Below are 57554 nucleotides of genomic sequence, written 5' to 3'. Positions count from 1 at the left end.
AAATGCCCAGTGGCGCAAGCTCACCGCGCAGCGACCCGCTCATCCCCTCGATGGCGGCCTTGGCCGCCGAGTAGTAACCCGATCCCACCGGGGTCACGGTTGCCCCGATCGAGGAGATGTTCACGATCGCGCCGCTGCGGCGGGCGCGCATCCCCGGCAGGACGGCCTTGATCATCGCGACCGTGCCGAAGAAGTGCGTCTCGAACAACGCCCGCACGTCGGCGTCGTCACCCTCCTCGACGGCCGCGCGATAGCCGTAGCCGGCGTTGTTGACCAGCACGTCGATCCCGCCGAACCGCTCGACCGCCCGTCGCACCGCCGAGGTGACCTGGGCGGGCTTGGTGACGTCGAGTGCGGCGGCCAGCGCCCGCTCCGGCGCCGCGTCGGCCAGGTCGGCGACCTTCTCGACGTCGCGGGCGGTGACGACGGCGTTGTGGCCGGCGCCGAGCACGGCGTCGGCCAGGGCCCGACCGAGGCCGGTCGAGCAGCCGGTGATGAGCCAGGTGGACATAGAGCGTTCCTTCCGGTCGCGGCGCGCCGTTCAGTCGGTCGGCGCCCGGCCCACGATATTCGGATCCGGCTTGCCCACCACCTGATGATCCTTGTCGTCGTAGTCGGTCTTGGCGAGGACGTATCGCATGGCGTTGATCCGGGCCCGCTTCTTGTCGTTGCTGCGCACCACGATCCAGGGAGCGGCGTCGGTGTCGGTGGCCGCGAACATCGCCTCCTTGGCCGCGGTGTAGTCGTCCCACCTGTTGATCGACTCGATGCCCATCGGCGAAAACTTCCACCGCCGGACCGGGTCGACCAACCGGACAGCGAACCGGGTGCGCTGCTGGGCGGGCGACACCGAAAACCAGGACTTGGGCAGGCTTATCCCGTCGGCCACCAGCGTCTGCTCCAAAAGCGGTGCCTGATCCAAGAATTCGTCGTACCGCTCGGGCCTGCAGAATCCCATCACCTTCTCCAAGCCGGCGCGGTTGTACCGGTCGAACAACACGATTTCCCCGCTGGAAATACCACTGCGCCTGCTCACCCGCGCGCTGCACGGGTTGAAATGCTCCATGAACCGCCGAATGGTCCCGCCCTTGCCGGCCGCGTCGCGTCCCTCGAACACGATCACGTGCCGGGCGCCGATGCGCATGCCGTGGTTTGCGGCTTCAGCAGCTCGATTTGCAGGCGTCGCTTCAGCGGCTCCTATTCGTCGCGCGCATCCGGTGGTCGTACGGATACCGCTCCCACCAGGTTTCGACGTCGTTGCCCTCCCGATCACGCAAGACCGGGTCGTCGTCGTCCTGATCGATGACGGTGTAGCCGCGGCCGGGGGTCGACAGGGTGTCCAAATCGATCTATGCCATGCCCGGGGGCATTCCCGGCGGGGCGCGGACTCATAGACCCGCCGCGCACCGTTCCAGTCGGTACGTGCGTTTGAAGCCGGCCGGCTGGGTGGTCAGCGTCACCTCCACCGCGCCTCCGGGGGCGACGACGTAGCGCTCCTCGACGTCAGGGCCCTCGCTCCACCGGCCGACGGGTTGGCGCCCCAGGTCGTCGCGGTCAAATAGCGCCGGGTCGAACGGAAACAGCACCGGATCGTAGGGCGTCACGTCGCCGTCGGGCCGGCCGTTGACCAGGCGGCTGCACTCCACGAAGCGGAAGTGCCCGATGTTGTGCGCCGCGCGATACGTCCGCTTGACCACCAGCGGCGTGTGCCCGTCGGGCGGGAGCGAGGCGTCCTTGGGCACGATCGGGTCGAACACCACGTCGGTGCCCGCATGCGCCTCCCGGAACACCCCGAAGTGCCGCGAAAACCGTTCGGACAGCTCGAAACCCGCCTCCTTGTCCAAAAAGACCGCCAGGCCGATCGCCGTCGCCGCGAACGGGTGCGGGGAGCGCTTGACGCGCTTTTCGCCGAAGGCGGCGCGCAGCATCCGCGACACCAGCGGAAAGCCCCCGGCCCCGCCCACCACGTAGATGCCCGCCACCTCCGACCACGCCACGTCGGCGCGGCCGCCGCCCGAGTCGCCCAGGACGCGGCGCAGCAGCGCGATCGTCTTGTCGACCAGCGGCGCGCACACCGCATAGACGTCGTCGACGGCGCAGGAGAACGGCGGCCGGTCGGCCTCGTCGACCCCGGCGAGGTCGACCAGGAAACGGCGCGTCTGCGGGCCGACGGCCTCCTTGCGGGCGGCGCACTCCTCGCGCAGCAGCTCGCGGGTGGCGGCGTCCACGGTTGCCAGGTTCAGCCGGCTTAAGACGAGGTCCGCGATCGCCTCGTCGAAGTCGTCACCGCCGAGGCGCTGGATGCCCTCGCTGACGACCACCTCGTTCTCGTGGCCGGTCATCTTCAGCAGCGACGCGTCGAAGGTGCCCCCGCCGAGGTCGTAGATGAGGACGTACTCGCGCTTGGCCGTGATGGTGGAGCGGTAGCGGTGGGCGTATTCGAGGCTGGCGGCCGACGGTTCGTTCAGCAGCGCGGCGACGTGAAAACCCGCCGCCACGAAGGCATCCAGCGTCAGCAGGCGCTGCGCGCTGGTGGCGTTGGCCGGGACGCTGATCGCGGCCTCGATCGGCTCGCCCGGTGCGAGGCTGGCGTTGGACCCGCGCTGCAGGTCGCGTTTCAGCTCGACCAGAAAACCGGTGAGCAGGTCGGCCAGCCGGTGGTTGCGGCCCGCCAGCGTCACCTCGGTCTGCGGGCCGGCCTCGGTGAGCAGCCGCTTGAACGATCGCAGCACCGACCACCCCGGCTCGTGGCGCACGGCCGCCGCGGCCGGGCCGAAGCGCAACTCCCCGGCGGGGTTGGCGGCGACGAGCGAGGGCCAGGTGTCGACCCCGTCGAAGGAGACGACGGGATAGTTGCCCCTGTCGACGGCGGCAACGACGGTGTGGGTGGTGCCGAAGTCGATACCGACTCTCATCGCGCAAGTTTAGGACGGCGCGGGCGCCTTCGACACGACCTTGTCGGGCGCGTCCCACTGCCGCTGCACCTCTCGCTCCCGGGCGGTGGGAATCAGGCCCGAGGGAGCGAATCGTTTCGACGGCACCGGCTCTTCCTCGGTCAGCGGCCTGCCGTTGCCCCCAATTGCCCTGAGCGACACCACAACTCCGACGATCAAAACGATGACGACGACCAACGCGAACAGGATCGACAGGGTGCCCTGGATGAAGGTGTTCCTGATGACCTCGTCGAGCTGGTGCGCGTTCTTGGCCGACCCGAAGGAGGCCTTGCCGGCGTGTTTGGCCGCCAGGTATTGCGAGTGCTGGGTCCAATAGCCGACCGCGGGATCGCCGGAGAAGATCTTCTGCCACGACGCCGTCAGCGTCACCGCCAGGTCCCACAGCAACGGAACCCCGGGGATCCACGCCCACCTCAGCAGGCCCTTCTTGATGACCACCACGGTGATGACGGTCAGCGCGATCCCCGCGAGCAGCTGGTTGGCGATGCCGAACAGCGGGAACAGCGTGTTGATCCCGCCCAGCGGATCGGTCACGCCCATCAGCAGCGTGCTGCCCCACGCGGCCACCACGGCCAGGCTGCAGACCCACACGCCGGGGCGCCAGCTCGGGTTGAGCAGCTTGGCCAGCGGACCGCCGAGGTTGCCGAGCATGTCGGAGAGCATGAAGCGCGCGACCCTGGTGCCCGCGTCGACGGTGGTCAGGATGAACAGCGCCTCGAACATGATCGCGAAGTGGTACCAGAAGGACCGCAGGCCGGCGCCGCCGAACACGCGCTGCAGCACCTCCGACATGCCCCAGGCCAGCGTCGGCGCGCCGCCGGTGCGCGACACGATGGACTTCTCCCCGACGCTGGTGGCCGCCCGGCTGATCTGGTCGGCCGTCGCGGGCGCGCCGGACAGGCCGAGCCTGTTGACGTAGTCGGCGGCGGTGGCCGCGGTGCCACCGGTCTGGGCGGCCGGCGCGTTGAGGGTGAAATACAGGTGCTGGTCGATGATCGACGCGGTGATGAGCGCCATCACGGCGACGAAGGACTCGGTGAGCATGCCGCCGTAGCCGATGAGCCGCATCTGGCTTTCCTTCTCCAGCAGCTTGGGGGTGGTGCCGGAGGAGATCAGCGCGTGAAAGCCGGACAGCGCCCCGCAGGCGATGGTGATGAACAGGAACGGAAACAGCGACCCGGCGAACACCGGGCCGTCGCCCCGGGTGGCGAAGTGGGAGACGGCGGGCGCCTGCATGAGCGGTCGCGCGACGCAGATGCCGATCGCGATCAGCGCGACGGCGCCGACCTTCATGAAGGTGGACAGATAGTCGCGGGGCGCCAGCAGCAACCACACCGGCAGCACCGAGGCGGCGAGGCCGTAGACGATCAGACACCAGCTCAGCACCACCGGCGACAGGGTGAACCAGTGTGCGCCCCAAGGCGTTTCGGCCACCCAGTTGCCGGAGGCGACGGCGATCAGCAGCAGCACAAAACCGATCACCGACACCTCCGACACCCGGCCGGGGCGCAGGAACCGCAGGTAGGCGCCCATGAACAGGGCGATGGGGATGGTCATGGCGATCGAGAACACCCCCCAGGGGCTTTGGGCCAGCGCCTTGACCACGATCATCGCCAGCACCGCGATCAGGATCACCATGATGACCAGCACCCCCAGCAGGGCGGCGGCGCCGCCGGTGGTGCCGAGCTCGTCGCGGGCCATCTGGCCCAGGGAGCGGCCGCGCCGGCGGGTGGAGATCCACAGCACCAGGTAGTCCTGCACGGCGCCGGCGAACACCGCGCCGACGATGATCCAGAGGGTGCAGGGCAGGTAGCCCATCTGGGTGGCCAGCACCGGGCCGACGAGCGGGCCGGCCCCGGCGATGGCGGCGAAGTGGTGGCCGAACAGCACCCGCCGGTCGGTGGGGACGTAGTCGGTGCCGTCGTCGAGCACCTCGGCGGGGGTGGCGTGGTCGTCGCGCGGGCGCACGACCTTCATCTCGATCAACCGGGCGTAGAACCGGAACCCGATGATGTACGTGCAGATCGCCGCGATCACGAACCACACCGCGTTCACCGTCTCGCCGCGGGCGAACGCGATGACGGCCCAGGCGACGGCGCCGACGACGGCGATCACGGCGATGACGATCTTGTGGCGGGCGGTGATGGGGGAGCGGTCGACGATCGCGACGGGGGGTAGCTGGGTGTCGGTGTGGATGAAGCTGACTTCTTTGTCCTGCTCTTGGATTGCCACGGCGAAAACCCTACGCGCGCACCGCTGACAACGCGCGTTTTAATACAGGGCTTGCACGGCGTCGATGGTGTCGGCTTCGGCGGGGCTTTTGTCGTCGCGGTAGCGCACCACCCGGGCGAACCGCAGCGCCACCCCGCCGGGGTACCGCGACGATTTCTGCACGCCGTCCAGGGCCACCTCGACGACCTGCTCGGGCCTGACGCGGACGACGTAGCCGTCCGTGCCGCCGACCGCGAGTTCGGTGAACCGCGCGGTCTGCCAGTCCAGCATGGCGTCGGTCATGCCCTTGAAAGTCTTTCCCACCATGACGAATTCGCCGCTGGCCGGGTCGCGCGCGCCCAGGTGGATGTTGGACAGTTTGCCGCGGCGCCGGCCCGAGCCCCACTCGACGGCGAGCACCACCAGGTCCAGCGTGTGTACCGGCTTGACCTTCAGCCACCCCGCCCCGCGGCGGCCCGCGAGGTAGGCCGCGTCCGGCGCCTTGGCCATCACGCCTTCGTGCCCGGCGGCCAGGGTGGCGTTCAGGAAGCCGGCGGCCGCCGCGGGGTCCGACGTCGTCAACCGGTCGACGCGCTGCGTCCGCGGCACCAGCGCGTCCAGGGCCGCCAGTCGCTCGGTGGTGGGCGCGTCGAGCAGGTCGGCGCCGTCGTAATGCAGGATGTCGAAGAAGAACACCGAAAGCCGTTGGGCGGCAAGGGCGGCGGGAACGTCGACGGATCGCCCGAACCGCGAGGCGGTGACCTGGAAGCGGTGCGGCCGGTTGTCGGGGCGCAGCGCGATGGCCTCGCCGTCGGCGATCAGGTCGCGTACCGGCAGCGCCAGCGTCGCCTCCACCACCTCGGGCAGCCGGGCGGTGACGTCGTCGAGGCTTCGGGTGTACACCGTCACCTCGTCGTCGGCGCGGTGGATCTGCACGCGCGCGCCGTCCAGCTTCGCCTCGAAAATGGCTGTGCCGCCGTGGCGTTCGAGCGCCTCGGCCACACCGGTGGCCGTCTGGGCCAGCATCGGGCCGACCGGTCGGCCGACCCGCAGGGTGAACGCTTCGAGCGCGGCGGCCGAGCCGGACGGGCCGGCCGTCAAACCGGCCACCGCGACCGCCGGCAGATCCCCGCCGAGCATCGCGGCGCGTTGCACCGCGGCGGGCGGGACGCCCGCGGCCTTGGCCACCGCGTCGGTCATGATTCCGGCCAGCGCGCCCTGGCGCAGCTCGCCGCCGAGCAATCGCAGCAGGAAGGTCTGTTCGGTGTCGGTGGCGGCGGCGAACAGTTTTGCGACGAGCTCGGCGCGCCGGGCCTGCGCGCCTTTGCCGGACACCGCGCCGATCTGGGAGAAGGTGCCGTCCACGCCGGCGACGGTCAGCGTCGGATGCGACGCGGGCGGTGGGCGCGAGCGCAGCGACGCCCACCCGACGCCGATCTGGCGCTGGCGCAGCTCACCGGACAGCCACGACACGACGGTCGCGACCTCGCCGGGGTCCGCCGCGGCGCGGCGCAGCAGGTCGGCGATGTGGGCGACCTTGGTCAGCCGCGACGACGTGCCGCCGACTTCAAGCGACGTGCTTGCGACGTCGAGGAGGAGCACGAAACTCAGCTTGGCATGGCTCGCCGACAAGCCCTTGGCACGGACACGCTAGCGTGCCTAGTTAACGTTACAAATTTCGTGAATTCTGACAAGGTCTAGAAGGAGGTCCGGATGGAGATCAACGGGAAGAAGGTCATCGTCATCGGTGGCGCGTCGGGCATGGGTCGCGCCTCCGCGGAGTTGCTGGCCGAGCGCGGCGCAGAGGTCGCGATCTTCGACCGCGAGGGTTCCGACGGAAAGACCGTCGCCGAAGCGGTCGGCGGCGCGTTCTACCCCGTCGACGTCACCGACTTCACCGGGACCGAGGAGGCGCTGGCGACCGCTGTCGACAAGCTGGGCGGCCTGCACGTCACGGTGACCACCGCCGGCGGCGGCATCGCCAAGCGGACCATGACCAAGACCGGCCCGCACGACCTCGAGTCGTTCCAGTCGGTCGTCGACCTCAACCTGATCGCCACCTTCAACATCAGCCGGCTGGCCGCCGCGCACATGAGCAAGAACGAGCCCGAGGACGAGGAGCGCGGCGTCATCATCAACACCGCCTCCATCGCGGCCTTCGAGGGCCAGATCGGACAGGTCGCCTACACCGCCGCCAAGGCGGGCATCGCGGGCATGTGCCTGACGATGGCCCGGGACCTGGGCTCGCTGGGCATCCGGGTGCTGGCGATCGCCCCGAGCCTGTTCGCCACGGGGCTGACCAAGGGCATCCCGGACGAATTCGCGACCGCGCTGACCAAGGACGCCGCCTTCCCGAAACGGCTGGGCCGGCCCGAGGAGTACGCCCGGCTGGTGCAGGCCATCGTGGAAATCCCGATGCTCAACGGCCAGTGCCTGCGGCTGGACGCGGGCCAGCGGTTCGCCCCCAAGTAGCGCCCCCGGCGTCGGCCGCCCGGGGCAATACAGTATCCTCTTTGGGCAGCCGCCCCGCTTCCCCTCGGAGCGGGGCAGGCCACCATCTCCGGTAGCGGCGCGAGGAGGCCCGCATGGGTATCGCACTGACCGACGACCACCGCGAACTCGCCGAAGTGGCCCGCTCATTCCTGACCGCGCAGAAGGCGCGCTGGGCGGCGCGCTCGCTGCTGGACGCGACCGACGAACCCCGGCCGCCGTTCTGGCAGAACCTCGTGGAGCTCGGCTGGCTCGGCCTGCACATCGACGAGGAGCACGGCGGCTCGGGTTACGGGCTGCCCGAGCTCGTGGTGGTGATCGAGGAGCTCGGCCGGGCGGTAGCCCCCGGGCCGTTCGTCCCGACCGTGATCGCGTCGGCGGTGATCGCCAAAAACGGTGCCGCCGAACAAAAGTCGCGGCTGCTGCCCGGCCTGATCGACGGGACCACCACGGCCGGAATCGGGCTGGACGGCCGGGTGCGGGTCGCCGACGGCGTCGCCGCCGGCGACGCCGGAATCGTGCTGGGGGCGGGGCTGGCCGAGCTGCTGCTGATCGCGGCCGGCGACGACGTGCTGGTGCTGGAGCGCGGCCGTCAGGGCGTCTCGGTGGAGGTGCCCGAAAACCTGGACCCGACGCGGCGCTCCGGGCGGGTGCGGCTCGACAACGTCGGCGTCACGCCCGGCGACGTGCTGCCCGGGGCGCGGGAATCGGCCCTGGCCCGGGCCCGCACGTTGCTGGCCGCCGAGGCGGTGGGCGGGGCGTCGGACTGCGTCGAGGCCGCCGTCGCCTACGCCAAGGTGCGCCAGCAGTTCGGTCGCGCCATCGCCACGTTCCAGGCCGTCAAGCACCATTGCGCGAACATGCTGGTGGCGGCCGAGTCGGCGACCGCCGCGGTGTGGGACGCCTCGCGCGCGGCGGCCGAGGACTCCTCCGAGGACGAGGCGCAGTTCCGCCTGGCCGCCGCCGCCGCGGCCGCGCTGGCCTTCCCCGCGTACGCGCGCAACGCCGAACTCAACATCCAGGTGCACGGCGGCATCGGCTTCACCTGGGAACACGACGCGCACCTGCATCTGCGCCGGGCGCTGGTCACCGCGGCCCTGTTCGGCGGCGATGCGCCGGCGCGGGACGTGTTCTCCCGCACCGCGGCCGGCGCCGTCCGGGAAAACAGCCTGGACCTGCCGCCCGAGGCCGAAGAGCTGCGCACCCGGATCCGCGCCGACGCCGCCCAGATCGCCGCGTTGGACCCTGAGGCGCAGCGCGACAGGCTGATCGCCACCGGCTACGTGATGCCGCACTGGCCCAAGCCGTGGGGTCTCGCGGCCGATGCGGTGGAACAGCTGGTGATCGAGGAGGAGTTCCGCGCGGCCGGCATCAAGCGCCCGGACTACGGCATCACCGGATGGGTGATCCTCACCCTGATCCAGCACGGAACCCCTTGGCAGATCGAAAGGTTCGTCGAGAAGGCGCTGCGCAAGGAAGAGATCTGGTGCCAGCTGTTCTCCGAGCCCGAGGCCGGATCGGACGCCGCGTCGATCAGGACCCGGGCCACGCGGGTCGACGGCGGCTGGAAGATCAACGGCCAGAAGGTCTGGACCAGCGGGGCGCACTACTGCGCGCGCGGCCTGGCCACCGTGCGCACCGACCCGGATGCGCCCAAGCACGCGGGCATCACGACGGTGATCGTCGACATGAAGGCGCCCGAGGTCCAGGTGCGGCCGCTGCGGCAGATCACCGGCGGCTCGGACTTCAACGAGGTGTTTTTCAACGACCTGTTCGTCCCCGACGAGGACGTCGTCGGGGCGCCCAACGCCGGGTGGACCGTCGCGCGCGCGACGCTGGGCAACGAGCGGGTCAGCATCGGTGGCAGCGGGTCGTTCTACGAGGGGTTGGCGACCGCGCTGGTCGAGCTGGCCCAGCGGCACGCGGATCGCCTGGCGGGCGTGGACGTCCGGGTCGGGACCTACCTGGCCAACGAGACCGCGCTGCGGCTGCTCAACCTGCGGCGGGTCGCCCGCAGCGTGGAGGGCGCCGGTCCCGGGCCGGAAGGCAACGTGACCAAGCTGAAGCTGGCCGAGCACATGGTGGAGGGAGCCGCGATCATGGCCGCCCTGACCGGGCCCGAGGTCGCGCTGGTCGACGGGCCCGGCGCCGCGGCGGGCCGGCTGATCATGGGCGCCCGCGGCATGGCGATCGCCGGCGGGACCTCGGAGGTGACCCGCAACCAGATCGCCGAGCGGATCCTCGGGATGCCGCGCGACCCGCTGATCAACTAGGCCGCCCTCATCCGGCGAGCGTGCGTGTTGGTACGCGACACACCGGTAAGGCCCGGCATTCTGTGCACGCTCGCGGCCTAGGGGGCGGGGGCGTCACGCCGGGGCGAACAGCGGCGCTCCGGCGCTGCCCCGTTCCGGCTGGATGATCACGGGCATCCCGCAGGTCACCGAATCCGGTTCGCAGCCAACGATATTGGCGGCAACCCGCAGCCCGCTCTGCTCGGCGAGCTCGACGATGGCGATCACGTACGGGGTGGGGACGTCGGGGTTGTAGGGGTGGTGGTTGACGGTGTAGGTGAACACCGTGCCGCGCCCGGACACCGGCCGCGCCACCAGCCTCCCGCCGCAGTCGCGGCATTCGCCGGCCGCCGGATGGACCCAGCGGGCGCAGGCCTCGCAATGCGAGATGAGCAGCTGAGACGTCGGCTCGCCTGACACGACCAATACAGTACACTCTATTGATTCGGATGCGGGCGGCGAATCTGTTCGGGTCTCGGTCAAGGTGGTGCGCATGGCGTATTTCGAAAAAGAAGCGATCCTGTCGGGGATCGGCATCTCGCGGATCGGCCGTCGCACCGGCATCCCGGGGCCCGAATTGACCATGGAGGCGGTGCGGGCCGCCATCGACGACGCCGGCCTGCGCGCGGGTGACGTCGACGGGATCGCGACCCTCGGCGACACACCGGCCCAGGAGGTCAACGCCGCGCTGGGGATCGACGCCGCGGACTGCGGGGCCGGATTCGGCACGGGTGGCCTGCTCAGCCCGGTGATGTCGGCGTGCCGGGCGGTCGCCGAGCGCCGCGCGCGCCATGTGGTCGTCTACCGCACGATCCAGATGCTGGGCGGCACGGTGCCGGTCAAACCGCAAGAGAACGCCCCCGCCCCACCGCTGGCCCGCATGTTCGAAACCCCCGAAGGCGAGCCCAAGCCGGCCGTCGGCGCCATGGACGATGTCAACGATCTCGTTGCGGCCCACGCCTATTCGGCCGCCAACTGGCTGGCGCTGAACTGCCGACGCCACATGGAGCTGTACGGGACCACCAAGGAACAGCTGGGCTGGCTGGCGCTCAACGGCAGGCGCAATGCCGCGCTGAATCCCCTTGCGGTGTACCGCGACCCGATGACCATGGCCGACTACCTGGCCGCGCGGTTGGTGTCGACGCCGTTCGGGTTGCTCGACTGCGACGTCCCCGTCGACGGCTCGATCGCGGTGGTGGTTTCGTACGCGGACTACGGCCCCGACTGCCCGCACCGGGCGGTGGCGGTGGAGGCGATCGGCGGGTCCGACGGCGCGGGTGGCTGGTTCCACCGCGACGACTACCCCAAGATGGCCATGTCGGACGCGGCGGCGCAGATGTGGTCGCGCACCCAGTTGACGCCGGCCGATTTGGAAGTGGCCGAACTGTACGACGGTTTCACCTATCTCACCCTCGCCTGGCTCGAGGCGCTGGGGATCTGCGGCGACGGCGAGGGCGGCCCTTTCGTCGAGGGCGGCGCGCGGATCGCCCGCGACGGCCAGCTGCCGCTGAACACCTACGGCGGCCAACTGTCGGCCGGGCGCATGCACGGTTACTGGGCGCTGCACGAGGGCTGCCTGCAGTTGCGCGGCGAGGCCGGCGATCGCCAGGTGTCGAAACGGCCGGAGGTGGGCGTGGTGTCGGTGGGCGGCGGCCCGGTCGCCGGATGCATGTTGTTGACGTGCTGAGATAGCTTGTGGGAGAGCGTCATTGAGCTCCGACCCGGATACCGGCGCGGCGAACAAACTGGCCTCGAAGGTTGCCCGGCGGATCGAGGCGGACATCGTGCGCCGCGGCTGGGCCGTCGGGGAATCGCTGGGCTCCGAACAGTCGCTGCAACAACGCTATGGCGTGAGCCGATCGGTGCTGCGGGAGGCCGTTCGCCTCGTCGAGCACCACCAGGTCGCGCGGATGCGCCGGGGCCCGGGCGGGGGCCTGCTGATCTGCGAGCCGGATGCCGGTCCGGCCACCCGCGCCATGGTGATCTACCTCGAGTACCTCGGCACGACGCTGGAGGACCTGCTCAACGCGCGCTTGGTGCTCGAGCCCCTGGCGGCCGCGCTGGCCGCCGAGCGGATGGACGAGGCGGGCATCCGCCGGCTGCGGGCGGTGTTGCGCGCCGAGGAGCAGTGGCGGCCCGGCGGACCGGCGCCGCCCGACGAGTTCCACATCGCGCTGGCGGAGCGGTCGAAAAGCCCCGTGCTGCAACTGTTCGTCGACATCTTGATGCGGCTCACCACCCGTTATGCCCTGCGGTCGCAAACCGACTCGGCGACCGAGGCCATCGAGACCGTCGATCAGCTGCACGGCGCCCACGCCGCAATCGCCGCGGCCGTGACCGCGGGGGACGCCGCGCGGGCCAAGACGCTCACCGAGCGCCACGTCGAAGCCGTGACCGCCTGGCTGCAACGGCATCACCGGGGCGGCCTGGCCCGCGGGCCAGGGCCGCCGGGCACGGAGGCGCCCCGCGGCAAACTTGCCGAAAGCCTCGCGGCCACCATCGGCGACGAGATCGCCGCCGACGGCTGGCGGGTGGGGTCGGTCTTCGGGACCGAGACGGCGCTCCTCGAGCGGTACCGGGTGAGCCGCGCGGTGTTCCGGGAAGCGGTGCGGCTTCTCGAATACCACTCGGTGGCCCAGATGCGCCGCGGACCCGGCGGCGGGCTGATCGTCACCACGCCCCGCGCCCAGGCCAGCATCGACACCATCGCCCTATACCTGCAGTACCGCAAGCCGACCCGCGACGACCTGCGCCGCGTCCGCGACGCCATCGAGATCGACAACGTCGCCAAAGCCGTCAAGCGGCGCGCCGACCCCGAGGTGGCCGCCTTTTTGGCGGCCCACCGGTCGGCGCTGCACGGGAGCCGTCGGGACGCCGCCGGCGATGTCGGCCAGGCAGCGGCCGAGGAGTTCCGGTTCCACTTCGGCCTGGCGCAGCTCGGCGGCAACGCGCTGCTCGAGCTGTTCCTTCGCATCATCGTCGAGTTGTTCCGCCGCAACTGGTCGAGCACCGGGCAACCGCCGCCCACCTGGGCTGACGTCGTGGCCGTCGAGCACGCCCACCTGCGGATCCTGCAGGCGATGCAGGCCGGCGACGACAGCCTCGCCCGCTACCGCCTGCGCCGGCACCTGGACGCCGCGGCCTCCTGGTGGCTGTGACGACGCGCCGCCCTCGGTGTGACCTTTTCGTGCGTATACCGAAGGGCCCGCGGGGGTATGGGGATGGGGAGTGTTTGACGGTTGGGCCACGGGTTGGCACCAGTGATCGAAAGCGAGAGTGTGGGAATGACAGGAGGTTTGGGGGAAACGGAAACCCAGCAACGCGCTTTCGTTCACTCCGCCCTCCTGTATCGCTCGCAGCAGGAGTGCCTCGACGCCGTGGTGCGCTTCGTGCTCGACGGTTTGGCCGGCGACGAGGCGGTGCTGGTCGCGGTGCCTGGCGACAAACTGGCGGTGCTGCGCGACGCATTCCAAGCGCTTCCCGGCTCCGGCGGCGGCCTTCCGCAGGGGCTGCGGCTGGCCGACATCGCCGACGTGGGACGCAACCCGAGCCGGTTCATGGCCGTCGAGGGATCGTTCGCCGGCGAACACCCCGATCGGCGGGTGCGGATCGTGAGCCAGCTGGCCTGGCCCGGGCGCACCGCCGACGAGTTCGTCGCGTGCATCGAGCACGAGGCGCTGGTCAACGGGGCCCTCGAGGGGCACCAGGCCACCGGGCTGTGCCTCTATGACGCCGGCCGGCTGGACGAGCCTGTGCTGGCGGGTGCCCGGGCGACCCATCCCGTGCTGTGGAACTGCGGAGAGCTGCAGCCAAGCGCCGAGTACGCCCCCGAGGACGCCCTGAAGCGCTGTAACCAGCCGCTTGCGGTCAAGCCGGGAGCCGCCACGTACACGGTCCGCGAGTCGTCCGACCTGCGCCCGGCCCGGTCGTTCGCCGTCGACTACGCCGGGCGGGTGGGGCTGTCCCAGGACGGCATCGAGGACCTGCAGTTGGTCGCGACCGAGCTGGCCAGCAACAGCCTGATGTACACCGACGGCGCGTGCCGCCTGGCCTTCTGGCGCGACGAAGGCTACCTGGTCTGCGAGGCCCGCGACACCGGTCGGCTGGACGACCGGCTGGTGGGACGCCTGGACCCCGGCCCGGACGGCCCGGCCAGCCGCGGCCTGTTTCTGGTCAACGCCATCTCGGATCTGGTGCGCACGCACACGACGCCGACCGGCACGACGATCCAGGCCTACCTTCGGTTCGACCCGTCGCCCGGACCGAACGGGTAGCCGCGCGTTACCTCGAGTTCTGCTGCGAAATCGTCGGCGGGGCGGGGGCGGGGTTCTGTGCCCCGGGCTGCTGCATGCAGCTCGCCGCGGCGATCGCGAACGCCGAGAACACCGCCGCCAACAGGACACGACGCGCGAGGGTGCCGGGTTTGCCGTTGTGCATGAGTCCTGCCTCTCGTCCGTGACTGCGTACCCGAGGGGCGAACAACACATCGCGGCGCGCGACGAGCCCCCTGCCCGGTGATGGTAGCCGACCGCGGGATCGCGCTGAGGCCAAAGGGCGTGGCCACTCGCTCCGCCCGACGAAATGAATTTGCGTGGTCGGGGCCGGGGCGTCTACCCTCGCGCTCGTGCGTCTTTTTCAACGCGCCTTCAAGGCAGTAGTAGCCAGTACCCGCAGCGGGGTCTGATCCAGACCGACCCCCCGCTGCGGGTCGGACGCTACTGCCGTCGGTCGCCGAACTCGATCAGAGAAGACCGACGCTATGCCTTTTTCTCAGCCCATTTCTCAGCCACTTTCTTGTCCGGATTCCGAATGGTCCGGCCGCCACTTCGAGGCCCCGCTGCCCCGGGGCCTGCGCGAAGAGGCCGGCGCCATGTCCTGGGAAAGCTTCGTCGCCGCCTACGGTCCCACCGCCGGCCCGCTGCGCCTCGGGCACTGGGCGTGCACCGACGGCGAGCGACCCGCCGCCCGGCTCGGCCCGCAACCGCGCAACTTCCGGGCGATGATCGCCGTCGGCGACCACATCAGCACCTCGACCGCGGCGGCCAGCGGCCCGATCGCCGCCCTCACCACGATGCTGCACGACCGGGGGATCACCGTGGAGATGTTGCGGTTCCACCAGATGCGGTCCGGCGACGTCACCGCCACGTTCATCCACGGCAGCAACGGAATTCGCGCGCAGTGGGCGATGGGCTGGGCGCAGGACCCGACGCAGTCCGCGCTGCGCGCGGTGATCGCCTGCGCCAACCGGCTGATGGCGTGACTAGAGCGGGCGCAACAGGATCGGCATGCCGTCCTTGGGCACCGGCATGCCGCCGTAGTCCCACTCGGCGTGGTATCCCGGGCGGGGCAGTTCGAGCCGATACCGGCGCAGCAGGCGGTGCAGGATCGTCTTGATCTCCAACTGCCCGAACACCATGCCGATGCACTTGTGCGCGCCGCCGCCGAACGGCGTGAACGCGTAGCGGTGGCGCTTGTGCTCGTTGCGGGGCTCGGTGAACCGTTCCGGATCGAATTTCAGCGGGTCCGTCCACAGTTCGGGCAGTCGATGATTCATGCCGGGATAGGCAATGACGTTGGTGCCCTTGGGGATGTAGTAGCCCAGCAGGTCGGTGTCACGCACCGTCTGACGCATGGCCCACTGCACGGGCGTCACCAGCCGGATCGACTCGTTCATCACCAAATCCAGTGACTCGAGCTTCTCCAGCGAGTCGATGTCGAGCGGCCCGTCGCCGATCAGGCGGTCCGATTCGTCGCGGCAGCGTTCTTGCCACTCCGGGTGCGCGGCAAGGTGATAGGCCATCGTGGTCGCGGTCGACGTCGACGTGTCGTGGGCGGCCATCATCAAAAAGATCATGTGGTTGACGATGTCCTCGTCGGAGAACTTGTTGCCGTCCTCGTCCTCGGTCTGGCACAACACCGACAGCAGGTCGTCGCCGTTCTTGCCGCGCTGTTCGGCGACCCGCGCGCGGAAGTAGTTCTCCAGCAGCTCGCGCGCCTTGAGGCCGCGCCACCACGTGAACGGCGGGACGCTGGTGCGGATGATCGCGTTGCCGGCGCGGGTGGTGATCGCGAACGCCTTGTTCACCTTGGTCACCAGTTCGCGGTCGGTGCCGGGTTCGTGGCCCATGAACACCATCGAGGCGATGTCGAGGGTGAGCTCCTTCATCGCCGGATAGAGGAGGAAGCGGGCGTCGTTGACCACCCAGTCGTTGGCGACCACCTGGGAGACCACCTTGTCCATCTGCTCGACGTAGGACACCAGGCGGGAGCGGACGAAGGCCTCCTGCATGATCCGCCGGTGGAACATGTGCTCCTCGAAGTCCAGCAGCATCAGTCCGCGGTGAAAGAACGGCCCGATCACCGGGACCCAGCCCTGCTGCGAGTAGTCCTTGTTGCGGTTGGAGTAGATGACCTGCGCGGCGTCGGGACCCAGCGCCGCGACCCCCGGCAGCACGGGCGAATCCCCGAACACGACCGGGCCCTTGGTGCGATACAAAAACAGCAGGTAATCCGGTCCGCCGCGCAGCATCTCGATGATGTGCCCGATGACGGGGAGCCCGGCGTCGCCGAGAACCGGCTTGAGCCCGCTGCCCGGCGGCGGGTCGGCGAGCTTGTGTTCGGGGAACGTGGTGTTGAGCAGCCTGCGCTCCACCAGGCCCATGCCGGGGAAGTTGTTGATCGACGGGGTCAACCGGCGCCGCGCCTGGTCGAGCAGGTAGTGAGGGGTGCTGATGGTGGCGGCCATGAACGCTCCTTTGCGGCACAAGACGGAGGTGACAGCGGTCACTTTCCAACCATCCTTCGGGAAAAAGTTGACGGCTGTCAAGTTTGCTTTTTTGGCGGCGTGGTGCATGGTCGAGACGTGAGCAGCGGCGCCGTCACCCCCGAGCCGGGCGAACCCGCGCGTCGGCGTGGCGACAAGCACCGGCAGGCCATCATGGCCGCGGTGCGCGAGCTGCTGCAGGAAAAGCCGTTCGCCGAGCTGTCGGTCAGCACCATCAGCCAGCGGGCCGGGGTGGCTCGGTCGGGCTTCTACTTCTACTTCGACTCCAAGTACGCGGTGCTCGCCCAGATCATGGCCGAGGCCGCCGAAGAGCTCGAGGAGCTGACGCAGTACTTCGCCCCGCGCGGGCCGGAAGAGTCGCCGGAGCAGTTCGCCAAGCGGATGGTCCGCAGCGCCGCCGCCGTCTACGCCCACAACGACCCCGTCCTGACGGCGTGCAACGCCGCCCGCATGACCGACGCCGAGATCCGCGACATCCTCGAGCAGCAGTTCGACGTGGTGCTGCGCCAGATCACCGCCGTCGTCGAGGCGGAGATGGCGGCCGGGACCGCCGACCCGATCAGCGACGACATCCCGACCCTGGTCCGCACGCTGGCCGGCACCACGTCGCTGGTGTTGACCGGCGACCCGCTGGTCACCGGCCGCGACGATGACGTGGAGCGCCGCGTGCGGGTGCTCGAGCAGCTGTGGCTGAACTCGCTCTGGGGCGGCGGTCGCCGGTAGCGCCGGTATCGTCACGCACATGGCCCGGAAGGCAGCTGAGCGGTATTTCGCGGGAAAGCGGTGTCTGGTCACCGGGGCGGCCAGCGGCATCGGCCGCGCCACGGCCCTGCGGCTCGCGGCGCGGGGCGCCGAGTTGTATCTGACCGACCGCAACGCCGACGGGCTCGAAGCCACCGTGGCCGACGCCCGCGCGCTGGGCGCGCGGGTGCCCCGGCACCGGGCGCTGGACGTCGCCGACTACCAGCAGGTGGCGGCGTTCGCCGCCGACATCCACGCCGAACACCAGAGCATGGACGTGGTGCTGAACATCGCCGGCGTCTCGGCCTGGGGCACCGTCGACCGGCTGACCCACGAACAGTGGACCAAGATGGTCGCGATCAACCTGATGGGCCCGATCCACGTCATCGAGACGTTCGTGCCGGCGATGGTGGCGGCCGGGCGCGGCGGGCACCTGGTCAACGTGTCCTCGGCGGCCGGGCTGGTCGCGTTGCCGTGGCACGCCGCCTACAGCGCCAGCAAGTTCGGCCTGCGCGGCCTTTCCGAGGTGCTGCGCTTCGACCTGGCCCGGCACCGCATCGGCGTGTCGGTCGTGGTGCCGGGCGCGGTGCGCACCCCGCTGGTGAACACGGTCGAGATCGCCGGCGTGGACCGGGAGGACCCCAGGGTCGCGCGGTGGGTGGACCGCTTCAGCGGGCACGCCGTGTCGCCGGAGCGGGCGGCCGAGAAGATCCTCGCCGGCGTCGCCAAGAACCGCTACCTGATCTACACCTCCGCCGACATCCGGGCGCTCTACGCGTTCAAGCGGCTCGCGTGGTGGCCCTACAGCGTGGCGATGCGCCAGGTGAACGTGGTCTTCACGCGCGCCCTGCGGCCGGCCCCGCCGCCCCTACCGCGGCATCACCAACTCGAGTCGCACGCCGAGTAACCGAACCGGGCGGTTTAGCTCGAACAGGTCCAGCACTCGCAGGGCGGCGGCGGTGACGGTATCGGCGTCGGTGGTGGGCTTTTCGAGCTTGCGGATCTTGGTGCGCGTGTAGAACGTCGCGGTGCGCACCGTGACCGCCACGCGGGCGACGACCCGGCCCGCCGCCAGCACGTCGTCAAGCGCCTGCCGCGCCAATTGCGTTACCGCCGAATCCATTTCGGCTCGCTCGGTGAGGTCGCGCGGAAAGGTGACGACGTGGCTGCGCGATCGCGGAACCCAGGGTTCGGCGCTGACCTGCGTGTCGCCGCCGCCCTTGGCCAGCAACAACAGCCACAGCCCGGTGCGCGGGCCGAAGGTGGCCGTCAGCAGCTCCGCGTCGCTGTGGGCGAGCTGGCGCACCGTCGTGATCTCAAGGGCGGCAAGCTTTTTCGCCGTCTTCGGGCCCACGCCCCACAGCGCGTCGACCGGGCGGTCGGCCATCAGCGTCATCCAGTTCGCGTCGGTGAGTGTGAAGATGCCGGCCGGTTTCGCGAAGCCGGTGGCGACCTTGGCCCGCTGCTTGTTGTCGCTGATGCCGACCGAGCACGACAGCCCGGTCTGCGACGAGATGACCGCCCGGATCTGCTCGGCGAGTTCGGTGGGATCCCGCCCGGCGTCGAGCCCGACGTAGGCCTCGTCCCAGCCCCACACCTCGACGGGGTGGCCCAGGTCGCGCAGCAGCGCCATCACCTCCTCGGACGCCGCGTCGTAGGCGGCGGGATCCGACGGGAGAAACGTGGCCCCGGGGCAGCGGCGGGCGGCGGTGCGCAGCGGCATGCCCGCCTGCACGCCGAACTCGCGCGCCTCGTACGAGGCGCAGGTGACCACCTTGCGCGGTTCGGTCGGGTCGCCGCTGCCCCCGACGATGACCGGCAGCCCGACGAGGTCGGGGTGGCGGCGCAGCTCGACCGACGCCAGGAACTGGTCGAGGTCGACGTGCAGGACCCAGCCGGTCACCGCCCGCACAGCTTGCGCGCCAGGCTCTCCCACGCGTCCCCTAACGTCTCCAGGGTGTGCCCGCCGTTGTTCAGCTTGTGCTCCACGTAGTCCGCGTCGAGCAGGGCCAGCAGGGCGTCGGTCTGAGACTCGAGGTTGCCGGTGGTGCCCGCCGAGGACAGCAGCACCCGCACGTGCGTGCGCAGCACGGTGGCCGGCGGCGCGTAGCGCATCTGCGGATCGCGGCTCGCCTCCGACAGCAGCTCGTGGTGCGTGTGCACGAAGCGGATCCGCTCCCGGCCGAACGCCACCAGCCGCTCCACCGGAGGCGCATCGGGGCCCAGCGGCGGCGGGCCGAACAGGAACGCCTGCTGGCTGGCCCGCTCGTCCTCGTCGAGCAAAACCATCATCAGGCCGGCCCGGCTGCCGAACCGGCGGAACAGCGTGCCCTTGCCGACGCCGGCGGCCGCCGCGACGTCGTCCATGGTGACGGCGTCCGCGCCGCGCTCGGCCACCAAGTCCCGGGCGGCCTGCAGCAGCCGGGCCCGGTTGCGCGCCGCGTCCCCCCGCTCCTGGGCAACCGACACCGGCAACTCACCCAGCCGCCCGACACCGTTCACTCATGCACTTTAGCGCGAAAGGAATAAACTGGACTATGGTCCGGTTGGGCGTGCGAGGATGTACTTCAACAATGGAAGGGAAAACGGGACATTGGCAGAGATCAAGATCTTGGCGCTCGTGGGCAGCCTGCGCGCGGCGTCGATCAACCGTCAGATCGCCGAGCTCGCGGCGGCCGTGGCGCCGGACGGCGTCAGCGTCACGATCTTCGAAGGGCTCGACAAGGTGCCGTTCTACAACGAGGACATCGACGAGGCGATGAACGCGAGCGCCCCGCCGCTGGCCCCGGTGGCCGCGCTGCGCGGCGCGGCGGCCGACGCGGATGCCGCGCTGGTGGTCACGCCCGAGTACAACGGCAGCATCCCGGCCGTCGTCAAGAACGCGATCGACTGGCTGTCCCGCCCGTACGGCGACGGCGCGCTGAAGGGCAAGCCGTTGGCGGTCATCGGCGGCGGATTCGGGCGCTACGGCGGGGTGTGGGCGCACGACGAGACCCGCAAGTCCTTCGGGATCGCGGGCGCCCGCGTGGTCGAGTCGATCAAGCTCTCGGTGCAGTTCACGACCCTGGAGGGCAACGCCCCGGCCGAGCACCCCGAGCTGTCGGAGAACGTGCGCGACGTCGTGGGCAAACTGGCCGCCGAAGTCGGCTGAATCTGCCTTCGATCGGGGGGAGCCCACAAGGGCGCCCCCGCCGGGCAGCGTCGTTGCGACAAGCGAATAGCCAAAGCCGCCAGCTTTGCTGGCGGCTTTGCTAGCGGCGGGTGGGCGAGCGCCGCGCGCCGGCGTTGTCGGTGGCCGCTGGTATACCGGCGCCCATGGATGTCGTCGGGCCGTTCTGTGATCTGCGACACGCCGGGCGCGTGTCGGAGTTTCTTCGCGACAGGCCTTACGACCAGGGAATTTCAGAATTGTTATTCAGAAGATGTTGTATCTCGAGATCTTGTCAGCCACTAGGTGTAGTGTTTCGAGGGTCGGCAGAACCCAGGATCGCCAAGCCAGCCGGGCTTGGGGAGCCTCCCGGAATCGGCCCGCCAGGTCGTTCGACCCGACGGCCGCAGGACGGGAGTCTGGGGCCTCGACCGACCGCTGAACTTAGCGCAGACGTAGTACCCCCAGCAGTTGCCAGTCCCCGTACGTTCACCTTCCGTAAAGGAGCGGCATCATGAGCATCACCGTGTACACCAAGCCGGCTTGCGTGCAGTGCAGCGCGACGTTCAAGGCTCTGGACAAGCAAGGCCTGGACTACGAGAAGGTCGACATCACCGTGGACTCCGAGTCGCGCGACTACGTGATGGCGCTGGGCTACCTGCAGGCCCCCGTGGTGGTGGCCGGCAACGAGCACTGGTCGGGCTTCCGGCCCGACCGCATCAAGGCGCTCGCCAATGGAGCAATATTGTCATCTGATGCAACATTGGTTGGCTAGCAATGTTGTCTGTTGTAGCAGCTCAGGTGTCGGGGGGTGAGACCTCGACGCGAATCGCCGATGGTCAGCACCGCCTGAAATCCTCATGCATCAATGATGCATCTGTTACAACAGGCGTCGTGACTAGTGATTCTCAGGGCGTGGCCCGACGGGTGTTGGCGTCCAGTGTTGTTCATCTTGATCCTGAGCAGGCTGTCCTCGAGGCGATGGTGCAGGGCTGGGAAAGCCAGCAGCGGGCGCGGTTTCTTCGGGACGCCACGATCGTGCCCCGGCTTCGGTTGGTGCGGCGATTCGTGGAGTTCTCCGGGCTGTACCCGTGGCAGTGGACGCCGGCTGAGGGTGAGGCCTGGATTAGTGCGTTGCGCTCGGGTCCGTCTCCGCTGCGGGTGTCGACGGCGCGTAACTACGAGATCGACATCCGAATGTTTTGCGAGTATCTGCTGGATCAGCGCTACGGCTGGGTCGCTGAGTGTACGCAGCAGTTCGGTCAGGTCCCGCAGCAGGTTTTCCACGAGGACAACTCGATCATTCATGTCGGGGAGTACGAGGGTGATCCGGCTCGGCGTCCGCTGACCTATGACGAGGTTCAGGCACTGTTTGATGCCGCCGATGCCCGTGTTGGATTGATTCGCTCACGGGGCCGCAAGGGGGCTCTGACGGCGCTTCGGGACGCGGCGATGCTGAAGTTCTGCTACGCCTACGGGTTGCGGCGCCGTGAGGTGGCGCACTCCGATGTTGTTGATCTGCGCCGGAATTCGAAGATGGATGAGTTCGGTCGGTTCGGTGCGTTGTCGGTCCGTTATGGCAAGGCGTCGCGGGGCGGAGCGGCCAAGCGGCGCACCGTGCTCACGGTTCCGGAGATGGGCTGGATCGTTGATGTTCTCGACCACTATCTGTCCGAGGTGCGCCCGCTGTTTCCGACGGGCACCAGTGCGGCGTTGTGGCTAACTGAGCGCGGCACCCGAATCGGCTTGCGGATGCTCAATGTGGCGTTTACGACGGTACGTGATGAGGCCGGCATCGATCCAACCCTTGATCTGCACTCACTGCGCCACTCGTACGTGACGCATCTGGTGGAGTTCGACTATCCGGAGCGGTTCATCCAGGAGCAAGTCGGACATTCGTTCTCCTCCACGACAGCTGTCTATGTTGGCGTGACCAACGAGTACCGTAATCGACTGATCAGCCAGTCGATGCAGTCGCGTTATGGCCGTCACTTCGATCGGCGACCGCGATGAAGCAGATGGATTACGCGTGGCATCTGCGTACGAAAATGGCTGAGAAAGGCATGTTTTCAACTACCGATCTACAGCCGCAATTGGCTGACCGCGGTGTCACTTTGTCGCGTGAACAGACCTACCGTTTGGTCGCTGGGCAGCCGCAACGGTTGAGCATGCACACCCTGGTCGCATTATGCGACATCTTGGAGTGCACCCCGAACGATCTCATCGAGCCGAAGATCACTGAGGTTGCGGCGAGAAGAGCTGCAGGACAGTCGAATAACACTGTCACGGCGATGTCCTCGGCGCGGCGCACCACGATTCGACGGCCCGGGGAGCAGCGATGACCGCCGCCCTCACCACGGCCCTCGCCGCGATCACGGACAGTCTCGCCGCTGCCGGTATCACCATCGCCGATAGCGAGCTTGAGACACTGTTGGTGCGTGCGGACGCCGCCAAGCCGCGTTCGCGGCAGTCGCTGGCGGCCTATCTGGCCGAGCAGGACGACCCCTGGACCACACCAAATCCCTACTGCCCGTATGTGTTCGCACGTGTGGCGTATCTGCTGGCGCAGTCGGGTTACCCGGTGACACCGGTGCCGTGCACGCAATGTGGGCACGTCACCCCCAAGCTGGACCGTGTCATTGACGGCGCCCGCTGCTGCGGGTGGTGCGCCTCTCGGCACACCCGGCATATCTGCGACCGGTGCGGACAACTGCGCTACCGAGTCGCCGCCACCAAGACCGGTGGGATCTGCAGCCGCTGCTACCAGAACGACCCCGAACGGCAAGAAACGTGCGGCATGTGCGGCCGATCCCACATCCCGTCGACACGCACCGCTGAGGGCCTGGCGCTGTGCGGCAACTGCGCTCGCCCCAAATACGTGTGCGCGGGCTGCGGCCGCACCGACCACGCCAAGAAACTCACCGACGCAGGACCGCTGTGCCAGCGCTGCTACCAGGCGCCGGTCCGTGCCTGCGGCAAGTGCGGCGCTATCGGCCGCATCGCGGTGCGCGCTCAGCACGGAGCCCGCGATCTGTGCTTCCGCTGCGCACAGGCCCCTCATGAGCACTGCGCGATCTGCACCCATCACCGGCCAGTGCACACGCGGTGGCCGCTGGGTCCGGTATGCCTGCCCTGCTACCGACGCACCATCGCCCACCCGCAGACGTGCGAAAGCTGCGGCGATACCAAAGTGCTTGTCGCTCTGGACGCGACCGGAGCACGGGTCTGCGGACCGTGCTCGGGAGCGGCGATCGACTACGCCTGCCACAATTGCGGCCACAGCGGGCCGCAGCACTACGCCGGTATGTGCCTGCGCTGCTCGGTGGCACAGGCCACCCGAGAACTCATCACCGTCGACGGATCGATCCGGCCCGAACTCGAGCAGCTGCCCGCCGTCCTAGCCGATCGAGGCCAGCCGGCCTCGACGCTGCGCTGGCTGAGCAAGCCCGCTACAGAAGCGGTGCTGCACACCCTGGCTTCGGATCCAGAGCCGTTGACACACGCCACCCTGGATCAATGCCCACCGACCAACACCCGCCACTGGGCGCGCGCGATGCTCGTCGAGGCGAACATTCTGCCGCGACGTGATGAGCCCATCGAGCGGTTCGAAACGTGGGTCACTGAGCTGACCGCCGGTTTACCGGCCCACCAAGCCACGCTGATCGGGCCATATGCGCGGTGGGCGGTGCTCCGTGCGGCCCGTCGGCGCGCGCGGCGACGCGGCTACACAGACGGGGCCGCGAATTCTGGACGTGAACGGATCCGCACGGCAGTACGACTGCTCAATCACCTTGACCAGCAACACATCCAGACTAGCGATCTGACACAGGCGATGATCGACGGTTGGACAGCGGGTAACGCTGAGCGAAGCTCCAACATCACCGGATTCATTCACTGGCTCGCCCAGCGAGGTGTCACGGCAAGCGATCTGAGCGTCGCGCGGCTGCGCCGAGCCCTGCCCAGTGAAATTGCCTGTGAAGACGCTCATCATGCCCGGATCGACAGACTCCTCCACGGCGACGGCGGTGAGGAACTGCTAACCCGGGTCGCTGGACTTCTCGTGCTGCTCTACGGTGCACGGCTGACCCAAATCCAACGACTCACGACCGGCGACATCACCACCAGCGCTGGCAGCACACAGATCAAGCTGGCTCGCCATCCCCTGCAGCTGCCCGAACCCGTGGGTGCCCTTGTCAATGAACTCGCCGACGCCGCGCGCAACAACTGGCGGGCCCGCGCACACACCGGGCAGCACTACCTATTCCCCGGTGGGCAACCCGGCAGGCCGATCCACACGGCAACACTGAGCAGAAAACTCACCGACGCCGACATACCCGAGCGACTCAGCCGCAACCGCGCACTACTGGCCCTGGCCAACGACATTCCCGCCGCGGTCCTCGCAACGCAACTTGGCCTGCACGCCACAACCACAGCCGGCTGGGCCAAATTCGCCCAACGAGACTGGGGCGTCTACACCGCGATCCGCCAGGGAAGCCTCTCCCAACAGACAGAGGGCGCACATGTCTAACCCAGCCCAGTTGCTACACGCCAAATTTGTCAGCTGGCGTGGTGCACAGAATGTTAACGCCGCCACGGCTCGCGGACTCAACGGACAGAATTGGGACGACCACACGTTGGCGATCCTTCATCTCAGAGAGATCGAAGAGCTCATACGGCTGTTGGAAAGCCAGGGCCGTAACATGCGGGTCGCTCGCGAAGCCCTTCCCACGTGGTATCAGATCGTTTTCGCGTTCGGTAACGGCTGGCAGGGTCAGGGGACCGCCAACATCGACCAAACCAGTCTCAACACACTTGAAATGCTCGCGGAGCGTTTGGAAGATGTAGTACCCGCCCTGGAAGCCGATGGCATCGCCAGAATCAACGGCTACGTCGAGAGCGTCGCTGACGTCTTGGCGGGTGATTCGTCTATACCGGCACCACTGCGTGCTCACATCAATGACGTCATCGCGCACGTCCGCTGGTGCACCGACAACTACGCAACTGTTGGCGATTTCAGCCTCCAAGATGCACTCGAACGTCTCGCTGGTGCCGTCGTGCGTGGCGCCGCAAACAGCACCGACAAAAGCAAATGGAAGAACGTCGTAAACAACATCGTTTGGCCGTTCGCGGTCAACATGATGGCTGCGATACCAGCGGCCGAATTAGTAGCACTCGTCACCGGCACCTGACTCAGAAGATGCACACCAAAAAGGAGGAAACCTATGAATACAGCACCAACGAATATCGACACTCCGCCAGTCGCGACCGCGCTGAGCGCTTAGGCGATAGGCGGGACAGACGTTAGGTAAGGACGGTTGGGCTGCGATGGACGTCACGGGACGCAACCCGGGTTGGACGAGCGGCGACCCGTCGCGCCCGGCTGCGCCGCGCTCGCGTTCGTCGCTGGTCTATTTCTCGTCGGTGTCGGAGAACACCCACCGCTTCGTGCAGAAGCTGGGTGTTCCCGCCACGCGCATCCCGCTGCACGGCCGCATCGAGGTCGACGAGCCCTACGTTTTGATCCTGCCGACCTACGGCGGCGGCCGCGCCACCCCTGACCTCAACGCGGGTGGTTACGTCCCCAAGCAGGTCATCGCCTTCTTGAACGACGAGCACAACCGGTCGTTGATCCGCGGCGTCATCGCGGCGGGCAACAACAACTTCGGCGCCGAGTTTGCCTACGCGGGCAACGTCATCTCCCGCAAGTGCGGCGTCCCCTACCTCTACCGCTTCGAACTGATGGGAACCCCGGACGACGTGGACGCCGTCCGCGCGGGCCTAGCCGACTTCTGGAAGGAACAGACGTGCCACCAACCGTCACTGCAGAGCCTGTAACCGCCGGAGCGCACGGGGTGGCCGACGAAACGGACTACCACGCGCTCAACGCGATGCTGAATCTGTACGACGCGGACGGCAAGATTCAGTTCGACAAGGACGTCCTTGCGGCGCGCCAGTACTTTTTGCAGCACGTCAACCAGAACACGGTCTTCTTCCACAACTACGACGAGAAGCTCGACTACCTGATCCGCGAGAACTATTACGAGCGCGAGGTTCTCGACCAGTACTCGCGCAACTTCGTCAAGTCGCTGCTGGACCGCGCCTACGCCAAGAAGTTCCGGTTCCCGACGTTCCTCGGCGCGTTCAAGTACTACACCTCCTACACGCTGAAGACCTTCGACGGGGAGCGGTACCTGGAGCGCTTCGAGGACCGGGTGTGCATGGTGGCGCTCACCTTGGCCGCGGGCGACACCGCGCTGGCCGAGAAGCTGGTCGACGAGATCATCGACGGGCGGTTCCAGCCGGCCACGCCGACGTTTTTGAACTCGGGCAAGAAGCAGCGCGGTGAGCCGGTCTCGTGCTTTCTCCTTCGTATCGAGGACAACATGGAGTCGATCGGGCGGTCGATCAACTCCGCGCTGCAATTGTCCAAACGCGGCGGGGGAGTTGCGTTGCTGCTCTCCAACATCCGCGAGCACGGCGCGCCGATCAAGAACATCGAGAACCAGTCCTCGGGCGTCATCCCGATCATGAAGCTGCTGGAGGACTCGTTCTCCTACGCCAACCAGCTCGGCGCGCGGCAGGGCGCGGGCGCGGTGTACCTGCACGCCCATCACCCCGACATCTACCGCTTCCTGGACACCAAGCGCGAGAACGCCGACGAGAAGATCCGGATCAAGACGCTGAGCCTGGGCGTGGTGATCCCCGACATCACCTTCGAGCTGGCCAAGAAGAACGAGGACATGTACCTGTTCTCGCCGTACGACGTGGAACGGGTGTACGGCGTGCCGTTCGCCGACATCTCGGTGACCGAGAAGTACTACGAGATGCTCGACGACGCGCGGATCCGCAAGACGAAGATCAAGGCGCGCGAGTTCTTCCAGACGCTGGCCGAGCTGCAGTTCGAGTCCGGCTACCCCTACATCATGTTCGAGGACACGGTGAACCGGGCCAACCCGATCGAGGGCAAGATCACGCACTCGAACCTGTGCTCGGAGATCCTGCAGGTCTCCACGCCGTCGGAGTTCAACGACGACCTGTCCTATGCCAAAGTGGGCAAGGACATCTCGTGCAACCTCGGGTCGCTCAACATCGCCAAGGCGATGGACTCGCCGGACTTCGCCCAGACCATCGAGGTGGCCATCCGCGCGCTGACCGCCGTCAGCGACCAGACCCACATCAGGTCGGTGCCCTCGATCGAGCAGGGCAACAACGACTCCCACGCCATCGGGCTGGGACAGATGAACCTGCACGGCTACCTGGCGCGCGAGGGCATCTTCTACGGCTCCGAGGAAGGCATCGACTTCACCAACATCTACTTCTACACGGTGCTGTATCACGCGCTGCGGGCCTCCAACCGCATCGCGATCGAACGCGGCACGCACTTCAAGGGTTTCGAGCGCTCCAAGTACGCGTCGGGGGAGTTCTTCGACAAGTACACCGAGCAGCTGTGGGAGCCCAAGACCGAAAAGGTCCGAAAGCTGTTCGCCGACGCAAAGATCCGCATCCCGACCCAGGACGACTGGCGCCGGCTCAAGGAGTCGGTGCAGGCCCACGGCATCTACAACCAGAACCTGCAGGCGGTGCCGCCCACCGGGTCGATCTCCTACATCAACCATTCGACGAGTTCGATCCACCCGATCGTGTCGAAGGTCGAGATCCGCAAGGAGGGCAAGATCGGGCGGGTCTACTACCCGGCGCCGTACATGACCAACGACAACCTGGAGTACTACCAGGACGCCTACGAGATCGGCTACGAGAAGATCATCGACACGTATGCCGCGGCCACCCAGCACGTCGACCAGGGGTTGAGCCTGACGTTGTTCTTCAAGGACACCGCCACCACGCGCGACGTGAACAAGGCGCAGATTTACGCCTGGCGCAAGGGCATCAAGACGCTGTACTACATCCGGCTGCGGCAGATGGCGCTCGAGGGCACCGAGGTTGAGGGCTGCGTGTCCTGCATGCTGTAGCGGACGATGATCGCCGAGCATCACAGTCTGCACCCCGTTGGCGACCCGATGAGCGAGACGTTTCGCATCGCCGACCGCATCGACGTCAGCCGCGGACTGCTCACCGATCCGTTGCCCCGATCGTTCGTCAAACGGGTGGTGCGGGAGTTGCCTTACCTCGGCTTCCATGCGTTCTTGGCGCGCGGCTTGACCGGCAACGCGGTCACTCACCCGCGGCGGCCGGTTCCCCCGATGCTGAGGTGGTGACAGCGCGGTTCGCCAGGGGCACGGTCGTCGTCGATTGACCGCGTATTCGGGGCATCGCCCGCGCTTCCGCGTAGACCGGCGTCGCTTACGTCCGTAATTCTGCATCGGGACAGTCGCCGAAGAAGGCGACTGGTGCAGCCGCCATCGACGATTACGCGAAAAGGACCGAACTTTGTGAATAACACTGAGTCCGAGCTGTTCATCGACGGACGTTGCCCGAGGGGCGCGCGACCTCAGCGGCGGACCGGGCGCATTTCCAACCAGGATTCGCCGACGTCCTGAAAAGCGCGCGGCGGCCACCAGGGAGGCGTGCACCCGCGACATCGACGCGCCGATAACGTTTTTGCGATCGTGAACAGCCTCATCCGGTCGCGTTCGTCGGCTACGCGGCCCTGATCAGCAAGACCGACGGCGAGGGAACCCGGCCCAGTGCCTAGGACACACGATCACCCTGACGTGCAAAAGTGGCTGCGTCCCCTGCATGCTGCGGCGAGGCACCGGTTAACGGATAGTGGGCTATGGCTCAGCTGGAGCCGGGCGTTCCGTCGAGTCCTAACCATTTCCCGCCGGTCCCACCGATGCCCGCGGAACCCGGACCGGCGTTTCCGATCCCGGCGTTGCCGCCATTACCACCGTTACCGATCAGCTGGGCGTTGCCGCCCTTGCCGCCGTTGCCGCCACGGTGGCCGGTTACAAATGAGTCGCCCCCAGCCCCGCCTGATCCACCGGAGCCAGTTAGGCCGGCGTTGCCACCTGAGCCGCCGTCGCCGCCTTGCATAATGCCTGTCCCGCCGCCGCCGCCGGCCCCGCCGTCCCCGAACAGCATGCCGCCAAGGCCACCAGTTCCGCCGGCACCGCCCGTGGTGCCGCCGGCTCCTCCGAAACCACCCAGGCCACCGGCCCCAACGAATTTTGCCGCACCGCCAGCACCGCCAGCGCCGCCTATGCCGATAGCTGAGGCGCCGCCGTGGCCGCCGGCGCCGCCTGAACCGAACATGCCAGCTTCGCCGCCGATGCCGCCAGCGCCTGCTTCGGACAGCGATTGGCCGCCCACTCCACCCGTCCCGCCATTACCAAAAAGAAGAGCGCCGGCGCCCCCGGCACCACCCGCGCCGCCGGTGTTGCTAAGCGAAAGCCCGCCTGCACCGCCTGTCCCGCCGTTACCCAGCAGCCAGCCGGCGGCGCCGCCTGCGCCACCGCTTCCACCGTCACCGCCACCGTTCGCCTGTGAACTACCGCCGGCGCCTCCGCTTCCACCGTCACCGAAAAGCAAGCCGCCGGCGCCACCAACGCCGCCCCTTCCACCGCTTCCGGTCGCAGCCATGGAATCTCCGCCTCCCCCTCCGGCGCCGCCCATACCGAACAGGCCAGCGTGGCCACCTGCCCCGCCGGCACCACCGATATCTGCGGTGGAGAGTCCGCCGGCGCCGCCGATCCCACCATTGCCAGAAAGGACGCCGCCCGCGCCTCCCGCGCCGCCCGCGCCACCGGCCAGCGCTGCATCTCCACCTGCGCCACCCATACCGCCAACGCCAAACAACCCGGCGTTGCCGCCGGCGCCGCCAGCGCCACCGGCACCTGTGGCCAAACCTGTGGCTAATCCACCCGGGCCGCCGGCGCCGCCGGAGCCGAAGAGCAATCCGCCGGCTCCACCGTTGCCGCCTGCTCCAGCGGGGCCGAACACATTGGTTGCGCCAGCGCCACCGGCCCCTCCGGTCCCGAATAGGCCGGCGGCGCCGCCCGCTCCGCCGTTTCCGCTAACACCCCCAGCCGATATGGCCGATCCGCCGGCCCCGCCAGCCCCAGCGGTGCCCCACAATAGGCCCGCCGCGCCGCCGTTGCCGCCGTTCTGACCGGGCCCGCCCGAGCCACCGTTACCGCCATTACCGATGAGAATGCCGCCGTTGCCGCCGCTTTCCCCGGTCCCCGGTGCGCCGTCGGCGCCGTTGCCGATAAGCGGGCGTCCGACCAGAGCCATGGTGGGCCCGTTCACTGCGTCCAACAGTTCCTGCATCGGCGACGTGCTGGCTGCCTCCGCCGTCGCATACCAGCCTGCGGTCGCACCCAGGGTATGGACCAATTCGTCGTGGAACCCCGCGGCCTCAGCACTGAGCGTTTGGAACACCTGGCCATGCTCCGAGAACAACCCCGCCACCGCGGCAGACACCTCATCGGCGCCAAGTGCCAGCACCCTCGTCGTCGACGCTGCCGCTATGGCATTGGCCTGGTCAAGCGCCGCACCCATACTTGCCAGCTCGCTCGCCGTTGCTGCGATAACCTCGGGCGTCGCTATTACGAATGACATAGGCTCCCCCACCGATCAAAAAAACGATCTGTAGGGCCGGTGATCGTAACACCACTGCGCAACGAATTTCCCCCTTTTTAACCGCCGCACGCTTCGTGGCGCCGGACGCAAGTTAGTTGCTTGGCGCGACGAGATCTCCGCGAGCTGGGCCGCAAAAGCGGTGTGCGCACCCAGTCGCGTCGAATGGCACCTGGAATATCGATGTAGCTACGCGGTGATCCACATGTACCGCTGGAGCTGCGAATCTCATATCCCGTCCTCTCATCAACCGACCCGGTCGCCGAATGTGGTTCGCCCAGGTCAGCGGCCACCACGGGGTATGGTGCTTGATGTGGTGCGAATACCTCGGCCTACGCGGCCCCACCCCGGCGTCACGCCGGGGGTGAAGGTCGACGCGCGCAGCGAACGCTGGCGCGAACACCGCAAAAAGGTGCGCGGCGAGATCGTCGACGCGGCGTTCCGCGCCATCGACCGGCTGGGGCCCGAGCTGAGCGTGCGGGAGATCGCCGAGGAGGCCGGCACCGCCAAGCCGAAGATCTACCGGCACTTTCAGGACAAGTCCGACCTGTTCCAGGCGATCGGGGAACGCCTGCGCGACATGCTGTGGGCGGCGATCTTTCCGTCCATCGACCTGAAGACCGACTCGGCGCGCGAGATCGTCCGGCGCAGCGTCGAGGAGTACGTCAGCCTGGTCGACCGGCACCCCAACGTCCTGCGGGTCTTCATCCAGGGCCGCACCGCGGCGAGTCCCCAGATCCTGGAAGAGGGCCGCGGGATCACGCTGGCCATGGCCAACATGTTCGACAACGAGCTGCGCGAGATGGAGCTCGACCACGCGGCCTTCGAACTGGCCGGCAATGCGGCGTTCGGCTCGGCCGCGTCGGCCACCGAGTGGTGGCTGGGGCCCGACCCGGACAGCCCCCGGCGCATGCCGCGCGAGCAATTCGTCGCGCACCTGACGACGATCATGATGGGCGTCATCGTCGGCACCGCCGAGGCGCTCGGCTTGGCCATGGACCCCGACCAGCCGATCCACAGCGTCGTGCCCATCAACTCCGCCGTCGGCTGAGCGGCGCGGCGTTGACATCGCCGGGCCATCGATAACATCCGCCGCGTCCGATACCCTGGGTACTGGGTATTTGCGGGAGCTAGCAGAAAGACCGATCGACCGCGACCGTGACCGTGACACAAGCCGAGCCGGCAGCGTCGGCGCGGGAGCCGGTGCGCACCCGCGCCATCATCATCGGGACCGGGTTTTCCGGGCTGGGCATGGCCATCGAGCTGCAAAAGCGGGGCGTGGACTTCATCATCCTGGAGAAGGCCGACGACGTCGGCGGCACCTGGCGGGACAACAGCTATCCCGGCTGCGCGTGTGACATCCCGTCGCACCTGTACTCGTTCTCGTTCGAGCCCAAGCCGGACTGGAAGAACCCGTTCTCCTACCAGCCCGAGATCTGGGACTACCTGCGGGGCGTCACCGAGAAATACGGGCTGCGCCGCTACATCGAGTTCAATTCGCTGGTCGACCGCGGCCACTGGGACGAGGACGAATACCGCTGGCACGTCTTCACCAGTGACGGACGCGAATACGTCGGCCAGTTTCTGATCTCGGGGGCCGGCGCCCTGCACATCCCGTCCATCCCCGACTTCGAGGGTCGCGACGAATTCGCCGGACCCGCCTTCCATTCCGCGGAGTGGGACCACAGCGTGGACCTCACCGGCAAGCGGGTGGCCGTGATCGGCACCGGCGCCAGCGCGATCCAGATCGTCCCGGAGATCGTCGGCCGGGTCGCCCAGCTTCAGCTCTACCAGCGCACCCCGCCGTGGGTGGTGCCGCGCTCCAACCCCGACTTCCCCCCGGCCCTGCGGCAGGCGATGGCGACCGTTCCCGGGTTGCGGGCGCTGGTTCGCCTCGGAATCTATTGGGCCCAAGAGGCTTTGGCGTACGGCATGACCAAGCGGCCGAACGCGCTGAAGTTCATCGAGGCGTACGCCAAGTACAACATCCGCCGCTCGGTCAAGGACCGCGAGCTGCGCCGCAAGCTGACCCCCAGCTACCGCATCGGCTGCAAGCGCATCCTGAACTCCTCCACCTACTACGGCGCGGTCGCCGACCCCAGGACCGAGCTGATCACCGACCACATCGCCCGCATCACCCGCGACGGCATCGTCACCGCCGACGGCACCGAACGCCCGGTCGACGTGATCGTCTACGGCACCGGCTTCCACGTCACCGACTCCTACACCTACGTCCAGATCAAGGGGCTGCACGGCGAGGACCTGGTGGACCGCTGGAACCGCGAGGGCATCGGCGCCCACCGCGGGATCACCGTCGCCGACGTGCCCAACCTGTTTTTCCTGCTGGGACCCAACACCGGGCTGGGGCACAACTCCGTGGTGTTCATGATCGAATCCCAGATCCACTACGTCGCCGACGCGATCAAGCTCTGCGACAAGCGGGGCGCCCAGGCGCTGGCGCCGACGCGCGCCGCCCAGGACCGCTTCAACGACGAACTGCAGCAACGGCTTTCGCACTCGGTGTGGAACAGCGGCGGCTGCAGCAGCTGGTATCTCGACGAGCACGGCAAGAACACCGTGTTGTGGGGCGGCTACACCTGGGAGTACTGGCGGGCGACCCGGTCGGTCAAGCCCGAGGAGTATCGGTTCTTCGGCGTGGGCGCCCGCTCACGCGCCGACGGTCGCGCGGCGGCCGTCGGGGGCTGAGCTTTTCGCCGAGCTTTCGCAAAAGTCCGAAGGTTCAGGCGCACGATGCGGTCCAGGACTTTGTCGGAGACCAGGCGGCTGATCCGCACGCCGGTCGCGGCGGTCGGGGCTGCTGTCGCTGATCGCCCTCGGCCGCACCCGGCCCCACCTGTACCGGTTGATGTTCACCCCGCCGGCGGGTGACCCGACCGCGGCGATGCGGGCGGCCGAACGCACGCAGGATCTGTTCCTGGGCATCGTGGGTCGCATCGTCGGTTCCCGACGGTTTGGATTTCAGCGGCCACCTCGATCTGGACAAGTGGCACACCGACGCCGAGGAACTCGTCGACACGCTGATCTCGTTGTTGCCCAGGGCGAAGGGCTCCGCCCCTTCGCAGTGAGGTACGGGCTCGGCGAATCCCGCGGCGCGCGACACGGCGCCACACAACTTCTTGTGTTGCGCCGGCTTGTCGTACCCCAGGGGTAGTGTTTGAGCTCTGAAGATTGCAGGCAAAACTTCTGGCGAAGTGGGGTTCCGGTGACCGAAAAAATGAAGCTGATTGACCGCGTTTCGGCGATCAACTGGAACCGGGTGCAAGACGACAAGGACGCCGAGGTCTGGGACCGGCTGACCGGCAACTTTTGGCTGCCGGAAAAGGTGCCCGTGTCCAACGACCTCCCGTCGTGGGGAACGCTGACCGCCAGCGAGAAGCAGCTGACGATGCGGGTGTTCACCGGGCTGACGTTGCTGGACACCATCCAGGGCACCGTCGGGGCGGTCAGCCTGATCCCCGACGCGCTGACCCCGCACGAGGAGGCCGTCTACACCAACATCGCGTTCATGGAGTCGGTGCACGCCAAGAGCTACAGCTCGATCTTCTCCACGTTGTGCTCGACCGCCGAGATCGACGACGCCTTCCGCTGGTCGGAGGAGAACGTCAACCTGCAGCGCAAGGCCGAGATCGTCATGGAGTACTACCGCGGCGACGAGCCGCTCAAGCGCAAGGTGGCCTCGACGCTGCTGGAAAGCTTCCTCTTCTACTCCGGGTTCTACCTGCCGATGTACTGGTCGAGCCGGGCCAAGCTGACCAACACCGCCGACATGATCCGGCTGATCATCCGCGACGAGGCCGTGCACGGCTACTACATCGGCTACAAGTTCCAGCGCGGCCTGGCGCTGGTCGACGACGCCAAGCGCGCCGAGCTCAAGGACTACACCTACGAGCTGCTCTTCGAGCTCTACGACAACGAGGTGGAGTACACCCAGGACCTCTACGACGAGGTCGGGCTGACCGAGGACGTCAAGAAGTTCCTGCGCTACAACGCCAACAAGGCGCTGATGAACCTCGGCTACGAGGCGCTGTTCCCGCGCGACGAGACCGACGTCAACCCGGCGATCCTGTCGGCGCTGTCGCCCAACGCCGACGAGAACCACGACTTCTTCTCCGGGTCGGGCTCGTCGTACGTCATCGGCAAGGCCGTCGTCACCGAGGACGAGGACTGGGACTTTTAAAGCCGCGGTCGCCTTCGGGACCCTCGGTGTGTGATGAGCACCGACGACAGCGTGGGTGCGGCAGACTTCCGTCGCGCATTGGCGCTCATCCAGCACGGCGAGCGCGGCGACGAAGCGGGCATGCGCGTCATCGTCGACGACGAGGTCATCCCGGCCGGCCGGCTGCCACAGCTGATCCGCGCCACCGTGTCGATCCTGTGGCAACTGGTGGCTCAGCTCTGCGACCCCGACGAAGTCGCGGAAATCGGCGAAACCCTGTTTTTGGCGGCTACCGACGCCGAGACCGGTCTCGACCGCGACAACCGGCTCGTGGCCCGGATGTCCATGGCGCAGCATGCGGGGGATCCCGGCGCCGAGTATGAGGTGCTCCGCGACGCCGCCACGACGCCCGGCGGCCTGGTGCGCCTCGCGCTCACCGCCGCAGGTGTCGTCCCCGCGATGCTGCCTCAGCTACGCACCGCTGCCGGCCGGCAGTTGATCAACAACCTGGCGATGCAAGCCCTGCGTGAAGAGAACAGCGGCTGAGCAAGACCGTCGTCAACGAGGACGAGGACCGGGACTTCCGAGGTGCGCGCTTGTCGGGCGGCGGGAAGGCATCACACTATAGGGGCGGGGTACGGGGACCCGAAGGAGTGACCATGGTCCCACGCAGTGCGAGCGGCCTGGCCGGCCTGTGCGCCGCGCCGCTCGCGATCGCCCTGTGGCTTGCCCCGAGCGCCTGCGCCGACGCCGCGTCGTGGAACGGCCAGTACGCGATCACGTTCATGGTCGGCCCCAAATCGGGGACCAGCATGGCCGTCGGCGACCCCGAGGTGCAGCACACCGACACCTACGGGTTCCGCTCGAGCTGTAGCAGCGGAAAGTGCGTCGCCACGATCGTCAGCGGTCCGCCGCCGAGCAACCCCACGGTGCCGCAACCGGTCCAGTTCACCTGGGACGGGTCGTCGTGGGTGCAGCACAGCGATTTCCAGTGGGACTGCATGATGCCCGACACCACGATCCAGTGGAATCCGGCCCACGCCGACGTGCGCTACACGCCCCAGCCCGACGGATCGCTTGCCGGCACCATGCACACCGACATCTCGAGCGGGGCCTGCCAGGGCACCATCGACATGGACATGAGGGCCGAGCGGGTGGGGTAGGCCCGTCTTCTGATCGGATCGTGAACGGCGCATGAATTGTCGGGGCGCCCGGGCGCTACGGTGGCGCCGCCGGCCGGGCACCCGTGACACTAATTGGCGTGTCGATAACACAATCTTCTACGGCCGCTTTTTTCCGTTCAGTTATCCGGTGGCTGCAGTGCGGCTACCCCGACGGCGTCCCCGGTCCCGACCGGGTCCCGCTGCTCGAGCTGCTGCGCAGCACCCCGTTGACCGAGGAGCAGATCAAGGAGGTCGTCGACGAGATCGACGAGGAGGTCCCGCCGGGCGAGGAGATCGGCCGGGACGTGATCGAGGACTTCATCTCCGGCGTGACCCACCACGACGCCGGTCCCGAGAACATCGCGCGGGTGGCCGCCAGGCTGGCCGCCGCCGGCTGGCCGCTGGCCGGCATCGCCGCGGCGCCCGCCAACGGCGAAGCAGCGGCCTCCGAATCGGCCTGAGCCGCTACATCTTGGAGATGTCGATCACGAACCGGTAGCGCACGTCGCTGGCGAGCACCCGCTCGTAGGCCTCGTTGATGTAGTCCGGCTCGATCAGCTCGATCTCGGGCGTCACGCCGTGCTCGGCGCAGAAGTCCAGCATCTCCTGCGTCTCGGCGATCCCGCCGATGTTGGACCCGGACAGGCTGCGCCGCATCAGGGCCAACGCGAACGCGTGCGTCTCCATGGGGTGCTCCGGGATGCCCAGCTCGACGAGGGTGCCGTCGACGTCGAGCAGGTTGAGGTAGTCGTCGAGCTTGAGGTTCGCCGAGACGGTGTTGAGCATCAGGTCGAAGCTGCCGCGCAGCTTGCGGAAGGTGTCCGGGTCTGACGTCGCGTAGTAATTGCTGGCGCCGAGCCGCAACCCGTCCTCCATCTTCTTCAGCGATTGGGACAGCACGCTCACCTCGGCGCCCATCGCGGCGCCCAGCTTCACGCCCATGTGCCCCAGGCCGCCCAGGCCGATGATCGCCAGCCGCGTGCCCGGCCCGGCGTTCCAGTGCCGCAGCGGGGAGAACAGCGTGATGCCGGCGCACAGCAGCGGCGCCGCCTTGTCCAGCGGCAGCGAGTCGGGGATGCGCAGGACGAAGTTCTCGTCGACTACGATCGCCTGGCTGTAGCCGCCCTGCGTCGGCGTGCCGTCCTTGTCGATGGCGTTGTAGGTGAAGATCGCGCCCGGCTTGCAGTACTGCTCGAGCCCGGCCTTGCAGCTGCTGCATTCGCCGCAGGAGTTGACCATGCAGCCCACACCGACGTGGTCGCCCACCTTGTACTTGGTGACTTCGGGGCCCACTTCGGTCACGACGCCGGCGATCTCGTGCCCCACGACCACGGGGTAATTCGGTGTGCCCCATTCGGCTTTGGCCGTGTGGATGTCGGAGTGGCAGATTCCGGCGAACTTGATGTCGATCGCGACGTCGCGCGGGCCGGGGTCGCGACGGTCGATGGTGGTCTTGGTCAGTGGTGCCGTCGGCGAAGTGGCGGCGTACGCCGAAACTGTTCTCATGAATATCCCTCTTTAGTCTCGATGCGTCGTCAGAAAGTTTAGCTAAGGTAATGTTTTCGGGCCACTTGCGGGGTTGGCCCCCCCGACGGCTAGTTTATCGGGGCGTTGACCAGGCGCAGGTCGTCGACGATGCCGCGGGCGGCGATCAGGCCCTGCCCGGTTTGCCATATCTCGTCGTTGACGACGTAGACGCGGTTGTCGCGATTGGCGGAGAGCTTGCGCCACGGGCCGCTGTCCAGGACGGTCGCGGCGCGCTCGGCGGCGGCCGGGGTCGCACACGAGACGTACACCACGTCGGCGTCGGCGGCGGCCAGGTCGGGGTTCTTGGTGAGATCGGCGTCGGTGGCGCCGATCTCGATATAGGGCTTGTCGGTGAACCGCTGGGCGGCCGGCCGGTCCACGCCGACCGCGCCGAGCACGCTGGCGGGGAAATTGTTGGCCCCGTAGACCCGGATGGTGGTGGTGGTCAGCTGCACGATCGAGGCCTGGAAGTGCGACGCGTCGTGGGCGCCGCCGATGCGGGTGGCCCGCTGCGCGAAGCCGCCGAGCAGCGCGTCCACCGCGCCGCTTCGCGCCGTGGCCGCCCCGACGCCGCGCAGGTTGTCCTGCCACGCCGCACCGGGCGGCCCGGTGAACACGGTCGGGGCGATCGCGGCCAGCCGCGGATAAAGCTGGGGCGTCAACCCGACCGATCCCAGAATCAGGTCGGGGCGGGCCGCGGCGATGGCGCCCACGTCCGGGTTGCTGCGGCTGCCGACGCCGGGCACGCCGCGCACCGCGCCGCCCAGGTAGGCGGGCTGGCTCACCGCTCCGTCCGGCAGGGCGGCGCCGACCACCCGCGATTGCAGGCCCAGCGCGCACAGCGCGTCGAGTTGGTCGCCGGAGAGCACCACGATGCGGCGCGGCTCGGCCGGCACCTGGGCCGTTTCGGGCGTGACCCCGGCCGCGTTGCGGGCCGGCCGGGTCGGCGGTCCGGGATCGGGGGCGGCGGCGTCCCGCGCGCACGACTCGTCGGGCTTGCGGTCGTTGCCCAGCACCCCGGCCCCGGCGATTTGGGTGGTCGGCGTGACCAGCGACCGGGTCGACGACGCGGTGCCCGCGTTGTGCGAGCCGCAACCGGCGCAGGCTGCGATTACCGCCGCGGCGACGGCGGTCGCGGCCACGATCGATCGCCTGCCCAGCACGCGCTCGACGCTAACATCCGGCGCCTTCGAAGCCACTTACGACAGTTTGTAGGACTGCCACTGACGGCGAGTTCTGCGGAGGCTAAGATTCGAGTCATTACTGGGTTCGGGCCCCTGTCCGACGATGTTTGGAGGAGCTGTTGACAGCCGAAGCCCCGCCGCTGGGAGAACTCGAGGCCGTCCGTCCCTACCCGGCCCGGACCGGTCCCAAAGGCAACCTCGTCTACAAGCTGATCACCACCACCGATCACAAGATGATCGGCATCATGTACTGCGTCGCCTGCTTCATCTTCTTCTTCCTGGGCGGGCTGCTGGCGCTGCTGATGCGCACCGAGCTGGCGGCGCCGGGGCTGCAGTTCCTGTCGAACGAGCAGTTCAATCAGCTGTTCACGATGCACGGCACGATCATGCTGCTGTTCTACGCGACCCCGATCGTGTTCGGGTTCGCCAACCTGGTGCTGCCGCTGCAGATCGGCGCCCCCGACGTCGCCTTCCCGCGGCTGAACGCGTTCTCGTTCTGGTTGTTCGTGTTCGGCGCCACGATCGGCGCGGCGGGCTTCATCACCCCGGGCGGGGCCGCGGACTTCGGCTGGACCGCCTACACCCCGCTGACCGACGCGATCCACTCGCCCGGCCCCGGCGGTGACCTGTGGATCATGGGCCTGATCGTCGCCGGTCTGGGAACGATCCTGGGCGCGGTGAACATGATCACCACCGTGGTCTGCATGCGCGCGCCCGGCATGACGATGTTCCGGATGCCGATCTTCACCTGGAACATCCTGGTGACGTCGATCCTGGTGCTGATCGTCTTCCCGCTGCTGACCGCGGCCCTGTTCGGCCTGGCCGCCGACCGGCACCTGGGCGCCCACGTCTACGACGCCGCCAACGGCGGCGTCCTGTTGTGGCAGCACCTGTTCTGGTTCTTCGGCCACCCCGAGGTGTACATCATCGCGCTGCCGTTCTTCGGCATCGTCACCGAGGTGATCCCGGTGTTCGCCCGCAAGCCGATCTTCGGCTACACCACGCTGGTCTACGCGACGCTGTCGATCGCCGCGCTGTCGGTCGCGGTGTGGGCGCACCACATGTTCGCCACGGGAGCCGTTCTGCTGCCGTTCTTCTCGTTCATGACGTACCTGATCGCGGTGCCGACGGGGATCAAGTTTTTCAACTGGATCGGCACGATGTGGAAGGGGCAGTTGACCTTTGAGACGCCGATGCTGTTCTCGGCCGGCTTCATGGTCACCTTCCTGCTGGGCGGCCTGACCGGCGTGCTGCTGGCAAGCCCGCCGCTGGACTTCCACGTGACCGACACCTACTTCGTCGTCGCGCACTTCCACTACGTGCTGTTCGGCACGATCGTGTTCTCCACGTTCGCCGGCATCTACTTCTGGTTTCCGAAGATGACGGGCCGGCTGCTCGACGAGAGATTGGGCAAGCTGCACTTCTGGTTGACGTTCATCGGTTTTCACACCACCTTCCTGGTGCAGCACTGGCTGGGCAACATGGGCATGCCGCGCCGCTACGCCGACTACCTGCCGACCGACGGCTTCCAGCCCTACAACATCGTCTCGACGATCGGTGCCTTTATCCTGGGCGCGTCGATGTTCCCGTTCGTCTGGAACGTCTTCAAGAGCTGGCGGTACGGCGAGGTCGTGACCGTCGACGACCCGTGGGGTTACGGCAACTCGCTGGAGTGGGCGACCAGCTGCCCGCCGCCGCGGCACAACTTCACCGAGTTGCCCCGGATCCGTTCGGAGCGGCCGGCATTCGAGCTGCACTACCCGCACATGGTGGAACGGATGCGCGCCGAGGCGCATGTGGGTCGCCACGCCACGGCCGGTGAGTCCCCGAAGGGGTTCGGGCCCCGCACCGAACCCGACCGCTCGACCAGTGAGCAGTAGCGGCGGCAATCTCGGGTGAACGCGCCACTCAAGGTGTCGGTGCTGATCACCGTCACCGGCGTGGATCAGCCAGGCGTGACGTCGGCGCTCTTCGAGGTGCTGTCGCGCCACGGAGTCGAGCTGCTCAACGTCGAACAGGTGGTGATCCGGGGCCGCCTGACGCTGGGCGTGCTGCTGTGCTGCCCGCCGGAGGTCGCCGACGGCGCGTCGCTGCGCGGCGACGTCGAAAGCGCCATCCGCGCAAAGGGTTTGGACGTCAGCATCGAGCGCAGCGACGACGTTCCGATCATCCGCGAACCGTCCACCCACACCATTTTCGTTCTGGGGCGGCCGATTACGGCCCGGGCGTTCGGCGCGGTGGCCCGTGAGGTGGCCGCGCTGGGCGTCAACATCGATCTCATCCGCGGCGTGTCGGACTATCCGGTGATCGGCCTGGAGCTGCGCGTCTCGGTGCCGCCGGGGGCCGACGGCCCGTTGCGGACGGCGCTGACCCGGGTCGCCGCCGAAGAGGGCGTCGACGTGGCGGTCGAGGACTACAGCCTGGAACGCCGCGCCAAGCGGCTGATCGTGTTCGACGTCGACTCGACGCTGGTCCAGGGCGAGGTCATCGAGATGCTGGCGGCGCGGGCCGGCGCCCAGGGGGCGGTCGCCGCCATCACCGAGGCCGCGATGCGCGGGGAGCTGGATTTCGCGGAGTCGCTCGAGCAGCGGGTGGCCACGCTGGCGGGCCTGCCCGCCACCGTGATCGACGAGGTCGCCGACCAGCTGGAACTGATGCCCGGCGCCCGGACCACGCTACGCACGTTGCGCCGCTTGGGTTTTCACTGCGGCGTCGTCTCGGGCGGGTTCCGGCGGATCATCGAACCGCTGGCCGAGGAGCTGATGCTGGATTTCGTCGCCGCCAACGATCTCGAGATCGTCGACGGCGAACTCACCGGCCGCGTCGTCGGCCCGATCATCGACCGGGCAGGCAAGGCGCAGGCATTGCGCGACTTCGCGGAGCAGGCCGGGGTGCCGATGGCGCAGACCGTCGCCGTCGGCGACGGCGCCAACGACATCGACATGCTGGCCGCGGCCGGGCTGGGGGTGGCGTTCAACGCCAAGCCGGCGCTGCGCGAGGTGGCCGACGCGTCGCTGAGCCACCCGTATTTGGACACGGTGCTGTTCCTGCTGGGCGTCACCCGCGGCGAGATCGAGGCCGCCGATGCCGTCGACGGGCAGCTGCGCCGCGTGGAGATACCGCCGGACTAGTGGCGCAGGGAGTACGGCACGATGGTCGGGTGCCTGAGAACGGAAGCGAGCCGGCCGACCCCGACCTGCTGATCGACTTCCGCGACGTGTCGCTGCGGCGCGGTGGACGCACGCTGGTCGGGCCGTTGGATTGGGCCGTCGAGCTCGACGAGCGGTGGGTGATCGTCGGCCCCAACGGCGCCGGCAAGACATCGTTGCTGCGCATCGCCGCCGCGGCCGAACACCCGTCGACGGGCGTCGCGTTCATCCTCGGCGAGCGGCTGGGCCGCGTGGACGTGTCGGAGTTGCGCGCGCGGATCGGGCTGAGCTCGTCGGCGCTGGCGCAGCGGGTGCCCGGCGACGAGTTGGTGCGCGACCTGGTGGTGTCGGCCGGTTATGCGGTGCTGGGCCGGTGGCGGGAACGCTACGAGGACGTCGACTACCGCCGCGCCATCGACATGCTGGAAAGCCTCGGCGCCGAGCACCTCGCCGACCGCACCTACGGGACGCTGTCGGAAGGCGAGCGCAAACGGGTGCTGATCGCCCGCGCGCTGATGACCGACCCGGAACTGCTGCTGCTCGACGAGCCCGCCGCCGGCCTGGACCTGGGGGGCCGGGAGGAGTTGGTGGCCCGGCTCGCCGACCTGGCCGCCGACCCCGACGCGCCCGCGCTGGTGCTGGTGACCCACCACGTCGAGGAGGTCCCGCCCGGCTTCAGCCACTGCATGCTGCTGTCGGAGGGCCGGGTGGTCGCCGCCGGGTTGCTGCCCGACGTGCTGACCGCCGAGAACTTGTCCGCCGCGTTCGGCCAGCGGATCGCCCTCGACGTCGCCGACGGGCGCTACTTCGCCCGCCGGGTCCGCACCCGCGCCGCCCACAGGAGGCCCTCGTGACGTCATCGCAGGATCCGCCGCCCCTGGTTCCGCGCCCGGCCGCGACCGTGATGCTGATCCGCGAGGCCGAGCCCGGTTCGCAAGACGGCCTGGCCGTGTTTTTGATGCGCCGCCACTCGCGCATGGAGTTCGCCGCGGGAACCATGGTCTTTCCCGGCGGCGGCGTCGACGACCGCGACCGCGACGCCCACTTGGAGAGGCTGGGGGCGTGGGCCGGGCCGCGCCCGGCCTGGTGGGCGCGGCGGTTCGGCATCGAAGCCGACCTGGCCGAGGCGCTGGTGTGCGCCGCCGCCCGCGAGACCTTCGAAGAGTCGGGGGTGCTGTTCGCCGGGCCGGCCGACGACCCCGACAGCATCGTCGGCGACGCCTCGGTCTACCGTGACTCGCGCGGCGAGCTCGCCTCCGGCACACTGTCCTTCGCCGACTTCCTGCGCCGCGAAAACCTGGAATTGCGGTCCGACCTGCTGCGGCCGTGGGCCAACTGGGTCACCCCCGAGGCCGAGCGCACCCGCCGCTACGACACCTATTTCTTTGTGGGCGCCCTGCCCGAGGGCCAGCGGGCCGACGGGGAGAACACCGAGTCCGACCGCGCCGGCTGGACGACGCCGCGGGCCGCCATCGACGACTTCGCGGCCGGGCGCACCTTTTTGCTGCCGCCGACCTGGACGCAGCTGGACTCGCTGGCCGGTCACAGCGTGGCCGAGGTGCTGGCCGTCGAGCGCCAGATCGTCACCGTGCGGCCATGTCTGGAGATCCAGGGCGACAACTGGGTGTTCGAGTTCTTCGACTCCGACCGCTACCACCAGGCGCGCAAGTCCGGCGGCATGGGGTGGCGGCATTGAGGGAGTTCGTCAGCGTGGTGGTCAGCGACGGCTCGCAGGACGCCGGGCTGGCCATGATGCTGCTGTCGCGGCCGCCGACCAACGCGATGACCCGGCAGGTCTACCGCGAGATCGCCGACGCCGCCGGCGAATTGGCGCGCCGCGACGACGTCGCCGCGGTGATCCTGTTCGGCGGCCACGAGATCTTTTCCGCCGGCGACGACATGCCCGAGCTGCGGACGCTGACTCCCGGTGAGGCCGACGTGGCGGCCCGGGTGCGCCGCGAGGCCGTCGACGCCGTCGCGGCCATCCCGAAGCCGACCGTGGCCGCGATCACCGGGTACGCCCTGGGCGCAGGCCTGACGCTGGCCCTGGCCGCCGACTGGCGGGTCAGCGGCGACAACGCCAAGTTCGGGGCGACCGAGATTTTGGCCGGCATGGTTCCCGGGGGCGGCGGGATGGCCCGCCTGACCCGGGCCGCCGGGCCGAGCAAGGCCAAGGAGCTGGTGTTCAGCGGCCGGTTCGTCGACGCCGAGGAGGCCCTGGCGCTCGGCGTGATCGACGAGATGGTGGCCCCCGACGACGTGTACGACGCCGCCGCGGCGTGGGCGCGCCGCTTCCTCGACGGCCCGCGGCACGCGCTGGCCGCCGCCAAGGCCGGCATCAACGCCGTTTTCGACCCGCAACCGGGCGGCCGTTAGGCTGCCCTGCATGACCACGAGTACCGAGACTTCCGGCGACGCCGCACCTAAGGCCCGCGCCACCGCCGAGCAGGTGGAGGCCGCGCGGCACGACACCAAGCTCGCGCAGGTGCTCTACCACGACTGGGAGGCCGAGACCTACGACGAAAAGTGGTCGATCTCCTACGACCAGCGCTGCGTCGAGTATGCCCGGGGCCGCTTCGACGCCATCGTGCCCGCCGAGGTGATCAGGGAGTTGCCCTACGACCGGGCCCTCGAATTGGGCTGCGGCACGGGGTTTTTCCTGCTCAACCTGATCCAGTCCGGGGTCGCCCGGCGCGGGTCGGTGACCGACCTGTCGCCCGGCATGGTCAAGGTGGCCACCCGCAACGGGCGGTCGCTGGGCCTGGACATCGACGGCCGGGTCGCCGACGCCGAGGGCATCCCGTACGACGACGACACCTTTGACCTGGTGGTCGGGCACGCCGTGCTGCATCACATCCCCGACGTCGAGCTGTCGCTGCGCGAGGTGATCCGCGTGCTGCGCCCCGGCGGCCGGTTCGTCTTCGCCGGCGAGCCGACCAGCGTCGGGGACGTCTACGCGCGCCAGCTGTCCACGCTGACCTGGCGCGTCGCCACCAACGTCACCAAGCTGCCCGGCCTGCGCGGCTGGCGGCGCCCGCAGGCCGAGCTCGACGAGTCCTCGCGCGTCGCGGCGCTGGAGGCCATCGTCGACCTGCACACCTTCACCCCGGCCGACCTGGAGCGGATGGCCCGCAACGCCGGCGCGGTCGAGGTCCGCACCGCCAGCGAGGAGTTCACCGCCGCGATGTTCGGGTGGCCGGTCCGCACGTTCGAGGCGTCGGTGCCGCCCGGCCGGCTGGGCTGGGGCTGGGCGAAGTTCGCCTTCAACGGCTGGAAGGCCCTGAGCTGGGTGGACGCCAACCTGTGGCGGCGCGTGGCCCCGAAGGGCTGGTTTTACAACGTGATGGTCACCGGGGTCAAACCGTCCTGAGCCCCGATTCTGGGGGGCCGCGCTTCGGCATCGACGACGTTCGCTACCTGCGGTCCCAGGCGGGCGCCGCGGCGCTGGCGGCGGTGGCCGAGCTGGAGCTGACCGAGGCGACCCGCATCGCCGACGTCGCGGCGGTGCGCGACCGGTTCGGCGAGTCGGCGCCGATCCTGGTGGAGACCACGCTGTTGCGCCGCCGCGCCGCCGCGAAGCTGGGCGAGCTGGGTGACGTCTCGGGCTGGCTGTTCACCGACGAGGCGCTGCAGCAGGCCACCGCGGCGCCGGTGGCCCTGCACCGGGCGCGCCGGCTCGCCGGCGCCACGGGCGGTCCGGTGCACGACGCGACCTGCTCGATCGGCACCGAGGTGGCCGCGCTGCGCGCCGCGGGGATGCCGGCGGTGGGCAGCGACATCGACCCGGTCCGGCTGGCGATGGCGCGCCACAACCTGGGCGAGAGCGCGGGCCTGTGCCGCGCCGACGCGCTGCGCCCGGTGACCCGCGCCGCGGCGGTGCTGGTCGACCCGGCCCGCCGCGGTGCGGGACGGCGGCGCCTGCGGCTCGAGGATCACCGGCCCGGGCTCGGCCAGCTGTTTGAGGCCTACCGCGGCCGTGACCTCGTCGTAAAGTGCGCCCCCGGAATCGATTTCGACCGCGTCCGGCGGATCGGCTTCGACGGTGAGATCGAGGTGACGTCGTATCGCGGCTCGGTCCGCGAAGCGTGCCTGTGGTCAGCGGGGCTGTCGCGGCCGGGCGTCGGCCGGCGGGCCACCGTGCTGGATCGCGGCGAGGAGATCACCGACGCCGACCCCGACGACTGCCCGGTGCGGCCCGCCGGGCGCTGGATCGTCGACCCCGACGGCGCCGTGGTCCGGGCCGGCTTGGTGCGCCACTACGGCGCGCGCCACGGGTTGTGGCAGCTCGACCCCGACATCGCCTACCTGTCGGGGGACCGGCTGCCGGACGGGGTGCGTGGCTTCGAGGTGCTCGAGCAGTCGCCGTTGGACGAACGCCGGCTGCGCCGGGCCCTGTCGGCGCTGGACTGCGGGGCCCTCGAGATCCTGGTCCGCGGGGTCCGCGTCGACCCGGACGCGCTGCGGCGCCGGCTGCGGCCGCGCGGCGGCCGGGCCCTGACGGTGGTCATCGCCCGCCTCGGCGCCGGGGCCGCCGGTCGCCCGACGGCGTTCGTGTGCCGTGCCTCGCGATAGCGCGCGGGTACGCTGGTCGCCGTCACTTGCAGGCGCGCAGCCGATTCGGTCGACAAGGACGATTCTCACGATGCGTTATCTGATGGCGGTTGCGGTGCTGGCCGCCGCCATGGTGCCGGGCTGGCCCGCCGCGGCGGTGCCGCCGACGTGCGCCGAGCTGGGCGGCGCCGCCGAGGCGGGGCAGCTGTGTCACATCCAGACCACCGGCGCCGGCTACGCGCTCAACCTGACGTTTCCCGCCGACTATCCCGACGAGCAGGCGCTGACCGACTACATCACCCAGAACCGCGACGGGTTCGTCAACGTCGCGCAGACCTCCGGCGCCCGCGACCAGCCCTACCAGATGGTCGCCACCACCGAGCAGCACACCGCGGGCCAGCCGCCCCACGACACCCGCAGTGTGGTGCTGAAGTTCTTCCAGGACCTGGGCGGCGCGCACCCGTCCACCTGGTACAAGGCGTTCAACTACAACCTCGGGGCCAAGCGGCCCATCGCCTTCGACAACCTCTTTGCGCCCAACACCACGCCGCTGGATGCCATCTTCCCGATCGTGCAACGTGACCTGGAGCGCCAGAATCCTTTGGGCGTGGCCATCTTGCCCTCGACCGGGCACGACCCGTCGCACTATCAGAACTTCGCGATCACCGACGACCAGCTGATCTTCTACTTCGCCCCGGGCGAGATACTGCCGGCGCTCGCGGGGCCCCTGCAGGCGCAGGTGCCCCGCAACGCGATCCCGCCCCTGGCGGTCTAGGGCACAAAGCGCCAAACTTCTCGCACACCGTTCGGCCGCTGTCGCCTGCGATGACCCCGGGGCGTCGACTGCCGTTCCGTCGCGCGATCAGGCCGGCGCCAAGCCGTAGACCTGGCCGTCGCTGGTGGCGGCCACCAGCCGACGGTCGGTGCCCACCGACACCCCGACGGGGTAGCCGGTGGCCGCCGGCAGCGGATAACTGCCCAGGGTGTGGCCGTTGGACGGGTCGAAGGCCAGCACCGACATCCCGGGCGCGCCGTCGGCCGGCGGGCCGGCGGCCACGGTGTAGCCGACACCGCCGCCGGCCAGGCTCGACGACGACAGCGGCGTGACGTCGTCGCGTCGCCACACCGCGTCGGCGTGGTCACCGGCGTCCCGGAACGCCGCCAGCCGGGTGTCGGGTCCGCCGCCCGAGACGATCAACCCCTGCGGGGTGACCGCGGGCGGCGTCTGCGCCAAGAAGCCCAGCGGCGCCGACCATTTCACCTTCCCGTCGGCGGCCCTCAGCGCCCACAGGCGCTGGTCGCGGCCGTTGACGTAAACGGTCGACCCGTCGGCGGACAACACCGGGCTGGCGATGACGCCGGCGCCGACGGCGTCGCTGGTCCATTCCCGGGACAGCAGCGGCGTCTGGCCCGGGTGGTATTTCAGCGCGACCAGGCCCGCGGCCGGGGCGCCGGGCTGCCAGAGGCCCACCACCGCGGTCGCGGTGGCCGCCGAGAACGCCGGCGCCGCGGCGACCGGGCAGCCCGGGCGGGCCGGCGCGCAATCGGCCAGCCCGCGCGTCGCGTCCGTGGGGTCCACGCCGTCCACCAGGTCCAGGGCGCTGCCGACCACCTCGCCGCGGTGGGAGTCGAAGACCAGCACCTGACCCAGGTGGGTGACGACGAGCAGCTGGCCGTGCCCGAGGAATCGGGGGGTGGCGGGCATCCCGATCACCGGCTTGCGCCACCGCGTCCACTGCGTGACCGGAAACGACAAAAAGGCGCCCGGTTGACCGACGTAAACGTTGTCGAAGCCGTCGAACAGGGGGCCGGCGAACCCGCCGCCCTGGAACAGCCGGACGCACCAGCGCTGCCGGCCGCGGTTGTCGTTCTCCCACTCCATCAGCGAGCAGCCGGTGGGGGTCTGCGCGTTCAGGGCGAGGTAGCCGCGCGCGCTCACCGCCGGGCCGGCCGCCAGGCTGCCCTTGACCGAGCGCGTCCACCGCAAAGACAGCTTGGCGGCGCCCGCGGTCGCGGTGTAGCCGCTGTTGGCGGCGTCGGCGTATTGCGCGGACCAGCCCCGGGCGGCCGACGCGTCGACCCACGAGTCGGTGTTGCCGCATCCGCCGAGCCCGGCCGCGAGCGCGCCCGCGACCACCGCGGACGGCCAACGCCGGAGCCCACGAGGGAGATGTCGGGCAAGCACCTCGGGTTTCCAAGTCCTTCCGCGGGGCGTTGGGCGTCGGCAGGGATCGAGTACAGGTGAGGGTAACCTGTGGCCCCTCCGTTAGGCTTTTCGGCCATGACGACCATGTGGGGGGCCCCGCTCCATCGCCGGTGGCGTGGGTCGAACCTGCGCGACCCGCGCCAGGCCAAGTTCCTCACCCTGGCCTCGCTGAAGTGGGTGCTGGCCAACCGCGCCTACACCCCGTGGTATCTGGTGCGCTACTGGCGGCTGCTGAAGTTCAAGCTGGCCAACCCGCACATCATCACCCGGGGCATGGTGTTTTTGGGCAAGGGCGTGGAGATCCACGCGACACCGGAATTGGCGGAGCTCGAGATCGGCCGCTGGGTGCACATCGGGGACAAGAACACGATCCGCGCCCACGAGGGCTCGCTGCGCTTCGGCGACAAGGTGGTGCTCGGCCGCGACAACGTGATCAACTGCTACCTCGACATCGAGCTCGGCGATTCGGTGTTGATGGCCGACTGGTGCTACATCTGCGATTTCGACCACCGCATGGACGACATCACCATGCCGATCAAGGACCAGGGCATCATCAAGTCGCCGGTGCGGATCGGGCCCGACACCTGGGTGGGGGTGAAGGTGTCGGTGCTGCGCGGCACGTCCATCGGCCGCGGGTGTGTGCTGGGTTCGCACGCGGTGGTCCGCGGCGTCATCCCCGACTATTCGATCGCGGTCGGCGCGCCGGCCAAGGTGGTCAAGAACCGGCAGCTGTCCTGGGAAAGTTCGGCCGCCCAGCGCGCCGAGCTGGCCGCGGCGTTAGCCGACATCGAACGCAAAAAAGCGGCGCGCTAGCCGCGATCGCGAGCGCGGCGGAGCCGGGCGAAGCGGGTCGCGGTCATCGCACTAGCCGCGATCGCGAGCGCGGCGGAGCCGGGCGAAGCGGGTCGGCGGCTTCGGCCTCAGATGCTGCTGTAGCGGCGCAGCGCCTCGGCGCGTTCGGCGGCGTGGTCGACGATCGGCCCCGGATACCCGGGGGGTCGCTTGCCCCTGCGCAGGTGCGGGTCGTCGACCGAGCGCAGCTCGGGAACCCAACGCCGGACGTAATCGCCTGTGGGATCGAACTTTTCGGCCTGTGTGGTCGGGTTGAACACCCGGAAGTACGGCGCGGCGTCGGTTCCCGAGCCCGCGCACCACTGCCAGTTGTGTTGGTTGTTGGCCATGTCGCCGTCGACGAGCTGGTCGAGGAACCATGCGGCGCCCCACTGCCAGGGCAGGTGCAGGTCCTTGACCAGAAACGACGCGACGATCATCCGCACCCGGTTGGGTAGGAATCCGGTCTCGCGAAGCTGGCGCATCCCGGCGTCGACGAACGGAAACCCGGTGCGCCCGTCCTTCCATGCCTCGAACCGGACCTCGGCTTCGCCGCCGGTGTCCGTCTCGATCGCGTCGAACCCGCCGTTCCAGTTGCGCCAGGCGCTATCCGGCCGGTGATGCAGGACGTCGGCGTAGAAGTCGCGAAACGCCAGCTCCCGCAGGTACGCCCGCACCCCGTCGCCGCCCAGGTCAAGCCCGGCCACCATGGTGCGGGGATGGATGGTCCCGAACTTCAGGTGCGCCGACATGCGGCTGGTGCCGGCCACGTCCGGCCTGTCGCGATCCGCCGCGTAGCTCGCTAAGCCGTTGCGCTGGAACGACTTCCATTGCCGCAGCGCCGCCCGCTCGCCGGGCGCGACGTCGAGGGCGACGCCGGGATCGGGGATCTCGGCCCGCTCGATCGATAATTTTGCCGGATCGATCCAGCGCGCCGAGCCCGCGCCGGTTTGCGCCGGCGCCCGCCAGCCGGCCTCGCGCCACCGGCGCAGAAACGGTGTGAACACCTGGTAGGGCGAGCCGTCGTCCTTGGTCACCCGGCCGGGGGACACCAGGTACGGCGACCCGGTCGCGACCAACGGAACTTCGCGCAGCGCCGCGCGCACCCGTTCGTCGCGGCGCCTTCCGTACGGCGCGAAGTCTTCCGACACGTGCACCGAGGAGGCGCTGATTTCCCGGGCGATGCCCGGGAGCTGCGCTTCGGGGCGCCCGCGGGTCACCAGCAGCCGCCCGCCGAGGTCGTCGTTCAGTTGGCGCAGCGAGTCGCCGAGGAACTGCAGGCGGCGTCGGCCCGACGCTGCCTCCAGCCGCGGGTCCAGCACGAAGCAGGCCAACACCTCGCCGTCGCCTGCCGCGGCGGCGAGGGCGGGGTGATCGCCCAGCCGCAGGTCGCGGCGAAACCACAAAATCGATGGCACGATTCGGTCCTTTGACTTAAATCCGACAGAAATTTCAGTTTCTTAAATATTCATCTCGTTAATAAATGGGCGCCAGCCCGGTATGTTCGAGTTCCCGCTGGCCGCTCAAACCACACCCGGTGCCGACCCGGGCTCGTCGACGGATTACCCCGATTTCACGACGCAGTCCGAGTGATTGACGCCGACGCGGGTACCACTGACGGGAAGGCGCAAAGGAGAGCGAAACTGATGCGGATCTCGACATTGAGCGCGACCACCGTCGCGGTGGCGGCGGCGTCCACGGTCGGCGGCCTGGCCACCCGGCCGGCGGTTCAATCGACGTGGTACGCGCGGCTGCGCAAGCCGCCCTATCAGCCGCCGCGCGCGGTGTTTCCGGTCGTCTGGCCGGCGCTCTACGCCGACATCGCGGTCGTGTCCGCGGCCACCGCGGACCGGTTGCGGCACAACGCCGACCGGCCGGCGGCCCGCTCGTACCTGGCGGCGCTGATCGTCAACCTCCTGCTGAACGCGGGCTGGTCGTGGGTGTTTTTCAATCGTCGCCGGTTGGGCGCGGCGGTCGGGGTGAACGCCGCGCTGACGCTGAGCAGCGCCGATCTGGCCCGGCGCGCCATCGCGGTGCGCGGCAGGCCCGGGGCCTGGCTGGCGCTCTATCCAGCCTGGTGCGCGTTCGCCCTGGCGCTGTCGACCCACATCTGGCTGTTGAACCGCGACCGGCGCATCGACGTGTCATGACCGCCGACCGCGGCGAGCTCAGAGCCCGCAAACGCCGCCACATCGACGTGTGCCTCGACGGCGACGTGGGCTATCGGGGCCTGACGACCGGCTTGGAGCGCTATCGCCTGCCCTACAACGCCCTGACCCAGACCAGCCTCGACGACGTCGACCTGTGCGCCGGTTTCCTCGGCGCGCGATTGCGCGCCCCGGTTCTGGTGGGGGCCATGACCGGCGGGGCGGAGCTGTCGGGCACCATCAACCGAAACCTCGCCGCCGCCGCCCAACGGCTCGGCATCGGGATGATGCTGGGCTCGCAGCGGGTGATGCTCGACAGCGCGTGGGGAAAGCAGGCCGCCGCCAGCTTCGCCGTTCGCGACGTGGCGCCCGACGTGCTGCTGTTCGGCAACATCGGCCTGTCGCAGCTGACCAAGGATGCGGTGCCCGACATCGTCCGTGCGCTCAACCGGGTTGGCGCGAATGCCCTTGCGGTGCATACCAATCCGCTGCAGGAGGCGGTTCAGCGCAACGGCGACACGGATTTCGCCGGATCGCTGGACCGATTGCACGAGCTGGTCGACGCGCTCGGCTACCCGGTGCTGCTGAAGGAGGTCGGCCACGGGATCGGCGCCGCGGCGGTCGCCGAATTGCTGCGGTTGACCGGTGAGCCGCCGGTGGCGGCCATCGACGTGGCGGGCGCCGGCGGCACCTCGTGGTCGCGCGTGGAGCAACTGGTCCGCTACGGCGAACTGCGCTACCCCGACCTGGCCGACTGGGGTATACCGACCGCGCAAGCGTTGGCGGAGGTGCGGGCCGCGCTGCCCGATATCCCGCTGGTGGCCTCCGGGGGCATACGCACCGGGATGGACGCGGCCAAGGCGCTGGCCTTGGGCGCCGACGTGGTGGCCGTCGCCCGCCCGCTGCTGCGGGCCGCGATCGAGTCCGCTGCCGCGGTCACGGACTGGCTGCAGCGGTTCATCGACGAGCTCCGGATCTGCCTACATGGTTGCGGCGCGGCCGATTTGGCCGCCCTGCGCGATGTCGGCGCGATGCCGATCTAGGGGCGACACATGGCCGTGATCCTGGCCTACGGGTCGCCCGCCCTCGGTCATCTGTATCCGCTGGCCGCGCTGCTGCGCGAACTGGACGCGCGCGGACACGAGGTCCACCTGCGCACCGTGGCCGCCGAAGTCGCCGCCATGCGTGGGGCCGGGTTTTCCGCCGCGCCCGTGGACCCCAGGATCGAGGCGATCTCGGACGGGGGTTGGCCGGCGCGCAACGCGCTAGGGGCGCTCAAGCCGACGCTCGACGTGCTGTGCCGGCGCGCCGTCTTCGAGGTCGACGACCTGCGCCGCGCGATCGCGGTGGTGCGGCCCGAAGCGCTGATCGTGGACGCCAACTGCTGGGGAGCCATGTCGGTCGCGGAGGCCAGTGGCGTTGCCTGGCTGGTGTTTTCGCCGTTTACGCCCTACCTGCGTTCTCGTTCGGCGCCGCCCTTCGGCCCCGGGCTGCCGCCGCTGCCCGGAATCGCCGGAAGGGTCCGCGATGCGTCGGTCCGCCCGCTCGTGGGCTGCCTCTTCGATCGCCGGGTGGTGCCCCGGCTCAACGCCGTTCGCGGGCGGGTGGGCGTGCCCGCGGTCGGGTCGATCGACGGGCTCATGCGCCGCGCCGCGCTGCTGCTGGCGGTCGGGGGTGAGCCGTTTGAGTACCCCCACCCCGACTGGGGAGACGCCGTGCATTTCGTCGGCGCGTGCGACTTTTCGCCGGCGGCCCCGGCCGAACCGGCGCGGCGGCCCGCCATCGACCGGCCCGCGGTGCTGGTCAGCACGTCGTCGATCGCGCAGGGTGACGCGCGGCTTGGGCGAATCGCGTTGCAGGCGTTGGCCAGTGAGCCGGTTCATGTCGTCGCGACCTTCCCCGCGGGCGTGCCGCCAGGCCTGCCTTCGTCGCCCAACGCCACGATCTGCCGGTTCGCCGACCACGGCGCGGTTCTCGACCGCGCGATCTGCGCCGTCACCCACGGCGGGATGGGCGCCACCGTCAAGGCGCTCAACCGTGGCGTGCCGGTCTGTGTGGTGCCCTTCGCCCGCGACCAGGCCGAAGTCGCGCGCCGCGTCGAGGTGGCCCGCTGCGGCACCCGGCTGCCGGCGCGCCGGCTGACCGCGGCCCGGCTGCGCGCCGCGGTGCGCGAGGCGACGGCCATGGCCGAAGGAGCGCGGCGGGTGGCCGCCGGGTTCGCCGCGACCGGCGGTGTGGCGCGCGGCGCCGAGCTGATCGAGCGGCGCTTACTGCACCGGCTCGGCGTTCGCTGACGGACTCGGCGGCCGGGTGACCAGCTCATCCTCGAACGTCGCCATCGCGCCGATCATCGCGGTGAACACCCGGTGCGCGGCCACCAGGTCTTTGTCGCTGAGGTCGGCCATCGCCGCGCTGAGATGGGCGCCGAGCGGCCGAAAGAACGCGTGCGCCAACGACATACCGCTTTCCTGGTAGCGCAGCAGCCACTTGCGGCGGTCCTCCGGGTCGGGTTCGCGGCGGATGTGGCCCGCCGCGATCATCCGGTCGACGAGATAGGTGATCGCCGCGGCCGACACGTCCATGCGCTGGCGCAGCTCGGCCAGCGTCAGCGGCCGTCCGGCGGTTTCGCTCACCATGATGTGCAGCAGCGCGTGGAAGTCGTTGCTGCTGACATCGTTCACGCGGGCGAAGTGGCGCCCGACGCGATCGGACTGCGCAGTGATCGCCCGCATGTCGGCCGACAGCTGCCTTTCCAGCTCCGCCCGGTCAGGCGACGGCTCGTGTGCCCGGCGCTTGCTCACCTACCCGCATCCTTCATCAGAAACGACAGTGTCGCAGAACCTACCGCAGGCGGGTGCACGACTGCCTCACGTGCGTCGGGCGCCGCGCCGGTTGCGCGCGAGGGCCGCCCACGACACGGCCGCGGCGAAAAAGGCGACGGCCTGCGCGAGCCTTGTGCGGCCGGCGGGATACAGGACGCCCGCGACGTAGCGGTCGACGAATCCGGTGCTCGGCAGCGGCCCCAGCCCGGCGCCCGCCCGCGCCCAATTTTCCAGCGACGTCAGCGGACACGGCAGCGGCAGCGTGACGACGGCCACCCCCCAACCCACGCAGGCCAGGTGCAACCAGAGGGTGCGCGGCCACCGCAACGCCAAAAAGCCGCCGCTGGGCAGGTACAACAGGTAAGCGAAGTGCGCGCTCGCGGTGGCGATCACGACGGCGAAATGCGCTTTCTTCATCGCTGGTTCGGGCTTCCGGTGGTGAGACGTGCTGCGGCAGCCCCATGTTAGCCACCCGTGCGGACCCGGTAGCGGCGTTCGGCGTAGGCCAGGTCGTCGCGCCACAGCCGGGTGCCGGCGTAGCGCATCAGCGGCGCGATCAGCGGAGCCGCGCGCCGCGCGGCCGCGAAGCCCGGGCGCTGCGAGGAGGCGACCGTCGCTTCGATCACCGCGACGCGCGGCCGGCCGTCCGGTCCGGGACCGATTGGGGTCGCGTGGGTTTCGACGACGCTGCCGGCCCCTTCCCCCTCCACGATGCGCATCACGACGGTGCGGGCCTCCGGGGCGGTGAATTCCGCGATCACAGGCACGCCGAAGCGGCCCATCCGGAACGTCACGGAAACCACGAAGCGGTCGTCGTCGACCGTCGGGGCGGTCAGCACCTCGAGCCGGGTGAACGAATACGGGTGAAACCACGCGCCGTGCCAGGGGTCGAGCCGGTTGGCGAGGACGTCGGCCGGTTCGCAGCGGCCGACCATCCGGGTGACCGCGGTCAGGGTGTCGCCGGTCGGCCGGCGGGGAATCACCGGCTCGTCCAGCGGCGCCTCGCCGCCGACGGAATCCAGCCGCACCCAGACCAGCGCGCCGTCGTCGTGGCTGGGCAACGGTTTCCAGCGCATCGCGCACGTTTGGCCGTCGAGGGCCAGCCCGTGCCACCGGCAATACAGGACGCCCTCGCGCACCACGCCGGTGGCCAAATCGGCGCCCAGGTGCGGGCAGGATGCGGGCCCGACGCGCAGGCGGCGCTGCCTGTCGCGCCACGCGACCAGCTCGACGCCCGCGACGCGTGCGCCGAACGGGCGAGTTGCACGGACGTCGCGGCTCGCGGCGAAGGCGTACCAGTTGCCGGTCGGTCGGTGTTGCGACCGCTCCAGCGCGGCGTTGATGATCGCGGGCTGGGCGTCGCGATAGGTCGGGCGCTGCTGCGCCCACGAGCCAGGCGCGATCAGGCCGACGGGCCAGTCTTTCGGCCATCGGCGGCGCAGGCGGTCCCCGAGGCTCATTGCCGGTGCCGCCCTTGGCGTTCGGCCAGCGACCGCAGCAGCGCCGAGCGCCCGCGGGTCGGCACGGTGCACAGCGCGTGCCCGGCGAGCCCCCAGGACCGCAGCAGGTGGTTGGCCGCCACCCAGCCGGTGGTGGCCGCGCGCTCCATCAGCGCGACCGGCAGGTCGACGCGGATGGCGTCGCCCGCCAGCACCAGCCGGGGCTCCGGCGTAATGACCGCCGGGCGCCGCGCGTGGGTGCCGGGGGCGAACAGCGGGCAGTCGCCGCGGCGCAGCACCCGCTGGTGGATTACCCCGGCCGCGGCGGTCTCCGGGTACAGTCGGTGCAGCCGCCCGATCGCCGCGTCACCACGGTATTCGGAAACCGCGGCGTACGAGTGCAATTCGACCACCGACCCGCGATGGTGGCGCGCCCACGCGCCCGCCTCGCGTTCGTAGCGCTCGAGGACGCTGACGTTGTCGAGCGGCGGATGGCCGGCCGTGCCCAGGAAGGCGGGCCGATCGTCGTCGACCGGCCGATCGAGCCACAGCCGGTGGACCACGAACGGCGGCGCGGTGCGCAGCTCGCGTATCCGGGCGCGCCAACCGTCGTCCCCGAGGCCCGGTGACGCATCCACCAGCTTCTGCAGGCCGCCCACGTCGAGCGCCAGCACGACGGCGTCGGCGTCGAACGCAGCGCCCGAATCCGTCTGGACGACATAGCCTTTCGCGTCGGGGATCACGCACCGCGCCGGCGCGCCGAGGTGCACCCGAGCACCCCGGTCGTCCAGGTATCGCCGCAGCGGATCCCACAGGCAGGCATCGAAATTCGCCGTCGCGACATCGAAAATCAGCCCCTCGCTTGAGCCCAGGAAATAGATGTGGAACATGGTGGCCAGCTCGGCGGCCGACAGCCGTGCCGGCTCGGCGAAAAAGCTGCGCGAGAAGACCTCGAACGCGAGGTGGCGAGCCGACTCCGGGAAATTGATGCCCTTCAGGAAGGTCTCGGCGTCGATGTGGTCGAGGCGGTCGTAGATGTCGGGCACCGACACCGCCGCCAGCGGCGCGGCGGCCCGCGCATCGATGCGGGTGAGGTCGCGGAGGCGAAAGGTGGGGCTGCGCAACGCGAACGCGAGCGCGTTCCACGGCGGCGTGCGGGGCAATCCGCGGAAGGTGTCGCGCCGCCCGGCGCCGTCGATC

52 protein-coding genes and 2 pseudogenes (2 of these 54 only partly in view) are annotated in these 57554 nt (G+C 69.2%); 35 read left to right on the top strand and 19 right to left on the bottom strand.

Annotation, left to right across the window (positions count from 1 at the left end):
• From AWC19_RS07060 to AWC19_RS07040, 5 genes and pseudogenes are all read right to left on the bottom strand, one after another.
• On the bottom strand, positions 1-511 hold the 5' portion of the coding sequence (locus AWC19_RS07060) for an oxidoreductase (protein WP_085077341.1). The gene continues 317 nt to the left of window position 1, outside the view; only the first 511 of its 828 coding nucleotides appear in the window; the start codon lies at positions 509-511; its stop codon lies off the left edge, out of view.
• Positions 512-541: 30 nt separating this feature from the next.
• Positions 542-1343: pseudogene (locus tag AWC19_RS07055) on the bottom strand (polyphosphate kinase 2 family protein).
• A 45-nt stretch (positions 1344-1388) separates the two neighbouring features.
• The gene (locus AWC19_RS07050) at positions 1389-2915 is read right to left on the bottom strand and encodes an Hsp70 family protein (protein WP_085077340.1); all 1527 of its coding nucleotides are present in this window, start codon (positions 2913-2915) and stop codon (positions 1389-1391) included.
• 9 nt (positions 2916-2924) lie between these two features.
• Positions 2925-5186 (bottom strand): carbon starvation CstA family protein, encoded by a 2262-nt coding sequence (locus AWC19_RS07045; RefSeq protein ID WP_085077339.1) that lies wholly within the window; start codon positions 5184-5186, stop codon positions 2925-2927.
• 39 nt (positions 5187-5225) lie between these two features.
• Positions 5226-6767, bottom strand: a complete 1542-nt coding sequence (locus AWC19_RS07040) for an ATP-dependent DNA ligase (protein WP_085077374.1) — start codon at positions 6765-6767, stop codon at positions 5226-5228.
• A gap of 111 nt (positions 6768-6878) precedes the next feature.
• Between AWC19_RS07040 and AWC19_RS07035 the strand changes: the two genes are divergently transcribed.
• Entirely contained in the window at positions 6879-7637 is a 759-nt protein-coding gene (locus tag AWC19_RS07035; protein WP_085077338.1) for an SDR family NAD(P)-dependent oxidoreductase, read from the top strand.
• A 113-nt stretch (positions 7638-7750) separates the two neighbouring features.
• Complete coding sequence (locus AWC19_RS07030; protein ID WP_085077337.1) at positions 7751-9928, top strand: acyl-CoA dehydrogenase family protein; 2178 nt, start codon at positions 7751-7753, stop codon at positions 9926-9928.
• Positions 9929-10021: 93 nt separating this feature from the next.
• Here the strand turns inward: AWC19_RS07030 and AWC19_RS07025 are convergent, their stop codons facing one another.
• The gene (locus AWC19_RS07025; RefSeq protein ID WP_245848784.1) at positions 10022-10366 is read right to left on the bottom strand and encodes a Zn-ribbon domain-containing OB-fold protein; all 345 of its coding nucleotides are present in this window, start codon (positions 10364-10366) and stop codon (positions 10022-10024) included.
• Positions 10367-10439: 73 nt separating this feature from the next.
• Here AWC19_RS07025 and AWC19_RS07020 point away from each other — a divergent pair, with 73 nt between their 5' ends.
• The 3 genes from AWC19_RS07020 (at position 10440) to AWC19_RS07010 (ending at position 14220) form a co-directional block, all read left to right on the top strand.
• Positions 10440-11633: a thiolase family protein gene (locus AWC19_RS07020; RefSeq protein WP_085077335.1), complete on the top strand. Its 1194-nt coding sequence runs from the start codon at positions 10440-10442 to the stop codon at positions 11631-11633.
• A gap of 22 nt (positions 11634-11655) precedes the next feature.
• Positions 11656-13104 carry a FadR/GntR family transcriptional regulator gene (locus AWC19_RS07015; RefSeq protein WP_085077334.1) on the top strand — a complete coding sequence of 483 codons (1449 nt, stop codon included), beginning with the start codon at positions 11656-11658 and terminating at the stop codon, positions 13102-13104.
• A 102-nt stretch (positions 13105-13206) separates the two neighbouring features.
• The gene (locus tag AWC19_RS07010; protein WP_142281036.1) at positions 13207-14220 is read left to right on the top strand and encodes a sensor histidine kinase; all 1014 of its coding nucleotides are present in this window, start codon (positions 13207-13209) and stop codon (positions 14218-14220) included.
• Positions 14221-14227: 7 nt separating this feature from the next.
• On the opposite strand, the gene AWC19_RS29590 is transcribed toward AWC19_RS07010, so the two are convergent.
• Positions 14228-14383 carry a hypothetical protein gene (locus AWC19_RS29590; protein WP_158090841.1) on the bottom strand — a complete coding sequence of 52 codons (156 nt, stop codon included), beginning with the start codon at positions 14381-14383 and terminating at the stop codon, positions 14228-14230.
• Between the two features lie 322 nt (positions 14384-14705).
• Between AWC19_RS29590 and AWC19_RS07005 the strand changes: the two genes are divergently transcribed.
• A complete protein-coding gene (locus AWC19_RS07005) occupies positions 14706-15206 on the top strand; it encodes a 2-isopropylmalate synthase (RefSeq protein ID WP_085077332.1) in 501 nt (166 codons plus the stop codon).
• On the opposite strand, the gene AWC19_RS07000 is transcribed toward AWC19_RS07005, so the two are convergent.
• The gene (locus AWC19_RS07000) at positions 15207-16691 is read right to left on the bottom strand and encodes a cytochrome P450 (RefSeq protein WP_085077331.1); all 1485 of its coding nucleotides are present in this window, start codon (positions 16689-16691) and stop codon (positions 15207-15209) included.
• A gap of 192 nt (positions 16692-16883) precedes the next feature.
• On the opposite strand from AWC19_RS07000, the gene AWC19_RS06995 reads away from it, so the two are divergent.
• The gene (locus tag AWC19_RS06995; protein ID WP_142281043.1) at positions 16884-17453 is read left to right on the top strand and encodes a TetR/AcrR family transcriptional regulator; all 570 of its coding nucleotides are present in this window, start codon (positions 16884-16886) and stop codon (positions 17451-17453) included.
• A gap of 19 nt (positions 17454-17472) precedes the next feature.
• Positions 17473-18378, top strand: a complete 906-nt coding sequence (locus AWC19_RS06990) for an SDR family oxidoreductase (RefSeq protein WP_085077329.1) — start codon at positions 17473-17475, stop codon at positions 18376-18378.
• On the opposite strand, the gene AWC19_RS06985 is transcribed toward AWC19_RS06990, so the two are convergent.
• Positions 18340-19383, bottom strand: coding sequence for a DNA polymerase IV (locus AWC19_RS06985; RefSeq protein ID WP_211284867.1), 1044 nt, complete (start codon positions 19381-19383; stop codon positions 18340-18342). The two genes, AWC19_RS06990 and AWC19_RS06985, sit on opposite strands and share 39 nt — an antisense overlap.
• Entirely contained in the window at positions 19371-19973 is a 603-nt protein-coding gene (locus tag AWC19_RS06980; RefSeq protein WP_085077328.1) for a TetR/AcrR family transcriptional regulator, read from the bottom strand. Before AWC19_RS06980 ends, AWC19_RS06985 begins: the two co-directional genes overlap by 13 nt.
• A gap of 58 nt (positions 19974-20031) precedes the next feature.
• Here AWC19_RS06980 and AWC19_RS06975 point away from each other — a divergent pair, with 58 nt between their 5' ends.
• The 9 genes from AWC19_RS06975 (at position 20032) to AWC19_RS06930 (ending at position 28835) form a co-directional block, all read left to right on the top strand.
• Complete coding sequence (locus AWC19_RS06975; protein ID WP_085077327.1) at positions 20032-20622, top strand: NAD(P)H-dependent oxidoreductase; 591 nt, start codon at positions 20032-20034, stop codon at positions 20620-20622.
• Between the two features lie 511 nt (positions 20623-21133).
• Entirely contained in the window at positions 21134-21394 is a 261-nt protein-coding gene (locus AWC19_RS06965) for a redoxin NrdH (RefSeq protein WP_085077326.1), read from the top strand.
• Between the two features lie 152 nt (positions 21395-21546).
• Positions 21547-22632 (top strand): tyrosine-type recombinase/integrase, encoded by a 1086-nt coding sequence (locus AWC19_RS06960; RefSeq protein ID WP_211284866.1) that lies wholly within the window; start codon positions 21547-21549, stop codon positions 22630-22632.
• A complete protein-coding gene (locus AWC19_RS06955; protein ID WP_085077324.1) occupies positions 22629-22961 on the top strand; it encodes a helix-turn-helix domain-containing protein in 333 nt (110 codons plus the stop codon). The genes AWC19_RS06960 and AWC19_RS06955 overlap by 4 nt, the downstream gene beginning before the upstream one ends.
• On the top strand, positions 22958-25147 hold the full coding sequence (locus AWC19_RS06950) for a hypothetical protein (protein ID WP_085077323.1): 2190 nt from the start codon (positions 22958-22960) through the stop codon (positions 25145-25147). Before AWC19_RS06955 ends, AWC19_RS06950 begins: the two co-directional genes overlap by 4 nt.
• Entirely contained in the window at positions 25140-25808 is a 669-nt protein-coding gene (locus AWC19_RS06945) for a hypothetical protein (RefSeq protein ID WP_142281035.1), read from the top strand. Before AWC19_RS06950 ends, AWC19_RS06945 begins: the two co-directional genes overlap by 8 nt.
• A 136-nt stretch (positions 25809-25944) precedes the next feature.
• A complete protein-coding gene (nrdI, locus tag AWC19_RS06940; protein WP_245848780.1) occupies positions 25945-26454 on the top strand; it encodes a class Ib ribonucleoside-diphosphate reductase assembly flavoprotein NrdI in 510 nt (169 codons plus the stop codon).
• Complete coding sequence (nrdE, locus tag AWC19_RS06935; RefSeq protein WP_085077321.1) at positions 26424-28589, top strand: class 1b ribonucleoside-diphosphate reductase subunit alpha; 2166 nt, start codon at positions 26424-26426, stop codon at positions 28587-28589. The genes nrdI and nrdE overlap by 31 nt, the downstream gene beginning before the upstream one ends.
• 48 nt (positions 28590-28637) lie before the next feature.
• Positions 28638-28835 carry a hypothetical protein gene (locus tag AWC19_RS06930; RefSeq protein ID WP_142281034.1) on the top strand — a complete coding sequence of 66 codons (198 nt, stop codon included), beginning with the start codon at positions 28638-28640 and terminating at the stop codon, positions 28833-28835.
• Positions 28836-29358: 523 nt separating this feature from the next.
• On the opposite strand, the gene AWC19_RS06925 is transcribed toward AWC19_RS06930, so the two are convergent.
• Positions 29359-31140, bottom strand: coding sequence for a PE family protein (locus AWC19_RS06925; protein WP_085077319.1), 1782 nt, complete (start codon positions 31138-31140; stop codon positions 29359-29361).
• A 331-nt stretch (positions 31141-31471) separates the two neighbouring features.
• Between AWC19_RS06925 and AWC19_RS06920 the strand changes: the two genes are divergently transcribed.
• The 6 genes from AWC19_RS06920 (at position 31472) to AWC19_RS06895 (ending at position 36959) form a co-directional block, all read left to right on the top strand.
• On the top strand, positions 31472-32209 hold the full coding sequence (locus AWC19_RS06920; protein ID WP_142281033.1) for a TetR/AcrR family transcriptional regulator: 738 nt from the start codon (positions 31472-31474) through the stop codon (positions 32207-32209).
• A gap of 107 nt (positions 32210-32316) precedes the next feature.
• The gene (locus tag AWC19_RS06915) at positions 32317-33864 is read left to right on the top strand and encodes a flavin-containing monooxygenase (protein WP_085077318.1); all 1548 of its coding nucleotides are present in this window, start codon (positions 32317-32319) and stop codon (positions 33862-33864) included.
• A gap of 517 nt (positions 33865-34381) precedes the next feature.
• Positions 34382-35356 carry a class 1b ribonucleoside-diphosphate reductase subunit beta gene (gene nrdF, locus AWC19_RS06910; protein ID WP_142281032.1) on the top strand — a complete coding sequence of 325 codons (975 nt, stop codon included), beginning with the start codon at positions 34382-34384 and terminating at the stop codon, positions 35354-35356.
• Between the two features lie 33 nt (positions 35357-35389).
• Positions 35390-35881 carry a hypothetical protein gene (locus AWC19_RS06905; protein ID WP_085077317.1) on the top strand — a complete coding sequence of 164 codons (492 nt, stop codon included), beginning with the start codon at positions 35390-35392 and terminating at the stop codon, positions 35879-35881.
• Positions 35882-35994: 113 nt separating this feature from the next.
• Positions 35995-36498 carry an Rv2253 family sensor-like surface protein gene (locus AWC19_RS06900; protein ID WP_085077316.1) on the top strand — a complete coding sequence of 168 codons (504 nt, stop codon included), beginning with the start codon at positions 35995-35997 and terminating at the stop codon, positions 36496-36498.
• Positions 36499-36602: 104 nt separating this feature from the next.
• Positions 36603-36959 (top strand): DUF3349 domain-containing protein, encoded by a 357-nt coding sequence (locus AWC19_RS06895; protein WP_085077369.1) that lies wholly within the window; start codon positions 36603-36605, stop codon positions 36957-36959.
• Positions 36960-36963: 4 nt separating this feature from the next.
• Here AWC19_RS06895 and AWC19_RS06890 read toward each other — a convergent pair whose 3' ends face one another.
• Both AWC19_RS06890 and AWC19_RS06885 read right to left on the bottom strand, forming a co-directional pair.
• Positions 36964-38004 (bottom strand): NAD(P)-dependent alcohol dehydrogenase, encoded by a 1041-nt coding sequence (locus AWC19_RS06890; RefSeq protein WP_085077315.1) that lies wholly within the window; start codon positions 38002-38004, stop codon positions 36964-36966.
• Positions 38005-38093: 89 nt separating this feature from the next.
• Entirely contained in the window at positions 38094-39170 is a 1077-nt protein-coding gene (locus tag AWC19_RS06885) for an iron-siderophore ABC transporter substrate-binding protein (RefSeq protein WP_425436883.1), read from the bottom strand.
• 158 nt (positions 39171-39328) lie between these two features.
• On the opposite strand from AWC19_RS06885, the gene ctaD reads away from it, so the two are divergent.
• The 8 genes and pseudogenes from ctaD (at position 39329) to AWC19_RS06845 (ending at position 47684) form a co-directional block, all read left to right on the top strand.
• The gene (gene ctaD / locus AWC19_RS06880; protein ID WP_085077368.1) at positions 39329-41089 is read left to right on the top strand and encodes an aa3-type cytochrome oxidase subunit I; all 1761 of its coding nucleotides are present in this window, start codon (positions 39329-39331) and stop codon (positions 41087-41089) included.
• 15 nt (positions 41090-41104) lie between these two features.
• A complete protein-coding gene (gene serB, locus AWC19_RS06875; RefSeq protein WP_085077313.1) occupies positions 41105-42340 on the top strand; it encodes a phosphoserine phosphatase SerB in 1236 nt (411 codons plus the stop codon).
• Positions 42340-43212 carry an ABC transporter ATP-binding protein gene (locus AWC19_RS06870; protein ID WP_142281031.1) on the top strand — a complete coding sequence of 291 codons (873 nt, stop codon included), beginning with the start codon at positions 42340-42342 and terminating at the stop codon, positions 43210-43212. Before serB ends, AWC19_RS06870 begins: the two co-directional genes overlap by 1 nt.
• 50 nt (positions 43213-43262) lie before the next feature.
• On the top strand, positions 43263-44054 hold the full coding sequence (locus AWC19_RS06865; protein WP_085077367.1) for an NUDIX hydrolase: 792 nt from the start codon (positions 43263-43265) through the stop codon (positions 44052-44054).
• Positions 44051-44731 (top strand): annotated as a pseudogene (locus AWC19_RS06860) (enoyl-CoA hydratase); the annotation flags it as partial. The gene AWC19_RS06865 and the pseudogene AWC19_RS06860, both read left to right, overlap by 4 nt.
• Positions 44732-44744: 13 nt before the next feature.
• Complete coding sequence (locus AWC19_RS06855; protein ID WP_085077310.1) at positions 44745-45728, top strand: class I SAM-dependent methyltransferase; 984 nt, start codon at positions 44745-44747, stop codon at positions 45726-45728.
• The gene (locus AWC19_RS06850; RefSeq protein WP_245848793.1) at positions 45725-46930 is read left to right on the top strand and encodes a class I SAM-dependent methyltransferase; all 1206 of its coding nucleotides are present in this window, start codon (positions 45725-45727) and stop codon (positions 46928-46930) included. The genes AWC19_RS06855 and AWC19_RS06850 overlap by 4 nt, the downstream gene beginning before the upstream one ends.
• A gap of 70 nt (positions 46931-47000) precedes the next feature.
• Positions 47001-47684 (top strand): esterase, encoded by a 684-nt coding sequence (locus AWC19_RS06845; RefSeq protein WP_085077309.1) that lies wholly within the window; start codon positions 47001-47003, stop codon positions 47682-47684.
• Between the two features lie 87 nt (positions 47685-47771).
• Here the strand turns inward: AWC19_RS06845 and AWC19_RS06840 are convergent, their stop codons facing one another.
• Positions 47772-49046, bottom strand: coding sequence for an outer membrane protein assembly factor BamB family protein (locus AWC19_RS06840; protein ID WP_245848779.1), 1275 nt, complete (start codon positions 49044-49046; stop codon positions 47772-47774).
• Positions 49047-49190: 144 nt separating this feature from the next.
• Between AWC19_RS06840 and AWC19_RS06835 the strand changes: the two genes are divergently transcribed.
• The gene (locus AWC19_RS06835; RefSeq protein ID WP_085077307.1) at positions 49191-49928 is read left to right on the top strand and encodes an acyltransferase; all 738 of its coding nucleotides are present in this window, start codon (positions 49191-49193) and stop codon (positions 49926-49928) included.
• A gap of 107 nt (positions 49929-50035) precedes the next feature.
• On the opposite strand, the gene AWC19_RS06830 is transcribed toward AWC19_RS06835, so the two are convergent.
• On the bottom strand, positions 50036-51364 hold the full coding sequence (locus AWC19_RS06830; protein ID WP_085077306.1) for a cryptochrome/photolyase family protein: 1329 nt from the start codon (positions 51362-51364) through the stop codon (positions 50036-50038).
• 228 nt (positions 51365-51592) lie between these two features.
• Here AWC19_RS06830 and AWC19_RS06825 point away from each other — a divergent pair, with 228 nt between their 5' ends.
• Genes AWC19_RS06825 through AWC19_RS06815 form a run of 3 tightly spaced genes read left to right on the top strand, consistent with a single transcriptional unit; the run spans position 51593 to position 54387 of the window.
• Complete coding sequence (locus AWC19_RS06825) at positions 51593-52096, top strand: TspO/MBR family protein (protein ID WP_085077305.1); 504 nt, start codon at positions 51593-51595, stop codon at positions 52094-52096.
• Entirely contained in the window at positions 52093-53136 is a 1044-nt protein-coding gene (gene fni, locus AWC19_RS06820; protein WP_085077304.1) for a type 2 isopentenyl-diphosphate Delta-isomerase, read from the top strand. Before AWC19_RS06825 ends, fni begins: the two co-directional genes overlap by 4 nt.
• Positions 53137-53145: 9 nt before the next feature.
• On the top strand, positions 53146-54387 hold the full coding sequence (locus tag AWC19_RS06815; protein ID WP_085077303.1) for a glycosyltransferase: 1242 nt from the start codon (positions 53146-53148) through the stop codon (positions 54385-54387).
• On the opposite strand, the gene AWC19_RS06810 is transcribed toward AWC19_RS06815, so the two are convergent.
• The 4 genes from AWC19_RS06810 to AWC19_RS06795 all read right to left on the bottom strand — a co-directional run.
• Entirely contained in the window at positions 54361-54894 is a 534-nt protein-coding gene (locus AWC19_RS06810; protein ID WP_085077302.1) for a MarR family winged helix-turn-helix transcriptional regulator, read from the bottom strand. The two genes, AWC19_RS06815 and AWC19_RS06810, sit on opposite strands and share 27 nt — an antisense overlap.
• A gap of 66 nt (positions 54895-54960) precedes the next feature.
• On the bottom strand, positions 54961-55332 hold the full coding sequence (locus AWC19_RS06805) for a DUF2784 domain-containing protein (protein WP_085077301.1): 372 nt from the start codon (positions 55330-55332) through the stop codon (positions 54961-54963).
• A gap of 47 nt (positions 55333-55379) precedes the next feature.
• On the bottom strand, positions 55380-56375 hold the full coding sequence (locus AWC19_RS06800; protein ID WP_085077300.1) for a DUF5914 domain-containing protein: 996 nt from the start codon (positions 56373-56375) through the stop codon (positions 55380-55382).
• Positions 56372-57554 carry the 3' portion of an FAD-dependent oxidoreductase gene (locus AWC19_RS06795; RefSeq protein WP_085077299.1) on the bottom strand. 344 nt of this gene lie beyond the right edge of the window, so 1183 of the gene's 1527 nt are visible here — the last part of the coding sequence; the start codon falls outside the window, past its right edge; its stop codon occupies positions 56372-56374. Before AWC19_RS06795 ends, AWC19_RS06800 begins: the two co-directional genes overlap by 4 nt.

Source organism: Mycobacterium palustre, assembly GCF_002101785.1.
GTDB classification, from domain to species: Bacteria; Actinomycetota; Actinomycetes; order Mycobacteriales; family Mycobacteriaceae; genus Mycobacterium; species Mycobacterium palustre.
This window is presented reverse-complemented; position numbering and strand designations above follow the sequence as displayed.

What these genes read in the sequence shown, in the direction of transcription:
- AWC19_RS07050 (WP_085077340.1), bottom strand. Translation starts at nt 2,915, where the DNA reads ATGAGAGTCGGTATCGACTTCGGCACCACCCACACCGTCGTTGCCGCC.
- AWC19_RS07035 (WP_085077338.1), top strand. Translation starts at nt 6,879, where the DNA reads ATGGAGATCAACGGGAAGAAGGTCATCGTCATCGGTGGCGCGTCGGGC.
- AWC19_RS07030 (WP_085077337.1), top strand. Translation starts at nt 7,751, where the DNA reads ATGGGTATCGCACTGACCGACGACCACCGCGAACTCGCCGAAGTGGCC.
- AWC19_RS07020 (WP_085077335.1), top strand. Translation starts at nt 10,440, where the DNA reads ATGGCGTATTTCGAAAAAGAAGCGATCCTGTCGGGGATCGGCATCTCG.
- AWC19_RS29590 (WP_158090841.1), bottom strand. Translation starts at nt 14,383, where the DNA reads ATGCACAACGGCAAACCCGGCACCCTCGCGCGTCGTGTCCTGTTGGCG.
- AWC19_RS07005 (WP_085077332.1), top strand. Translation starts at nt 14,706, where the DNA reads ATGCCTTTTTCTCAGCCCATTTCTCAGCCACTTTCTTGTCCGGATTCC.
- AWC19_RS07000 (WP_085077331.1), bottom strand. Translation starts at nt 16,691, where the DNA reads ATGGCCGCCACCATCAGCACCCCTCACTACCTGCTCGACCAGGCGCGG.
- AWC19_RS06995 (WP_142281043.1), top strand. Translation starts at nt 16,884, where the DNA reads ATGGCCGCGGTGCGCGAGCTGCTGCAGGAAAAGCCGTTCGCCGAGCTG.
- AWC19_RS06990 (WP_085077329.1), top strand. Translation starts at nt 17,473, where the DNA reads ATGGCCCGGAAGGCAGCTGAGCGGTATTTCGCGGGAAAGCGGTGTCTG.
- AWC19_RS06975 (WP_085077327.1), top strand. Translation starts at nt 20,032, where the DNA reads ATGTACTTCAACAATGGAAGGGAAAACGGGACATTGGCAGAGATCAAG.
- AWC19_RS06965 (WP_085077326.1), top strand. Translation starts at nt 21,134, where the DNA reads ATGAGCATCACCGTGTACACCAAGCCGGCTTGCGTGCAGTGCAGCGCG.
- AWC19_RS06955 (WP_085077324.1), top strand. Translation starts at nt 22,629, where the DNA reads ATGAAGCAGATGGATTACGCGTGGCATCTGCGTACGAAAATGGCTGAG.
- AWC19_RS06950 (WP_085077323.1), top strand. Translation starts at nt 22,958, where the DNA reads ATGACCGCCGCCCTCACCACGGCCCTCGCCGCGATCACGGACAGTCTC.
- AWC19_RS06945 (WP_142281035.1), top strand. Translation starts at nt 25,140, where the DNA reads ATGTCTAACCCAGCCCAGTTGCTACACGCCAAATTTGTCAGCTGGCGT.
- nrdI (WP_245848780.1), top strand. Translation starts at nt 25,945, where the DNA reads ATGGACGTCACGGGACGCAACCCGGGTTGGACGAGCGGCGACCCGTCG.
- AWC19_RS06930 (WP_142281034.1), top strand. Translation starts at nt 28,638, where the DNA reads ATGAGCGAGACGTTTCGCATCGCCGACCGCATCGACGTCAGCCGCGGA.
- AWC19_RS06925 (WP_085077319.1), bottom strand. Translation starts at nt 31,140, where the DNA reads ATGTCATTCGTAATAGCGACGCCCGAGGTTATCGCAGCAACGGCGAGC.
- AWC19_RS06905 (WP_085077317.1), top strand. Translation starts at nt 35,390, where the DNA reads ATGAGCACCGACGACAGCGTGGGTGCGGCAGACTTCCGTCGCGCATTG.
- AWC19_RS06900 (WP_085077316.1), top strand. Translation starts at nt 35,995, where the DNA reads ATGGTCCCACGCAGTGCGAGCGGCCTGGCCGGCCTGTGCGCCGCGCCG.
- AWC19_RS06890 (WP_085077315.1), bottom strand. Translation starts at nt 38,004, where the DNA reads ATGAGAACAGTTTCGGCGTACGCCGCCACTTCGCCGACGGCACCACTG.
- AWC19_RS06865 (WP_085077367.1), top strand. Translation starts at nt 43,263, where the DNA reads ATGCTGATCCGCGAGGCCGAGCCCGGTTCGCAAGACGGCCTGGCCGTG.
- AWC19_RS06855 (WP_085077310.1), top strand. Translation starts at nt 44,745, where the DNA reads ATGACCACGAGTACCGAGACTTCCGGCGACGCCGCACCTAAGGCCCGC.
- AWC19_RS06845 (WP_085077309.1), top strand. Translation starts at nt 47,001, where the DNA reads ATGCGTTATCTGATGGCGGTTGCGGTGCTGGCCGCCGCCATGGTGCCG.
- AWC19_RS06835 (WP_085077307.1), top strand. Translation starts at nt 49,191, where the DNA reads ATGACGACCATGTGGGGGGCCCCGCTCCATCGCCGGTGGCGTGGGTCG.
- AWC19_RS06825 (WP_085077305.1), top strand. Translation starts at nt 51,593, where the DNA reads ATGCGGATCTCGACATTGAGCGCGACCACCGTCGCGGTGGCGGCGGCG.
- fni (WP_085077304.1), top strand. Translation starts at nt 52,093, where the DNA reads ATGACCGCCGACCGCGGCGAGCTCAGAGCCCGCAAACGCCGCCACATC.
- AWC19_RS06815 (WP_085077303.1), top strand. Translation starts at nt 53,146, where the DNA reads ATGGCCGTGATCCTGGCCTACGGGTCGCCCGCCCTCGGTCATCTGTAT.
- AWC19_RS06805 (WP_085077301.1), bottom strand. Translation starts at nt 55,332, where the DNA reads ATGAAGAAAGCGCATTTCGCCGTCGTGATCGCCACCGCGAGCGCGCAC.
- AWC19_RS06800 (WP_085077300.1), bottom strand. Translation starts at nt 56,375, where the DNA reads ATGAGCCTCGGGGACCGCCTGCGCCGCCGATGGCCGAAAGACTGGCCC.